Here is a 55,952-nt window from a genome sequence, read left to right as displayed (position 1 = left end):
TGCATTTTTCGTCATCATAAAAAACACCGCCCTTCTGATATTTATTATATCAGAAAAGCGGTTCCAACAATAGCAAAACCCTGCAAAAGCAGGGCTTTGTCTACAATCTGAAGGACATGACTTACAATTCAAGTCATGTCCTTATGTACCTTCTTTTGGTTTTACTGAATTTATAGCTGCAATATCATATCATCTGAGATTATAATGCTACTGCAATCTTATCCTGTAATGCTTCTGGTAACTCTTCTTTATCAAGGGTAATACTAACAACTACAGAAATGCCGTATTTCTCGCTGATCTTATCGAGCTGTCCGAGAGTATCTGTAACGTCTGCATCTTCCAGTTTGGAAACTTTAAGGAAGCTGTCCAGATAAATCTGCTCAAGATCGTGATCCTGGGAGATAATACCACAGATAAAACCTACGAACTCATCTGCATTCTTCAATGGATAAGAGGAAACGTCGATCAGACGTACCTTATTGTTAAGCTCATACATGTGTTTGGTACTCTTGTCAAGATAAACTATGCTTCCGTTAGCTTCTTTCACTGCGTTGTTTACTCTGTCTAAGAGCACTTTTGTTTTGCCTTTGCCTTTCTTTCCTACGATCAGTTCAACCATGATGTTTTCCTCCTTAGACAATATGATATTAAATTTTTACCAAAAACCTTGTTTAATATGTTTCATATTATAGTATAATTTTTCTAAAAATACAAGAGTTTTTTTAATATTTCTGTCTATTTTTCTCAATTGTGGCTACGATTCCGGGGCCCATGAAAAACATCACAGGAACAGCACCGGTCAGACAAACATCTTCAGCAGACCGTATTATCTTCCCTCTCAGTTAATGTTCTGCAGCAAAGAAGACATCTGCTGATAAAGCTCATCCTTGGTGGCAGCTCCCATTACAATGGAAATATAGGGCTTTCCGTAGGCATTCTGACTGAGCAGAGCCAGACAGTTTCCTGCATTGTCTGTGGTACCGGTTTTGCCTCCTAAAATGGTCACATTCTTTGGCGGGGTAGCTTCTCCGGTAAGATAGTGATCGGTAGCGGTTAAAGTAGTGCTTGCACTGCTTCCATCAGCATGTGTGTACTCTACCGTATAGGATCCCAACTGGGTGATATTGGTAAACTCCGGGTAATTCAAAGCCTCCTTTAACATCAGATATATGTCATAAGGAGTGGTATAATGATTCTCATCCTGCAGACCATGAGGATTGGTAAAATGAGTTCCTGTGCACCCCAGCTCCTGTGCATAGCTGTTCATCATCTCCACAAATCCTTCTGTAGAACCACCTACATGCTCTGCAATGGCTGCGGCAGCATCGTTGCCGGAATACACCAGAAGACAGTGAAGAAGCTGATCCATGGTAACCTGGTCTCCTTCCCAGAAACCGCAGACCTGGGAACCTTCTTCCAGATTCAGGTTCTCCTGTGTGATCGTCACTACGTCATCCATATTCCCATATTTCAGAGCAAGCATAGCGGTCATGATCTTGGTGATACTTGCCGGATACACTTTCTGAAGAGCCTGTTTTGAATAAAGGACTTTTCGGTCATCCAGATCCAGAAGAAGCCCTTTCTGTTCTTCCCCAAGGGATACTCCATCCATAGGAACATCTGATACCACCACGCATAAATTCTTGGCGAATCCATCTGCTCTAAGATTGTCGGAATCTGTTAGCCCTCCGGAAAATTCTTTGGATGCGGTGTATGGCTCATCCAATTTGCCAAAAATGCTTCCACTTCGAAGCAGGTAAATTGCTCCGATTCCCACACCACCTAGTATGATTAGAAGCAGAAGCAAAAGAATGGTATTTTTTATTCTCCACCTTCTTGCTTTGCGGTATTTTGCAGACTTGCGCCTGGAACTGTTCTTCTTTGCGGCTGTCATAAGTATTCCTCTTTCTTATCGATTTCTTTTTTCTTAAGTTCTTTATTATAAGCACTGCTCTGCAGACCTACATTCATCACCAGTCCCATACCGATAAACAGACTGACAAGAGAAGTCAGACCATAACTTACAAATGGAAGGGGTGTACCTGTATTCGGTGCCAGTCCTGTGGCAACACAGATATTCAGGAAACTCTGTATCGCCACAATACTGCCAATTCCACAGCAGACTATTTTTCCTGCAAGGTCCTTTGCACGCAGACTCATCCGGATACATTCCACCGAAATCAGCAATAGCAAAACAATCAAAGTGATACATCCTATGAATCCGTACTCTTCTCCTGCAACTGCAAAAATAAAGTCAGTCTGGTTCTCTGCAACAAAGTTTCCTGCATTTACGGAAGAAACCTGATCATCCCCTGAAAGCTTCTTTCCCACCAGCTCTCCAGAAGCAATTGCAGTTTTGGAGTTGTTCTGCTGTTCAATATCATCCTGATACTCCTCATTTTCTGGATAAAGGAATGACATAATACGCTGTCTCTGGTAATCCTTGATCAGTGTCTGATCTGGCTGCACAACAATGGACAAAAATATAATAAGCAGCGGAACAGCGATCAGGATCGCACCCCCAATGATCTTATAACTCAATCCGGCCACATACAGAAGAATACAGAAAATGATGGTTACTGTAATGGTATTCTTCATATCAGGCTGTGCATAGATCAACGCCAGCGGAACAGCCAAAAGAAGTACAGACTCTGCCAGTATCTTAAAGGTATTGATATCATCCTCGTGATCCATGAAAAACTTAGCGAAAAACAAAATAATAATGATCTTGGAAAGCTCTGTAGGCTGAAAACGGAAGCCTCCAATGTCCAGCCATCTGGAGGCACCACCAGCCTCACTTCCGAACAAACGCACACCAATAAGCATAAGCAGATTAAAGCCATACATAATCCACTGGAAATTCAATATCCAGGAATAATCCATTAAGGACAGGATCACAAGGATCACAAGTCCCATCACCACCCCCAAAAGCTGTTTGTTTCTTAAATCCGGTGAAGCGCTGGCCACCAGCTGTACTCCAAACAGACTGATCGCAGTCAGGAGAATTACCAGTTTAAAATTGTAAAAACGAAGCTTATACTGTTTAATCATAAATTTATCTGTCCTTTTTCGTTATCACCGGAATATATGCCATCAAAACCGGCGGTTCCTGTGATATCTGTATTTTTACTTTATTCTCCTCTATGGTTACATACTTTTTTACTGTATGTACCAGATCACTTTTTAACATTTTCATCATCTGTGGAGAGCACTCTATGCGTTCCGAGATCAGGAGCAGTTTCATCCTGTCACGGGCATATCCTGCCGAACGCCTTTTATCGTGAAAAAAAGGTTTCATGCAAAATCCCTCCGTTTTCGATTATCTGTTTACATAATATTATTATTGACAACTATACATTTCATAATCTATTTCCAGCAGATATCTGGCAGTGTGGCGAAATCTCATTTAATGTCTTTTAAACAATCTTGAGAACATACTTTTCTTCTGTTTGATCTCTACAAAAGGCACATCCTCTCCCATAAGTCTTTTGCAGATATTGCGGTATTCTTCCTCTGCCTGGGAATTCTTTCCGGAAAGCGGCTCTCCCTGGTTGGTGGCTACTACGATCTGCTCATCATCCAAAAGAGTTCCAATCAGGTCCACTGCCAGAATCTCTGTCACATCATCAACAGACATCATATCTCCCCTGGCAATCATATCCGGCCGCAGCCTGTTAATGATCAGATGAATATCCCGAAGATCATTTGCCTCCAGAAGACCAATGATACGGTCCGCGTCACGGATCGCGGACACCTCCGGAGTTGTCACTACAAGAGCCTTATCCGCACCTGCAATGGCATTTTTGAATCCCTGTTCGATTCCAGCTGGGCAATCCAGCAGAATATAATCAAACTCTTCCCGAAGATCATCTGTTAATTTGATCATCTGTTCCGGAGATACTGCTGTTTTATCCTTCGTCTGTGCTGAGGGCAGCAAATACAGTTCCGGATGACGCTTATCCTTGATCAGGGCCTGTTTCATGCGGCAGCTTCCATTTACCACATCCACCAGATTATATACGATCCGGTTCTCCAGTCCAAGCACAACATCCAGATTGCGAAGACCAATATCGGTATCCACAACTACTGTTTTCTTACCCATCATAGCCAATCCGGTTCCTATATTGGCAACGGTAGTAGTTTTTCCTACACCGCCTTTTCCGGATGTAATGACAATGACTTCACCCATTTCTTCTGATTCCTCCTAAACAAAATGTTCCAAAATTCTGGTATTTCTCTTATGGATATGCCTGCCAGGGCACTCCTGGCAGGCATAAACAGTATTAGTCATTCGATACATCACTGGTATCTGTGGAAGCAACACCGGTGAGAATAGAATCTTTATCCGCAAGATTGTACATATATTTGAAAATATCATTAGCAGCCAGACATGCATTACCAGAGCTGTAACCATTGGCAATACGGATTGCTATGGCATACTCTGGATCGGACGCAGGTGCATACCCAATAAAAAGTCCATGGTTTGGATGGCGAAGATCAAGCTCGGCAGTACCAGTCTTGCCTGCCACTTCTACACCAAGGCCATCAAACTGTGTATGTGTCTGAATTACACGGCGCATACCATCATGGATCACATCCCAGATATTAGAAGAAATATTTGCCACATCCTGAATCTCTGGTTCATATTCCTGGATCACTTCACCTTTTGGATCACTTACCTTGTCCAGCAGCGTCAGCTTGAAAATATTGCCGGAGGTAGCCATCACAGTGGCATAGCGTGCAAGCTCTGTGGTTGTAAACAGGTTATTTCCCTGTCCCATGTAGGATGGAACTGCTTTCGCATCTGATACCTTGGGAGATGCCTCAGAAAGCTCGATTCCTGTTTTCTGGTCCAGGCCGATCAAAGAAGCATATTCCTGAAGCTTGCTTAAGCTCTGTACCTCGGAAAATTCATTATCCCCAACTTTTCCAAGCTGGAAACCGATCATATTGAAGAAGTAGTTACAGGACTGTTCGATAGCCGTACGGATATCAAGTCCCCCGTGGCCATTCTTATCCCAACAGTTAATAGGCGGATCCACATAATCAAAGGTTCCGGTACATTCAATATAAGTACCCTCGTCAATAACCCCTTCTTCCATACCCGCAATGGTGGAAAGAAGCTTCAAGGTAGAACCAGGCGCTGTAGTCTGCTGGGTAGCCTTATTAAAGAATGGACTGGACTGGTCAAGTGCCAGCTTCGCATAATACTCTGTATCCATATCATTAGTCAGACGGTTATTGTCATATCCCGGATAGGAAACCAGAGCTACTACATCTCCTGTCTTTACATCTACCACTACTGCAGAAGCAGAACATGGCATCAGAGCCAGCTGTGCAGGCTCAATCTCCAGGGTATAGATCTTGTTGATCATGAAATCATACGCCCCGATTGCGCCGGAAGCCAGACTTTCGTATACGCCATCGTTCTTGTCCAGCACTCCCTGTTCGTAAAGGACAAGGCAGATTTCCTGGCCGGAAATGGTATCTCCAAGGAGCATGTACTTATACAAAAGCTTGGAGAATCCGGTATCTGTGCTGAGATAATCAATAATATAAGCCGTCAGAGCCTGGTAGATTTCTTCTGAATCCAGATATTCTCCCTCTGGTGAAAAGCTGCTGATATCGATCCATCCCTGGCTGGTAGCATAAGTCAGATAATCCTTCAGACTGATGCTCTCATCTGTTGTCCAGGCCTTATAGGTGGCATCTGAAGTATCTATGGCATCTCTGGAAATAATTCCCAGGGTATCCCTAAGAAGATCATTACAGATGTAGGAAAGATATTCCTGGGTTTCCTCATCCTCGTCCTTGTAGGCAGACGGATTGGATCCATTCAGCTTCTTGCTTATTGTATCAAAAACACTCTGCTGCTTTTGTTGAAATTTGGCATATAAATTTTTTTCTACGTCAGAAGCATCTTCATTACTGAATTTGTTAATATCGATGACACTATTGGAGATCAGCGCATTGTATACATCATAGATTGGAATACGGATCTGGCTGGCATCGGTAACGCTGGAATAGTCAAAGGTCTTCACAGCGTCAATTTTTGTCAGAAGCACACCGGCAACACGCTGCTTCAGGATCTGATAAATTGCAGACTGCCAGTCTGTATCAATGGTAAGCTGCACATCATTTCCTGCAACAGGCTCCACCTTGGTATCCTCGTCGATTTTCAGGACTTTTCCCAGGTTATCTACAGAAACAGTCTCTTTACCGTCTGTTCCCTGAAGAGTCAGCTCCATATACTGCTCAATTCCCGCTTTACCGACAACTGCATCATTGGAATAATCCGGGTTCTGCTTGCGAAGCTCTGTCAGCTCTTCGGAAGAAGCCTTACCTGTATACCCCAGGATTGGCGCCATACTTTCATCGTCAATGTACTGACGGATGGAATCCTCTACAACGTCAATTCCCTGAAGGCCAGTCTTATTCTCCATGATCGCAGCAACAGATTCCTCACTTACATTTGTAGCAATGGTAACCTGCATGTATTTCTTAAAACTGTTGGTATTCAATTCATAACGGATGGTAGCAATGTCCAGCATTTCCTGCCTGGTGAGGGTAAGCGGCAGACCGTGAGAGGTCAGCTCCTCCTCTGTGTACGCTCTGTCTCCGCTTAATACAATGGAAAATTTATCAGAGCCTGTAAGAAACTCCATCATCTGGGCAGCCGTTGCATTTTTCTGCTCTTCTGTCAGATTATCGATCAACGCCTCTCCATAAATATCTGCACGAAAACGGTTCAGGGTAAAGCCTTCTGCCACATCAAAGGCATATTTCCCATTGTTGTCAACAACAATATGAAAAGAATGGGTAATATCGTCTCCATTGCTGTGCAGGATCTGCAGCACCTGGTACGCCACACCATTTAACGTCAGGTTCTTTTCCCTGGTGGAAGTGTAAGTTCCGTTATCCTCCAGTGTCAGGGAATAGGACAGCACATTGGAAGCCAGAATATCACCGTTCCGGTCCAGAATATTTCCACGGGTGCTCTTGATCACTCGCTCTTTCGTTGTCCTTGCCTGGAATTTGCTGATATAGTCCTGTCCCTGGATGATCTGCAGATCAAACAGTCTACGGACCAGGATCACGGACATCACCACAAATGCCAGAATCAGAACAGATGTTCGTTTTAAACTGATTTTCTTAAAAATTCGCTTTATTTTAGTACCCAAATTGACTCACTTTCTTTCCTGGTTATGTTCATGTAGCGATAGTTAATGTAGCGGAAAATCCGGTATACAATCAAGGTAATAAATACCGTATAAAACATTTCCGGTATGATGATCCGGTAAAGATAGGTCCGAAGTCCCAGCCTTCCTCTTAAAAGGAACTGAAGTCCGTAAACCGATAAATTATATAAAAGGTCTGCGATTGCCGTAAGAAACATGGGGACCTTCACGTCATCATCATAATAAATCCTGTGTGCATACCCGCTTAGATAGCCAATATACATATAAATCAAAGCATAAAATCCAAACACGGATCCAAAAAACAGATCCACAAAGAGTCCTGAGAAATAGCCTGTCCACAGACCACTTTTGTGTCCCCGCATAAGGCCCATGGAAACGCACAGGACCAGCATCAGGTTAGGAGTTACTGATCCAATGGAGATCAGATCCATAACGGTACACTGCAGAAGAAAACATATTACAACGGTAAGAAAAAATACGATCTTACTCTTCATCTGCACCCTCCTGTCCATCTGTGGCAGCACCGCTGTCCTGGGAAGTACCATCACTGGAGCTGTCGCTGCCAGATGCACTTCCTGTAGCAGCAGTTCCATCTATTATGTCCTGCTTATTCACAGTGATGACAAACACATCCTTCAGATGAAGGAAATCTACAGGTGTCACAATGGTACCAGTCTTAGTCAGATTATTGCTGTCCACCTGTACTTCGCTGACATAACCGATAAAAAGTCCTTCTACAAATTTCTCACTGATATTGGAAGTAACAATACGTTCTCCTACGGTTACTTTGTTTTCCTGATCGTAGAGCTGCTCAAAGCGGAGCTTTCCCTCGTCGATCAGTTCCAGATCACCGTTTACGATACAATTGTCAGAGGTGCTCACCGTCATGGCACTGACACTGCTGCTGTCATCAATTATGGAGCGCACAGTCGCCCAGGAGGAACCCACCTCTGTTACAATTCCTACCAGGCCCTTTCCCGCGATCACATTATTGTCAACACGGATTCCGTCATTTGATCCTTTGTTGATCATAAACGTATCATACCAGTTCCCCGGATCCTTGGAAATGATAGTCGCAGCTACCTTTGGATAGTCCTCATAGGTCTGATCCAGATTATAAAGCTCTTTTAATCTCTGGTATTCTCCCTGATCCTGGATCAGCTTGTTGTTCTGTGTAGTCAGACTGTCCAGTTCTGCTTTCAGTTCTTCATTTTCGAAAAGCAGATCCTGCTTGTCCTTGAAGCTGTCACTTACAGAACGGACCATAGATCCAATCTTTTCAATGCTTTTTTCAAATGGAACTATGACAATTCCGGCAGCCTCCTGCAAAGGAGCTGTGGAAATCCCCGATGCAAAGGTGGCTACAATGCAGCTCAGACAGAAAAGAGTCATAATTGCCAGCAAATGCTTACTTTTCAGATTTATTCGAAACCGAAATTTTTTCTTAAGGTTTTTCATGGAATAGCACCCCTAAAAAATTTATAATTTTCTTTGTTTGATCGGCTGAGCCCACTTGCGAAGGTCTTTGTTATGGATGATTTCCTCAAGGCCCTTCACTGCAGAAGTCTCATAAAGATCCGACAGATTAAAGGAATATCCCGTATAACTCGCCAGATATGTATCAATGTGTGGAATCCTGGTACTTCCTCCAGTGAGATAAATTCCCTCTTTCGCTATGTGATAGGAAATCTGCGGGGGAATACGCTCCAGGAAAACCTTCATCTGGGCACCGATCTCATTGACACAGTTCATGATCCCTGCATTTACCACATAAGCGGAGATCACTTCCTCCCGCGGAAGACCGGATACGCTGTCGATCCCCACAACCTTGCGTGCCTGCTTATGCTGGTCAGCAAGTCGTCCCATTACCAGCTTCAGGCGCTTCCCGGTACGGGTACCGATCTGAAGATTATAGCGCTTGCGCACCTCGCTGCACACCGCCTCATTCATCTGGCGTCCGCCAATGGGAATCTTCTTACTGATGATAATACGTCCGCCTGTGATAATGGAAAAATTCGTGCTCTGGGCACCAATATTCACCACCATACTGCCCGCATTATTCTCCAGATCCACCCCCATGGCGATCGCATCTGCAATGGGCGCCTCCACCATATAAACACGGTTCTTGCGAAGCCAGTGGCCGTTCGCCACCTGGTAATAAGCCCGTTTCTCGATCGCAGTCATGTCCAGGGGAACGGCAAAATACATAACAGAGCCGATTCCTAAAATTTTATCAATTTTTCTCATCATACTGTAAAGTACAATTTCCTGCAGTTCCAGATTGGCTATCATACCAAAAGCCATCGGCGAACTTACGGAAATGTCAGATGGTGCTTTTTCAAACATTTCATACGCTTCGTTGCCCACGGCTATGATTTTGCGGCCTTTCGCCGCAATCATGTTCTTCTCAATGTAGCTTTTATTTCGAATCATGGAATAAACCTTGACGGAACTGCTTCCAAGGTCTATTCCATATGTTTTTTCAAACAGCATATATCTGTCCCTTCATCATTCTCCTACAGAAAGGCGTCCTCACAGGATCAGTAGGCAAGCATTCCCTGTTCCCGGAAGCTGATATACTTCTGGTCGCCTATCACAATATGGTCCAGAAGCTTTACCCCAAGAAGCTCTCCGGATGTATAAACGCGCTCTGTGATCTCCTGGTCACATTCACTTGGCGTCGGATCACCGCTGGGATGATTGTGGACCAGTACCACACCTACCGCATGATACTTAAGTGCCTCCATAAAAATTTCCCTTGGAGTGATCAATGTACCATTTACGGTTCCTCTGGAAATGATTTCTTCCTTCAGAAGATGGTTCCTTCCATCCAGCAGCATAACAATCAGCACCTCCTGTTCTTCGTGACGGAGATGTTCCATATAGTATTTCGCTATGGTGATGGGTTCATTGAAAGAAAGTCTTGGTCTGGCAACAGCAGACGCCATCCGCTTGGAAAGCTCCCCGATACATTTCAGCTGGACGGCTTTGACTTTCCCGATTCCGTTCACCTTCATCAGATCCGGAATGGACATATGTAAAAGTCCCAGAAGTCCCGGATATGAGGTATCTTTCGTAAGACTTAAGATCTGGTTGGCAAGTACAAGGGAGTTGGTTCCCTGTACGCCGTTTCTCAGGATCACTGCCAGAAGCTCACTGTCGCTGAGCACCGACGGTCCCCACTGCAGACATTTCTCATAAGGTCGTGAAGACTCCGGCAATTCTCTGATGGTCTGTTTCATTTCATTCATTTATTTTACCTGCAGTTCTCCAGGGCTGACAGGTAGGATGCTGCCTGTATACCACAATAAACGGATTTCGCTTATTCCCCGGGGCAGACAGACAGTTTTACAACTTTTATCCCGCATTGTTCTTCACAACGCAGACTCATTTTAGCATAAAAAAGGAGAGATGTACACTCTCTCCTAAAAATTTCTAAACTTTTTAGAAATAGCCTCCGCTACTTTTATGCCATCCATAGCCGCTGAGGTGATGCCGCCTGCATAACCAGCGCCCTCTCCGCAGGGATAAATTCCCCCATAGTTTGCCTCCAGAGATTCTTTATCCCTTACAATACGTACTGGGGAGGAAGTTCTGCTCTCCACACCGGACAGCACTGCGTCAGGCCGGTCAAAGCCTTTGATCTTCCTGCCGAATGCCAAAACCCCTTCCTCGATAGAGTCCCCGATCTCTTTTGGAAAAATACTGCGCACATCTCCCGGAACATAAGCACCTTTGATACATGGCTCCACTTTTCCCAGGGTTGTACTTGGTTTATGCTTCTGGTAATCTTCAAACAGCTGTACCGGAACCTTTCCATTTCCAGCCTTCCATGCCGCCCATTCCAGACTGCGCTGAAAGGCAACGCCGCCCAATGGACCTTCTTCCGGAAAATCTGCCGGTGTCACAGACACGATCAGTGCACTGTTTGCATTGCGGCTGTCTCTGGCCTGGTAACTCATGCCATTTACAGCAAGCATTTCCGGTTCTGAGGAAGCATTTACCACATAGCCTCCCGGGCACATACAGAAAGAATATACTCCACGGCCATTTTCACAGGTGTGAGTAACCTTATATGCAGCAGCCCCAAGCCTTTCGTTTTCCTCTTCCCCATAAAGAGCCATGTTGATCATGGACTGGGGATGTTCCATACGCACACCTACGGCAAAGGATTTCGGTTCCATATAGATGCCCTTCTTTTCAAACAGAATGAAGGAATCTCTGGCGCTGTGTCCAACAGCCAGCACACATACCTCTGCCGGAATCCGCTGTTCCCCATTCACTTCTACTTCTTTTAACTGGTCCTTTTCAAAAAACAGGTCTGTGACTTTACTGCGGAACCGGAAGCTGCCTCCCATTTCTTCAATCTCATGGCGAAGCTTTTCTACAACCCCAACCAGCACATCAGTACCAAGATGAGGCTTCTGCTGATAGATGATCTCTGCTGGAGCACCCGCCTGTACAAATCGTTTCAGGACCTCGTGATTTCTTCCAGACGGATCTTTCACAAGGGTATTCAGCTTTCCATCGGAAAAAGTACCAGCGCCGCCTTCTCCGAACTGTACATTGGAATCCGGATCCAGAACTCCGTTTTTCCAGAAATTCTCCACAGTTTTCTGACGGACATGGGCTTCCTCGCCCCGTTCCAGAACAAGAGGACGATATCCGGCTTTTGCCAGATACCAGGCGCAGAAAATTCCAGCCGGGCCGCTTCCTACGATCACTGGAGGATGCTTCAGCTGGGCTTTCCCAGGCTCTGGAAATTTATATTCTTTTTTCTCGGTTAACGTAATATTATTATCGTGAACCTTTCGAACAATCTTACTCTCTAGATTTTTTTCCTGCAAAGCTACATCCACTGTGTATACAAATTTCTTGTCATCTTTATGACGGCAATCCAGGGACTGCTTCACAATTTCGTAAGTGAAGCTCTCATTTTTCAGGCGCAGCGCCTTGTGGATCTTGTGGCTTAGCTCTTCCTGGGTATGATTGATTGAAAGCTTCAGCTGGGTAATTCGGATCATGTTGTTCTCCTTTTTCCGGATTGCTTATATGCAATTTTACCTTTAAACATTTTTCTGCTGTCTTGCAGCGTTGGTTCCTGCCACATAACCGCTGGACCATGCCCACTGCAAATTGTAACCACCGCATTTTCCATCTACATCCAGAAGCTCTCCAGCAAAATATAAGCCTGGATTTTGTCTGGATTCCAGAGTCCTTTTGTCAACCGATCTGGTATCAACACCACCGGAGCACACTTGGGCCTGCTCAAAGGACTGGTAGCCAGTTACTTTAAGCGGATAGCAGAAGATCGCTTCCTCCAGATCCTTTGCTGCCAAAAGCACCTTGGCTAGCTTGTCTGGGAAAAGTCCGGTCAGGAATTCCTTTTTGCCTTTATATGGACAATTTTCCTTCCGCATTTTTAAAAATGTATTTAGCTGCTCCCTGGAAAATTCCGGCAGGAAATTCAGGTTCAATGTCACATTCTTCCCTTGTTTCAGGGCGCGGATCCCATAGCGGCTGATCTGAAATACCGGGATTCCGGATACGCCATAATCCGTAAGCTGCAGTTCGCCAGTTTCTTCTGCAGCCTTTTTCCCGTCCACAAGCAAGGTAGCTCTGCCCTCTGTACGAACCCCAGCCCAGCCGGAAAAGCCGGTATTCTTGCATTTCAGGGCTGTCAAAGCCGGAAGAGGCTCTATGATCTTATGTCCTAAGGCAGCAGCCAGCTCATAGCCGCTTCCATCGGAGCCGGAAATTGCAGATGCTTTGGAACCGTTTGCCAGGATCACGGCATCTCCTTCATATGTCCAGCCTTCCACCTGAATTTTCCAGATATCCGGTTCCCGAAAAACACGCTGCACTTTCTGGTTGGTCTTGATCTTAACTCCAAGATTTCGGGCTTCCATGCATAATACCTCTGCAACGCTTGCGGCCTGCCCGCTGTGAGGATACAGATACCCGTTATTTTTATTCACAGGATAAATTCCAAGTCTTGTAAAAAAAGCTATGGTATCTTCCACAGAAAACTGTTTCAGAGCCTCCTGCCAGAAATCTGGATCTTCGCTTCGGTAAGCGTCCGCCTGCGCCTGGATATTGGTAAAATTACATTTGCCGTTTCCGGTGGCGCAGATCTTTTTCCCTGGTTTTTCGTTTTGTTCCAATATGGTTACGGCTGCACCATTTTGGGCAGCTGCAATGGCAGCCATCAGCCCGGAAGCTCCGCCGCCTACTATGATCACACATTTTTTTTCCATATTTTTCAAGGTAATTTCACTAAATCCTGCTCTACAAGTTTCTGTAAAGACATCATGACACCAAGTTTTGCATGCTCCCAGGTAAGTCCACCCTGGAAATATACAGCGTACGGCTCTTTTACCGGTCCATCTGCTGAAAGCTCAATAGAAGAACCCTGCACAAATGCACCTGCTGCCATAATGACCTGGCTGTCGTAGCCTGGCATATCCCATGGCTCCGGATCCACATAACTGTCAACCGGGGCAGCAGCCTGAATACCTTTACAGAATGCGATCAGTCTTTCCGGACTGTTTAAGGTCACAGCCTGGATAATATCCTGTCTTGGCTCTGTAGAGTTGGGAACCACATCAAATCCAAGCTTCTCATAAATATTGGCTGCAAAAACAGCGCCCTTCAACGCGCCCTTGGTTACCATAGGAGCAAGGAAAAATCCCTGGTAGAAGGAACGATTTACTCCAAGGGAAGCACCAACTTCTGCTCCAAGTCCCGGACAGGTCATACGGTAGGAAGCATTTTCCACGCATTCTTTGGTTCCTGCAATATAACCGCCGATAGGAGCAAGTCCGCCGCCTGGGTTTTTGATCAAGGAACCAACTACCATATCCGCTCCAACATCACTTGGCTCGATGGTATCCACGAACTCACCATAGCAGTTGTCTACCATACAGATCACATCTGGCTTAATGCTCTTTACAAAGGCGATCAGTTCACCGATCTGCTTCACTGAAAAGGATGGACGAGTCATATAGCCTTTGGAACGCTGGATCTCCACCAGCTTTGTTTTTTCGTTGATGGCTTTGCGGATATTTTCATAATCGAAGGTGCCATCTTCCAGAAGATCTACCTGACGGTAAGTAACCCCATATTCTGCAAGAGAGCCCTTGGAAGGACGGATGCCGATCACCTCTTCAAGAGTATCGTATGGCTTTCCTGCCGGTGCCAGCATTTCGTCTCCTGGACGCAGGTTTCCAAAAAGGGCAATGGCAAGGGCGTGGGTTCCACAGGCGATCTGTGGACGCACCAGACAAGCCTCTGTATGGAAGGTGTCTGCGTAAACTTTTTCCAGAGTATCACGGCCATAATCGTTGTAGCCGTATCCGGAAGAAGAGCCGAAACACTCCTCACTGACACGGTTTTTCTGCATAGCCAGAAGGACCTTCATCTGGTTGTACTCCGCAGTCTTGTCAAACTGTTCAAAACGATCCTTTAAGGATTCCTCTATTTCGTGACAAAAATCGTAAACCTGGGAAGAAATTCCCAGCTGCTGATATAATTCTTTCATAATAATTCTTTCCGTCTGTCTGACGGTATTCCTCCATTTTTTGTGTTAGCCAAGCATTCCTTTTTCGCGGCAAATACTCAGCATATACTCTAACATTTTATCCTCGTTATACCCGAACTCATCTTTATTCACCCACACTGTTTCCGGCTCCCTGCGGAACCAGGTGAGCTGGCGTTTGGCAAAGTGCCGGGTGTCGCGCTTCAGGATCCGCACAGCCTCTTCCAGCGGCATTTCTCCATCCAGATAGGCCAGGATTTCTTTATACCCAAGCCCCTGCATGGAAACCATACCTCTGTGGTAGCCCATGTCCTTTAGTTTCTGGACTTCTGCCACAAGACCGCTGGTCATCATTTCATCCACCCGCTTATCAATGCGCTCATACAAAGGCTCCCGGGGTGCATTCAGCACAAAATATGCCAGATTATAGGGGCTGGTCCGTTCCTGCTGTTCTTCATTGTGTGCGGAAATAGGGCTGTGGTTCTGATGGTAAAATTCCAGGGCACGAATTACACGCTTCGTGTTGTTCTCGTGAATGGCTTCGGCGCTTTTGGGATCCACCTCCGCCAGCATCTGGTGAAGATATGCGGCGCCTTTTTCCTGGGCAAGCGCCTCCAGACTGGCCCGATATCCATCGTCCTGTTCAGCCTGGGTAAAATCAATGTCCCGGGTCACCGCCTGAATGTAAAAGCCGGTTCCGCCTACCAGAATGGGAATGTGACCCTTGGCGTAAATCTTTTCCATGGCTTCTTTTGCCATCTGCTGGAAACGCACAATGTGAAATTTTTCCTCCGGCATCAGCTCATCTACCAGATAATGGGGAACTCCCTGCATTTCTTCTGGCATGATCTTCGCAGAACCGATATCCATATATTTATAAACCTGCATGGAATCTGCAGATATGATCTCACCGCCAACTGCTTTCGCCAGGGAAATAGACAGCCTGGTCTTTCCCACGGCGGTTGGGCCGGTGAGGACAATAAGAGGTTTTTTCATAATCTCTCCTAAACTAAGCACTTCAATCTCTTCATCGTTACTGATTTCTCGAAGCACTTTCTGCAAAACAGTTACACAATTCGCTTAAATTTCTTCTCAATTTCCGTCTTCGTCATGGCAATGATGGTAGGACGACCATGAGGACAATTGTATGGATTGTCCAGGGTGAGAAGCTCGTCGATCAACTTATCCGCTTCCAGGGCGGACATCTGGTGGTTTCCTTTGACCGCAGATTTGCATGCCATGGTAGCCAGTCTCGCTGTGAAAAGGTCAAAGGCATCCTTCGTGCCTTCCCCGCCCAGATTATCCAGCATTTCCAGAAACAGTTCTTCTTCGTGGAAACCATAAAGATTGGTTGGAACTGCACTGATACAGTATTCCCGTCCGCCGAAGGGTTCAATCTCAAAGCCGTATTGTGTGAAATATTCTTCGTTGGCTTTTAATTTCGCCTGCTCGTCCATGTTCAGGGTTACTACAAGAGGCGGATTTAAATACTGAGATTCAATGGACTGTTCTTTAAAACGCTTTACAAAGCGCTCGTAGTTTACCTTTTCGTGGGCTGCATGCTGGTCAATAATATAAAACTGGTTTTCAAATTCAACCAGCCAGTAAGTGTCAAACAGCTGTCCGATCAGCTTGTGGCGGCTTCTGGATTCCGGAGCCAGAAGCTTCTCCTGGAAAAGTTCCAGCTGCTCAGACGCAGCTTCTTCAGACTGTAAAACTGGTTCTACCGACTGAGTCTGCAGCTCTTTTGCCTCTGAATCAACCGCATTTGCAATTTCTTTAGCTCCTTCTAATTCTTTTGGTTCAAATTCAGTTTTCGCTGATTCTGTATTTCCTACCGCAGATACATTGCCAGGGGTATCCTGATTTCCAGCCTCTCCTGCACTCTTTGCAGCAGCTTTCTCATCCGCTTCCACAGCAGCCTTCAAAGTACCGGCAAAAAGAGCATCCTCTTCTTTACTGAACGGTTTGGACTGATAAATCGCCTGTTCCCGGAGCATATTGCCTGCCTGATAACCAGAGCTGCTGCTATAGTTTCCAACGCCGCTCGCCGTACCAGCACTTTGGCGAAATGAATTTCCAGTCTGTGCAGAACCATTTCCGTTCACATTTCCACGGCTAAACTCCATTCTTCTGCTTTTCTCAAAAGGCTCCGGAACTGCACCGCGGCTCACTGCTGCCGTCTTTGATTCCCGCTCTTCTTTTCCAACCGGAACAACCGGGATCAGTTCTCTATGAAGAAGCGCATTGTGCACCGCCTCATAAATAGCATCGTAAACCTCAGCACCTCTTGCAAAACGCACCTCCAGTTTCCGGGGATGAACGTTTACATCCAGATCATTTCCTGTCATCTGGATCTGTAAAGACACGAATGGGAATTTGTGCTGCATCACAAAGCCCTTATATGCGTCTTCAATGGCCTTTGTGATAATATTGTTTTTCACAAATCTGCCGTTTACATAGTAGTTCTCAAAGCTTCGGTTTCCTCTGGAAACCTCCGGCTTACCGGCATATCCCTCAATTTTCATAAAATCATTTTCGTAGGAAACTTCCAGAAGGGCCTTTGCCATATCTCTGCCATATACATTGTAGATCACATCTTTTACATTGTAATTGCCAGAAGTATGCAGCTTCACCTGTTTGTTCTGAATATATTTAAACGAAATTTCCGGATGGGAAAGAGCCAGCTGTTCCATCATGGTTCCAATGTAATTTGCCTCTGAGGAATCGGATTTCAGGAATTTGCTTCTGGCCGGTGTGTTATAAAAAAGGTTCCGCACCAGGAATGTGGTTCCATCTGGAGCTCCCATTTCCTCAAGGCTCTGCTCTACACCGCCTTCGATCACGTAACGCACACCGCTGATGGCGGAAGGTGTCTTTGTGATCAGTTCCACCTGGGAAACTGCGGCAATACTGGACAAAGCCTCACCACGAAATCCCAGTGAGGCTATGTTTTCCAGATCTTCTACTTTTTCAATTTTGCTGGTGGCGTGGCTTAAGAATGCTGTAGGTACCTGAGCAGCCTCAATTCCCCCTCCGTTGTCTGTAATACGGATCAGTTTCTTTCCCCCATCTGTAATCTCTACGGTTACAGCAGTTGCACCAGCGTCAATGGAGTTTTCTACAAGCTCCTTTACAACAGAAGAAGGGCGCTCTACCACCTCACCTGCTGCAATTTTATCAATGGTATGTTTGTCTAAAACTGCGATTTTTCTCAAGTTTTTCTCTCCATATAAAAGCAGGCTGACCGCTGCTGTTTTACAGGCTTTTCCTATAAACAGCAGCTACCAATCACCATCTGTTCTTTATCTTATTCTGAAGATTGTACAAAGTATTTAAAGCTTCCATTGGAGTCAGGTTTCCAATATCAATGCTTTTCAGTTCTTCAATAATATCGTTATCCTGCACTGTGTCAAATAAAGACATCTGTGCCATATCCATCTCTACCTTTGGCTTCTTCTTTGGAGAAGTAAGATCCTTTACTGCAGCCGTAATGTCTGCATCACTTAACTCCTCAACCAGTTCTTTCGCTCGATTGATAACGGAATCCGGCACACCTGCCAGCTTCGCTACCTGTATTCCGTAGCTCTTATCGGCACCGCCCTGTACGATCTTGCGAAGGAAAACAATGTCGTCCCCTTTTTCTTTTACGGCAATGCAGTAGTTAGTAACTCCGGAAAGTTTTCCCTCCAGCTCTGTCAGCTCGTGATAATGAGTGGCAAACAAAGTTTTCGCACCGCAAAGCTTGGTATTGCTGATATGCTCGATCACCGCCCAGGCAATGGCAAGTCCGTCAAAGGTACTGGTTCCGCGGCCGATCTCATCCAGGATCAGCAGGCTCTTTGCAGTTGCATTTCGAAGGATGTTGGCCACTTCGGTCATTTCTACCATAAAGGTACTCTGTCCGCTGGCCAGGTCGTCGGATGCACCCACACGGGTAAAGATCCTGTCTACAATTCCCACCGTAGCTTTATCCGCCGGGACAAAGCTTCCGATCTGCGCCATAAGTACGATCAGCGCCGTCTGACGCATGTAGGTGGATTTACCAGCCATGTTCGGACCGGTGATAATGGAAATCCGTTTCTTATTGCTGTCCAGATATGTATCGTTGGCAATGAACATGTCATTGTCGATCATCTGTTCTACAACCGGATGACGGCCGCCTTTGATGTCGATCACGCCGCCTTCGTTTACCTTCGGGCGTACATAATGATTCCGTTCCGCTACAAGAGCCAGGGAAGCAAATACATCAAGGCCGGCGATTGCCTTAGCTGTACGCTGGATCCTTACAACTTCCTCGCCAACTTTATCGCGAACATCGGAAAATAGCTGATATTCCAGGGCATAGAGCTTATCCTCTGCTCCAAGGATCATGTTCTCAAGATTTTTCAGTTCCTCGGTAATGTAACGCTCCGCATTGGTTAGTGTCTGCTTGCGGATGTAGTTCTCCGGTACCAGATCCTTGAATGTATTGGTAACCTCAAGGGCGTAGCCGAATACACGGTTGTATTTGATTTTCAGGGATTTGATTCCGGTACGCTCCCGTTCCTTTGTTTCCAGCTCTGTGAGCCATTTTTTTCCATCGGTGCGGGCGCTGCGGAATTTATCCACATCTTCGTTAAAGCCTTCACGGATAATACCTCCATCTTTTTGTGCAAGGGGAGGTTCATCTACAATGGCGCGCTTGATCAGGTCTGTAATATCTTCGAGGCTGTCCATGTCCTCATAGATTTCCTTTAGGATGGGGGCCTGAAAATCTTTCAAAACCTGTTTAATATAAGGGATCATTTCCAGGGAAGAAGCAAACGCTACCAGATCCCTTGGATTGGCAGATTTGAAGCTGATACGGCTGACAAGGCGCTCCAGGTCATAAACAGGATTGAGATATTCCCGGATCTCATCACGGAGCATTGGCTTCTCATTTAATTCTTCAAGGGCTTCCAGTCTGCGGTTGATCTCCTGAGCGTCGATCAGCGGCTGTTCTACAAAGGAGCGAAGGGTACGGGCCCCCATGGCTGTCTTGGTCTTATCCAGTACCCATAGGAGGGAGCCTCTTTTCTGCTTTTCCCGAAGGGTTTCTACCAGTTCCAGATTCCGGCGGCTGGAGCTGTCAATGAGCATATAACGCTCAGCTGTGTATGGACGGATCGTCGTCATCTGGGAGAGAGCCGTTTTCTGAGTTTCCTTAAGATACAAAAACAGCGCTCCGGCAGCAATGATTCCGCTGTCATAATCGCTGATTCCAAGGCCTTCCAGATTGGTTACATGGAAGTGTTCTTTTAATTCCTTTCTGCAGGTATCGTCGTCAAAATACCAGGCGTCCAATGAGAAAATACAGATTCCAAGGCGTTCTTTTAAGTCATCTGTGTCAACACCACTCATAAAAAAGGAGTCATTACATATGATCTCAGCCGGGCCAAATTTGTTGATCTCGTCAACCAGCTTCTGGCTGTTTGGGACTTCTGTGAGGAAGCAGTCACCTGTGGTAATATCCGCTATGGCACAGCCGAAACGATCTGCTATGGAGACGATCGACATCAGGTAATTGTTCTTGGATTCATCCAATGAGGTTGCATCCAGAGTAGTTCCTGGGGTAACCACACGGATAACTTCACGTTTTACAAGCCCCTTTGCCTTCTTAGGATCCTCCACCTGTTCACAGATGGCAACCTTATGTCCACGCTCGATCAGACGGTTGATGTAAGTATCGACTGCATGGAAAGGGATTCCGCACATAGGTGCACGCTCTTCCAGACCGCAATCCTTACCAGTAAGCGTTAGTTCCAGTTCTTTGGATACCAGAAGGGCATCGTCAAAAAACATTTCGTAGAAGTCGCCGAGTCTATAAAAAAGAATAGAATCCTTGTAATTTTCCTTAGTTTTACAATATTCTCTCATCATCGGCGACATTTTTTCGTTATTCATAAAACTCCTTATTTCATGCGGCTTATCGCCGCTTTATCTTAAATTTGACCATGTCTTTACATTGTAAAAACATGGTCAGTGAATAGTTAATTTGTATTTTTGAAACTTTTTCAATTTTAACATAAATGCTTCAAAGGTTCAAGGTAGTGTGATGAGAAAATTTTCGCAGAAAACTAGTTCTAACAGCATTTCAATAAGGATATTTGTATCATGAATGGCATTTTGGCTTTCTGCGATTTAAAGATTTCCATACTTATATCTTCAAATTTGAGTCTCGAATTTATAAGGCATCCCAGATTCCCTTATTTTCAAAATTAGATGCCGCATTTCGCGCACTCTCTACAATTTCCTTGTCATAACCTAACATATCCAAAAGCTGAATCGCATTTCGGGATGTGGCTCTTCCCTTTTTCAGGACATAGGAGAATACCACCTCTTTTTCCTGTACTTCTTCCTCAAAATGATAGTTTTCATACCGGGAATCCAAAATGTACGACAGTTCTATGTCATGAGTAGCAGCAAAAGGCAGCACCCATTTTTGCCGAAGTGCATTTAAAATTCTGGATGAAGCAGCAATCCGCTCAACCGTATTGGTACCTCGAAGCACTTCATCAATAATACATAAAAGCGGCTCCCTTTTCTTACTTTCCTCCAGGATCCGTTTCAGCGACTTAATTTCTACGATAAAATAGCTTTCTCCACTTTCTATATCATCCCGCAATGCCATAGATGTCATAACTTTCAAAAACGGTGCCTGGTAGGATGAACAAGTACAGGTAACAAGCGTCTGGGCAAGAATACTGTTCATTGCAACATTTTTTAGGAATGTAGATTTTCCGGATGCGTTAGAACCGGTTACCAAAGTTCCTCCAGCTGCTTGAAAGCTATTGGCAACCGCCTCCTGAAGCAGCGGGTGATACAGATCTTCTACGGACATTTCAATCTGCGCGGCACCACTTTCCCAGCTTTTAAACTCAGGTTTGCACCAAAGTGTAAGAAGTTCCCGAAAAGATGCAATGGAAATACACGCGTCCAGTTCTCCAATATTATCGATAAGCTTCAGAATAGAGTCCGTTTTGTCCTGAATTTTCTTCAAAAGACCGTTATAAACCAGAATGTCTATATGAGTCAGCATTCTGATATAGTCCATAAGAATCTGTGCCGGATCTCCTCCATCTGTATTTTTACTGGTCAAAAAGAATGCTTTCCGGTTAAGACCTTTAAACACCGCTCTGGCTTCTGCAATAGCAGCCATCTGCTTTCTTGTTTCTGGCCATTGCACGTTTTTCATTTTCTCTGCAACAGATAACATTCGAAGCAAGTGTGCATAACAATCCAGGTAAGCTTCGATTAGTTTTCGGTCGTTGCCTGCATAATAAATTGTAATATTTGTTACCATTAAGACTATGAAGCCAAAAAAACCAACTACCGGCTTTACAGGTAAAAGCACTGCAACATTCAACACCAGCAGGATCAACATAAACCAATGGATTCCTGTTTTTACCTTAGGGGAACTTTTAAGAGCCAATACCGTATCCGACAAAGAACCTAATCTGGTTTTTCCAATCTGTGACAGAAGCAGCTGCATATGCTCCCGTTCTTTTTCATGCTTGGAGAAAAAATCTATCAGCTCTTCTCTCTTGTCTATTTCATCCTGGGAAAATACCGGTCTACGCATCATATCATAAAGAACATCTTCCCCGGGAGAAGAAATTGTCTGATTTACCATCTTATAAAGGCGGTCCATATCCAGATCATTCCAGGTAATATCGTCTATTGTAAAACCTTCTTTCTCCCTTCGTCTAAAATAATGGGAAATCTGCTCAATATCACCAGGTTCGTATTGCCGGGTAAACGGCTTCCCCCAGTTTCTTCGAATCTTATTTAAAATCCGCTTTTTATTTCTATAATTTTCATATATGATCCATAAAGCAAATATCAAAAGACACACTGCTATTGTCAGGATTACGGATACATATGGATTCATTCCAGTTCACCCCTATCTATTCTAAATGAATACTTTTTAATAAAAATGCCAGTGTTTTTCCTGCTGTTATAAGAAATTTTTCATGTTCCTCTCTCCTCTAAACATTTTACACTATTTTAAACGGAACAAAAGAGTAAAAAATTTCAAATACAGAAAAACAGATTCCCTTCTTAAGTCATTTTCAATTCATGTTCTTCATTCATGTATGCAAATTTAGTGCCTAAGATACTGGCAAGCTGCCGATTATGGGTAATTGTGATCAGCGTTTTCCCTGCCTTGTGAAAGTTTTTCAAAAAATCCAATAGCATGTCCTGTGTCTTTTCATCCAAACCGGCAAGAGGCTCATCCAGGATCAACACTTGTGGATTCAGGGAAAGAATACAGGCTAGGGAAACCTTCCGCTTCTCCCCACCACTTAAATGATAGGGTGGGCGTTCTTTTAACTTTTCTATCCCGAACAATCTAAGGCAATCTTCTGTTCTTCTTTTGACTTCCGTATCCGGTAAGCCCATCTGTATGGGACCAAACGCCACCTCTTCCTCTACACTTCCACAAAAAAGCTGTGTATCTGCATTTTGGAACACGTATCCCATTTGCTGATGAAACCATTTGGCAAAACGGATGTCTTTTAACGATTTTTCCGTGATCTCATGTTCCAGATAGTGATAGCTTCCCTCAGTTGGAAAGATAATTCCATTTAACAGCTTGATAAGCGTTGATTTCCCACATCCGTTTGGGCCTTGTATTACCAGAGAGTCTCCCTTTTCAACATGGAGATTTACATACCGAAGTGCAATCTCCTTTTCATAAGCAAAACATACATTTTCAAGTCTGATCATAACTGCCTCCCATTTATATCCATTTGGACAAATCTCTGCTATCGGTTCAGATATGCAAACATAGCTACACATCCAAGCATAAGGAAAATGTAAAACAAATCCGCCCGATTCAATTGGTGTTTTTGTTCCATCTGATATTCCCCGGTAAAACCACGGCAGCACATGGCCGCATGCATTTCTTCTGCCATTTCCTCTGACTTTATAAAAGTGATTCCCAAAATTCCGGATAAAGCCTTTGCTTTTTTGGGGTTCTTTCCTACAGATCTGAGTCTGACAGCAGTCAGCATATCGGAACAGACCTCTCCCAAAACTGAAATGTATTTTAATGTAATATCCAGAGTGAAAACAAATAAAGACGGAATATGAAACGCCCGCAGACTTCCAGTTAATTTATTCCAGGAAGTTCCTGCTGACAAAATTCCCATAAGGGTTACCGATACATATACCCGGAAGGTAATGTTCATCAGCGTCTTGGGATTTCCGGAAAACACAGAGGGAAGGAGAATTAAAACAGACAGAAGAACTGCTCCTATGGTTCCGCTTAAAATCTGCCGGATTGCAGACACCTGAAAAAAAGCAAGCCTTACCGTTACCGCTGCACACATAAACAATACGAACAGATAATTATGGGAACAGGCTGTAAGAAAAATATATAAGATCGTATAAAACAGTTTCAAGGAAGGACTGGCAGAAATTCTGCCATCCTTCCCTTCCTGAAACTGCAGTCTGGAAAGCACAGATAAAAGGGCTTTTGTGCTTTTGGTTATAAATGCATCCTTATCCTTAGATGGGACATAGGGTTCCTGGCTGTACATCCAGTCAGGAAGCTGATTCTCTTCTTTGTAATTTTCCATTGTCATGCAGCTTTCTTTTTGAAATCTACTTTTTCTTTCATAACAGAAGAAATCAGTTTAAATATGATCACCAAAAGTGCTGCCCCCACCACTGCTGAAAGAATATAAGCAGTCCATTCTGGCATTCCAGACATGGAATAGTCCGGGAACAAAGCAGATAATGTAAATCCGTTTTCCATTCTTGCCGGTGTATAGCCAAGCTGGGTGCCTTTGCTTATCAGAGACGCAATTTCATCCACGCCCCATTCTCCCCATGCAGTACCGGTTGCCAGAAGTCCAAGGGGTGTCAGCACGATCAGGGCTGCCATTAACATATATAACGGTTTAAATGCGGTTTTGTCCGGAATCTCGTCCAGTGCTTTAGGCGTAACTTTTTCCACAAAAGCCAATACTGCTGCTGTTAGCACGATCTCCGCAAGACCAAATAAGGTAATATGGCCGATCATCATAGCAGGAATAGAAACGCTTAATGGGTACGGGCAGTAAAGAGCCTGTCCTTCTGCGCTTTTAAACAACAATGGCTGGATTCCAAATTCAACAGCGGCACAAAAAGCGGCAGCATTGATTCCTACATAAGAACCAATTGCAGCACTAAGTTTTCTCATACCTGTCTTCTTTAAAAGCAGTTTATACAGGAAAAATCCAAGATAAGGTAATACAAATGCCATGTTAAAACAGTTTGCCCCAAACGCAAGGATTCCCCCATCTCCAAACAAAAGTGCCTGGATCAGCAAGGCAATGGAGACGGAAATACATCCTGCTGCGGGATTTCCGGTAAGAATTGCGATCAGGGTTCCTCCTACCGCATGTCCGGTTGTTCCTCCCGGGAGGGGAATATTAAACATCATCCCCAGGAATGAAAATGCAGCTCCAATGCCAAGAAGCGGCATCTTGGATTTCGGGATTTCTTTTTTCACTTTATTGATGGAATATCCCCAGACTGGAACCATAGCAGCGGTCATTACAGCGCAGGTGGAGGGGCTTAAATAGTTTTCGGGTATATGCATGGATATACTTCCTTTCCCATAATATTTTATTCGGTGCGCTCCTCGTAATGATAGTATTGTAGCACTGCTCTTTTACAGCAACAACCCACCCTGGGGGGTCTGAACCTATTCTAATTCGGAATGGATCTGGCTCTTTTTTTCATACCAGCCAGCCAAATACGTCCAGATCAATGCCGCATTTTTTCCGTTCTATTTTTTACTGCCGCCTTTACCAATAGCATCATACTACGCGATTTTTTAACATTTTATTGTTTCAGGAAGCCCAATTTTATTGTAATTAAGTAAATTATCCATAATAATTCTTATTGAGCTGTTCCATTGCACTTTCTAATAAAATCAGCGCTGCTCCTTCTGCGACTTCCTGTTCCGCTTCATATATTGCCTGATTGAAATTGTATCGTAATTATGAACCCGTGTAAATTGATATTTGTATTTTCTGACACATCTCCGAAACCGTATCCGACTTTGTTGTACCATTTTATCTAATTTTACATATTTTTTTCTTGCTTTTTCCAGTAATCTGCTATATACTGCCCCTTGTAAAGTAATGCAGAGTAAATTCATGAGCGTAAAGTGCCTTCCGGATGGAGAGTTGCCGGAGGACGAAAAGAGAAATCTTGCGGTTCGTGGATTGCTTCTCGCTGCAACAGAAGATAAATATGAATCCATAAATTATCTCCTATTGTGAGCGAAAAAAGAAAAGGAGGTAATTTTTTTATGGAGAAAACAAAAAACATGTTTCTCACTTCAGCCAAAGAGCTGAAAACCACTTCTACCCTGGCAGTCTGTGCAATGCTTGCTGCCCTGGCACTGATCTTAAATTCAGTTGCTTCTATCAACATCGGTCCCTATGTAAAAATTGGATTTTCCGGTATTCCAAATCAGATTGCTGATTATCTGTTTGGACCTATTACTGGATGTCTGTTTGCCGGTGTGCTGGATATTGTGAAATTCTTTATCCGCCCGGATGGACCATTTTTCTTTGGATTTACCTTTAATGCAATGCTTGCGGCATTTATTTACGGATGTTTTTACTACAAGCATAAGCTCACCTTCCTCCGTGTGCTGGTTGCAAAGCTGGTAGTCGTTCTGATCGTAAACGTCCTGTTAAATACCTTATGGCTGGACATGCTCTACGGAAAAGGCTTCCTAGCAATCCTTCCAATGCGTACTGTAAAGAACTTGATCATGTGGCCAATTGATTCCTTTATCTTCTTTACCATCACAAGACTGATTGAACAGACAGGAATTTTTAATCTTTTTAGGAAACCGGCTGTCAACTGATTTTATTTGTAAACTACATATTTCAATTATAAAAAAAGCAGCGGATATTTGACCTTTGTGGAAAGTCAAAATATCCGCTGCTTTAATATTATTATACTACCCAAAAGAAAAGTGACTATCTCATGGAAAACAACTGCTGTAGTTTTAGCTGCTCGGTCGAAGCAACCGAAAACAATCGGTCTGTCTGCTTTTTATATGGTATCGATCAGGTCACTTCCACTGATGATCTGGCTCCAGCGGTTTTCCCGCTTGTCTGCATTTTTCTCAAAGTATGGAAGACGCGCCTCTTCCAATTCCTCCAGACACGGGATGCTTCCCTCCAGATACTTTTTCACTCTGCGCCTGGTGCTATTAAGTCTGGTGAGCACAGCTCCTAGCTTCACATCCATCAGTTCATAGCCAAAGGGCTTTGCCTCTGACATCCACAGGTCTTCCCTTAAGATTTTCATCTCTTCCAGATTCTGAATGGTTTCTGGAATTTCTTTTTCACAGATTTCCTTTAAAGCCAGCAGCTGGTTCTTATCATAGGCTGCTTTCATGCGTACACCAAGATCTGCCTTATCTGACAGCACAGCTGCCAGCTTTTCATAATAGGTAAATAGCGCTGCATATTCTGGAGAGTTCTCCTGGCAGGCTGCCATCTGCTCCTTTAATTTCTCATAGTAGGCACCTGTGTCAACACCGCTCATCACCACCTCCTGGTCAAAAATCCCTGCCAGTGGATCCTGATACAGAAGATATTTGGATGGATTCTGCGCTTCCTGATTTGCCTTTCCACTTAAGAACAACGAGTCGAAAGCATCCAAAGCCATGAAGTCTTTCAGATTTCCGCCCACGCACTCCTTAAACTCTTCTTCCAGTACCTTTTCATTGTATTCCTGATGGAATCCAAGATGTGCAAACAGTGCCACTCCTGGCCATACTGCATCCACTGGGGTTTCTGCACCATTATCCATCCAGGCGGTACAAAGTACCTCTTTCATCTGGTATTTCTTGCAGGTCTGAAGGGCTGCCTTTGTGCAGGCAAAGGTCTTGGAGTAATTGGGCGCGATTCCATTCCAGATCCAGGATCCTCCTGCAAAGATCACATCATCGGAAAGCTGCTTGTGAATGTTCAGCATTTTTTCATAAGCTTTCTCATCATCATGGTAATAATCCCAGTATACCAGACCAAGCCCTTTTTCCGGCTTTTCCCAGGAAGAACAATCCGCATCAGCAGGCACTTCGTAATAACCGCCGTTTGTATTGGCTGTGATATACATATCACTCCAGATCATAGGCTCCAGACCAAGTTTTTTACAGATTGCAAGAACACGTTTGCAATGTTCTCTGACAAGGACAGAACCCTTTTCGTAACCGTTTTCTTTCAGATATTTTCCAAGTCCCAGAAGGACAGCTTCATCCATACCAAGATGTACACGACGGGTGGAGAAAGAATCTTTTACGCTTTGAAGCAGCTTCTCAATAAATACATAGGTTTCTTCTTTTCCCACGATCAGAACATCTGCAGAATCTTTGATCTCATTTTTAACAGGCCATTTCAGGGCATTGTGTAAATGTGCCAGAGTCTGGATACAGGGAACCAGCTCGATTCCAAACATGGAAGCATATGCATCCATTTCCTGGATTTCAGCTTTCGTATAGCGTCCACGGTAACTGCCGAAATAGAATTCTCCAGGTACTTCGTAGGTATCCTCTGTATACAACATCAGTACATTCATTCCCATTTTGGCAAGTGTCCGGATCATGGATTTTACTTTTTCTACTGTAAATACAGCATTTCTGGAACAGTCCAGCATAAATCCATTTCGTTCAAAATATACCGTTTCCTGATTTTCATATGTATCTGTCTTTAAATGATGGACGGCCTGATTCAGGCCTCTGTAATAATGGGCTGCTTCTTTACAGATGATCTGGATCTTGTTTTCCTCTCGTTTTACAGTGAGCTGTAGTTTCTGTTCAAAATTAACCTGTATTTCCAGATTTTTTGGAATTTGCGGCATTCCTTCCAGTAATGCTTCTGTACCCGCCTTTAGTTTTTCACATTCCATAACAGAAGGTGCAAACGAAATCTTCATGGCTTTCTCCCTCCTCTTGTCGTTGCATTCTAGTAAATCCGTTTTAGTATACACCCGTATTTTCCTGTTTGTCTATGAACAGAACAATAGGAAACATGGACAAAATGAGAGACCAGAATTCACGCATCTTGTAATCGGAAGCCTGTATGCCCGGATATTGGATTTTCAATTCTTGTTCCGTATTGTAAGTTAGTTGCAGCTTACCATTATTTTTTCTTACTTTCAAGTAAACAACTTTTCTTTTTGCCGCCAAAATGCTATATTAGTAAAATAAATTTCGAAAAGCAATGAACTTAAACAGCACAACTTAAACAGGAGGGAAACCGTATTGAAGATTGCACTTTATCAGATGAAAAATAATGGAAGTATTCGCGAAAATTTGCAAGCCAGCATACAGGTCATAAAAGAAGCTGCCTCGCAACATGCAGATTTAATTCTTTTCCCAGAGGTACAGCTTACAGAATTCTTTCCCCAATATCCCGGTCAGGATGTTTCCGGATACCAGATCTCTCCTGATTCTGAAATTGTAAAAGCCTTTTGCAACGCTGCCAGAGAAAACAGGATCATGGTGGTTCCAAACCTTTATTGGTATGAAAATAAAAATGCTTATGACGCCAGCCTGCTGATCCAAAAAGACGGTACCATTGCCGGTCTCCAGAAAATGGTACATATTGCACAGGCTAACCAGTTTTTCGAACAGGATTATTATACGCCTTCTGATGATGGGTTTAAAGTTTTTGATACAGAGTATGGAAAAATAGGGATTGTTGTATGCTTTGACAGGCATTATCCAGAAAGTATCCGTACAGAAGCTCTGATGGGCGCTGATCTTATTTTGATCCCTACCGTCAATACCAAAGCAGAACCATCTGAGATGTTTGAATGGGAGCTTAAGGTTCAGGCATTCCAGAACAGCGTGTTTATTGCCATGTGCAACCGCGTTGGTGCAGAGGGAAACATGGATTTTTCAGGGGAATCTGTACTTATTGATCCAAATGGAACTACCATTTTGAAGGCGGATGACCAGGAACAGATTCTGTATGCGGATCTGGAGCTGTCCCTCGCTGGTGATGTCAGAAAACAACGTCCATATACAACCCTTCGAAGAACAGACTTTTACCTCTGAATCCTTCTAAAATAATCGTACACGGTACTAGCTATTTACCGTGTACCTTTCATCAATCCACAATTTCATCTGGGAAGAAGTATTTCTCGTTTGCTCCATCATCAAGGTAATCGTTCCCGTTCTCGGCAAGAAAATCTTCGATATAATCATAATCAAATCGCATTCCACGTGCCTGCGGATAATCAGAAGCTTCCCAATATGTGTTAGTTTCCAGATTCCATAGGGACCAGGAACAAGCTTTTTATGAATAGCTCCACATTCAGGGCACATAAAAGTGGAAATAAGGAATCTGCTATGACATACCGGACAATCAGATCGAATCTTTTTTTAAAAGATACATTCTGTCGATAAGCCATACAATCGTAAATACAATATATGTAAGGATCATTACCATGGTGGTAATAGCACCATGTGTCAATCCAAACACTGTGCAAAGGATTGTACCAATAACATAAATACAGATATCGGCAATGATTAGATAAATAATACCAAAAAGGCTTTTTATGCCACCCCAAATACCATCACTATCGCCTTTAAACCCTTTTGCAGTATTACTTACTTTTTCGCCAGAAGCAGAATTATACTCAACCCTTCTTTGCAATTTTTTTACTCGGCAAATTATTTTTTGCCATTTTTCTCACAAAATCCATAACATAATTTTACATTTTTACCTATTATCTGTCAATATTTTAGTTTAAATTTTGTCGTTTTTCACCAAAAAAGATAAATTAGAGTCCACTTTTAAATCATAATCTCGTTCATGTAAATGTAACTATATTTCTAAACCGATAAATTCTTCCGCCAATACACAAAAAAAATGATAATATGCAAAAAGTCTGTAGCCGCTCAAAATTCGCGTCAAAACTTCTCAACTTTCTTGTCAAAAGTTTTCCGCAAATATTTCCCGATTTAGGCACAAAAAAACAGGGGCTGTTATTCCCCTGTTTTGACATTTATTTTGGAGTCAACTGAGTAGCAATCTATCCCGTTTTCTTCCATGTATTTGACGATCAGATCGTTCAGATCATTCAGCATAGTCCCATTTGCAGGAACGCACATCTTTACTCTCAAAAGGATCTCTTCCATTCCTACTCCTTAATCGCCACGCCCATCCCTGCAAGAGCCGGATGTCGTGGCGTTGTAGATTACTCTCGTTCCTCTACGAAGGTCTCTCCTGTTATTTCCTCATACTCTTCAGGTGTGAGTTTTCCATCGTATACAAGGGCGGCAACCATCTTCTTGGTCCAGAACCCGTTTTCATAGAATCTTTTGTACTTCTCAATCTTCTTTTTACTGTTCATAGCCCATTCCCTCACTTTCTGAATCATCTGGAAGCTCTACGTCAGCAGCCAGGGCGATATATTCCATTATTGCCTCCTGGCGTTCCACGTCAGCCTTCAAACCTTCTTTTTCGCGGCTATCCGCGATTGTTCCGCTGAGTCTCCTGTATTCCATCATTGTCGTTGTCCTCCCATAAATTTCTGTAAAATTCTCTCATTTTCTTTTGAAAATTATATGAGTCACCATAGGAAGCATGTCTCATCCATGAATCAAAATGCTCGTCAACCTGTTCCCGTGTCTTTTCGCCTTTCTTCACCAGTCCAGCCATCCTCCGTAGCTTCCTACGTTCATGCTTCACCTTTTTCGGATCAATGTGTACCATAGCCTTTCCGGTGTCCGTCAGATAGAACCAGAAGCCCAGGAACAGGACCCCTTTTCTCAGGCTGTATATTTTAGTCTTTTTCTTATTCAGCTTCATGTCCTTCTCTGCAAGTTTTCTTTCAATCACCTCCAGACAGGTCTCCAGCTTCTCTCTTTCGTGGTGCACCATAACTGAATCGTCCATATATCGCTCATAAATCTCCATCAGGAGTCTTTCTTTTATGTAGTGATCTAGGTCGTTCAGAGCTGTGATGCCGACGATCTGGACGATCTGGCTACCTGGATTGAAGCCAACTTCTCCCGGAAAGTTATCCAGGATCCTGGCTGCCATCTGGTAGCTTTCATCCGGAAGATACTTCCGCAGGGTAGCCTTTGCCACGTCATGGGTCATGTTTGGGTAGTAGCCTTTTATATCGCATTGCAGAACCCATCCATCAGCTCCGTGTTTCCGGTAATATCTTTGTAGGAAGCATTTCAGCCTTTCTCTTGCCAGATCAGGTCCTTTTCCAGTCTGACAGGCGTGGTTATCATAAATAAAGGATCGTGTGCATCTCGGATATATCTCCACATCATTCAGAGACCGCTGATACACCCTGTCCCGAAATGCTATGCTCATGATCTCCCGTTCCTTAGGTTCCATCACCTTGAAGAACTTCGGAGGTCTCTCCTGGTATGTGCCATCATGCAGCTGTCTTTCCAGCTTCCCGATCTCTCTCATCCAGTTATGGACGAAGAACGCGGTGCTGTCCTTCCACATGACGCCTTTCTTGCATTTCATCATGGAATTATACAGTGCTTCATAGCCTATTATATCTTCTGTATCCATTCCATCTCCCCGTCGTTGTCGCGGCGTGGATAGCGGTACCAGCCCGCAGGCTGACCGCATCGCCGTTCTATTGTTCACCACCGTAGTGGCAGGGCTTTCGGCTCCTTGCATACTTCATTTCCCTGCAACCTCACTATGTGAAGTCTTTTCGCACGTCTAAAGTATCCAATCCGGGGCGCACCGATTCGCGTTGATCGCGTTGTTGTTGTTGACGTTGCCCGACGCGTTCACATTCCACGTATTGTTGGCGTTGCCGCGATTAGCTGAACGCAGTCGCACGTTCTGCGGTGAGATAACAGCCTACTGCCCTATGTCAACGTCTCAGGGATTTCATTCTCCTGGAACGGTCGGCATCTGAATCTCTCCATTTTTGAAGTAAATCATGCACTTCTACAATTAAATCATCCCAGTATTTTACCCGTTTCATTCGCAGATGGAAGACCATCTTTGCAATTTGTATCTCTGATCGAAGGCTCTCGCATTCTGCAATAGCTATGTTCTGGAGCCGGTTTCTCTCCACTCCGGCCTCAGGCGTTTTGAACGGGATGTTATTCGCCACTCTCGTCCTGTGGTATATGTCTGTCGCATACGCCACGATCTTCTTCGTCGTGTCTTCGTGGTCCGGTGTAAATACCTTGTGATTATCTGTTATGTTTACGGTATAGGTCGCAAGCTCCAAGGCTTTCGTCTGTGCGTCGAACTTGCCTTCCCCTCTTTCGTCTTTTCGTACCATTTCTGTCTCCTCCACGGGCGGAGGTGTCCGCCCGTGATTAGCCGATTAGCAGATTACGCAAGCCGGGGCGCACCGAAACGCGTCGATCGCGCTGCTGGTGAAGACGTAGCCCGACGCGGTCACAAACCACGCATCGTTGGCGAGGCCGCGAAGAGCTGAACGCAGCCGCACGTTCTGCGGTGAGAGATGGTTTTCAATCGCGAAGGTTCTGATCTGCGGATATGTCTGGTACTGTTTCATCTTGGCAGCCAGTCCGGAAGCATGTTTCCAGTAAGGGCAAGCCTCACCTTCTCCGGCTAACTGTGGCTCGATGTACATTTCTTCCAGGGACAGAGGGAAGAACCTGTCATAAGTAACTTCCGTCTCTCCGTCAGCTTTGTCGGTTACGGTATTCAGGGCTGTGACCACTTTGACCGGCTGGATACACTCCAGGAAGTCAACCTCGAATCCTTTCAGGAATCCATCCTTCTGGGACAGCTGATCAGGAGCTCTGTCGTAGTCGTTCTGTGAAGTCCACCACTCTCCAGCGGCTGCATCACTGTTCAGCCACTGTCTGTATGCGCTCTGGCTCCATCTGTTGTAGCCATAGGCCAAACGGTGCAGGCTGTTCACCTTTCCATCGCCAGCAGGGAGGAAGGTTCCAAGGTTCGTACCGCCAGATCCGGCTGTCACGGACACCGTTTCAATAGCTGCACTGTTTCCGTCTGCAAAGGAATATACTTTCCAAGCTGTCGGAGCCTGGTCTGGCATTCCATAGAATCCAGCCAGCAAACCGCCCGCTGGTACCGGCTTCGTCAGTGTGAACTGGTAGGTCTCGTTTATCTTGCAGTTGTTTCCCCAGTTCGCTCCAACAATGATGTTGTAGGTGCCTGCTGGAAGTTCTGACTCTGCTTTGTAGAATGCTTCGTACTGGTCAAACTGTACGCCGAACGGTGTCGCATAATGCCACTGTAAATAAAGACCAGGAACCTCTGATCCATCCTTCAGGGTGACGTTTGCAATCTTGACCATGTTCATCGGTACAGAATAAGTCGTTCCGGTTTTGGTATCTGTCCATGGAACGATGACCTGGTCGCCGATCTGGAACACATCCGCAGCTTTTCCAGACTGCACGATTCTTCTGATCTCCTGCATAGTTATCACTTTCTCCAGGTTGCTCCCTACTTCTATACCTTTCAGGACAGCCAGTGTATGGAGTTTTTCAGCTATGTCCTTTCCTGTTCTGTCTGTCAATATTGCTTCAGTTAATTTGCTCATTTCTTTATTCCTCCTCATAAGTTACACACAGTTTTCCGTCAACCACGGAAAGTCCAAGATCAGCGATCTTCTGGACGATGGCTGCATCGTTTCCCAGGAACTGTCTGTGTGCTTCATTCCAGTTTTCGTATAAATCAGTGGTATCTATGTCCCACTCTTTCATTTCCGGCTTGTATTCCGGAGTGTATTTCAGATTGCTCATGTCACGCCTCCGTATTATGAGTAGTGGTTGCGGATCCGGTAGGTCTCTTTGATGTCGTCTTTCTGCTTCGGAAGGAAATTCAGGAAGCAGATTGGATCCCCGTCTGAATCAATCAGCATCATCTCGCTGATCTTGCTTCCTACGCATTCGTTTTCTGCAAGGACAAGGGCATATTCATAGCAGGCGTCGTCCACCTTTTCGGATGCTGTGTATGCTCTTCGGATAACTTCTGTGTTCAGCTTAGTCGCAGATCCAGCTGGTGTCTTCACGTTTCCGCTTCCATCTACACCGCCGGTCCCCAGTGCGATCTGGGCGACTGTGGCGATCTTTCCCGCGCTGTGTGTCGCCTGGGCGATCTTCTTTCTATGAACATCTGAGATAGTGTACTTCATTTCATTCTCCTCTCTGTTTACCCGATACTTCCAGATCCCTGGGCTACCGTGTAAACGTCAAATAAATAGTCTTTTCTTGCTTCAATCCGTCCGGTCAGGGTGCTGAGTGTTCTGGATCCATCCAGTTTCCTGCTTCCATCCAGTCTCCTGCCGTACCAGAATTTCACTGTCATTCTCGCTGTTGAAGCCGCTTCTGGGAGTACGTTCATTTGTACATCCATCACGTTCTCCAGCTCCTGCTCGGTGGTTTTAATGATTTTATTCTGCACATCTAGCAGGTATCCAGTGTCTCCTTCTATCCTTCCTACAGCTCCGCTGAGTGTTCTGGATCCGTCCAGCTTCCTGCTTCCAACCAGATGCCTGGCCGGGAAGAATATAGTTGTCATTCGGATCCCGTAGGCCGGAGTTATATCCTGTTCCTGTCTCGCTGCCATGTGGTACTCATTCCTAACTTCCGGATGCCATTTCCATGTCTCTCTCACCTGGAAAAGGAAATCACTGGCAAGGCTGATCAGCACGTCTGTATTCCGCAGATACCTGGCATTCATCAGAATCTCATATTCCTGGTCTTGAACCATCTTATGTTCTGCAAGAGCTGTGTACTCAGTAAAAGCCTGTACCATGAAAGAGACCTGTGTCTCCGTCTGGAATAAGTAGTCCGGTAGTAGTTCAATCTGGCCTACCGAATAGGAGAGCGTTCTGGATCCATCCAGTTTCCTGCTTCCGTCCAGATATCTCTGCTTATAGAAATGGCTGCGGAGCAGATAGGTTGTATCCATCTCGCTGATCAGTTTGTTCCACACGTCCGCATAGTACCGGATAAGGTAGTTGTCTTTCGATGTAGACTCTTTCTTGTCTCGGACTTCCCGGATCAGGTTGGCGGTGCTGGTCGGCTGCGGGTTCGCTACATCCTCATTGATGATGATAATGAACTCCGCCCACCTGTCCCAGTCTCCGTTGTAACGCGGAAGCCACACATGCTCCACATCTTCGTATCCGATGGAATTGACCGCCAGGATGATGCCGTCCCTCGTTCCTCCAAGTCTCTCCGTCTCGTCATACATGGCGATCCTGGAGCGGAAGGCGTCGTTTGACTCGCCCACATACTGGGTTATCCCATCCGGGCCTCGGTCTTCAGCGTGAATCTGAAGCATGATGTCGCTACAGGTTGCTATTGTCGTCTCGTCTCTGGCCCTCTGAAGGTCGTCCTTTACTTCGTCCCACCAGCCTCCCATGACCTTCGCCCAGATCCACCACTGATTTTGTGCTTTCTTCAGTATCTTGAAGGGCTTGGAGAGTAGATACCAGATATAATCTCTGAATTTATCCATTATCTCCTCCTTATGCCACGTTCAGGACTGTTATTTTGATCTCCCCCGGCACGATAACGGTGCCGATCGGGACGTGAACGTCCTCCGCAGGCTGTGTGATCAGACATTTTCTATACCGCGGAATGTTCGGAAGAAGTGTTCCGATGATGCTATCACGGTACAGTACATTCAGCTCATCCCTGGTTTTAATGTCCATCATGTTCCGGATCAGGCTCTCGATGGTGTCCTGATATCCGGCTGTAGACACGTTCTTTTCAATGTATACCGTGATCTCAATGTCCTGTTTTTGCTGTGTGGAGCTCTTGACTAAATAATCCCCATAGCTTCCAGTCAGCGGTTCGATCGCTTCCTCAACGTCTTCGATCAGCTCCGGGCTGGCTGTTCCACTGTTTCCAGTAACGATGATGTCCACCGTTCCCTGACCTCGCGGATGCTGGGAATCAATATAGGCTACTGCCACGCCAGGAACCTCTTCCACGGTACTCTTCAACTTCCTGTCGATCGTTCGCTCTGCGATCAGGGCCCGGCTGTTAATGCAGCGTTTTCGGAGGTGCTCCGCAGTCTCCTTCTCCTGGCCTTCGTTAGTGATCCAGTCTTCCTCGTTGGTGACTGTGGCATCCCCTTCGATATGAACCATTGATACTGTGATCTTTCCAGCTTCCACATTGTAAGCTGTCCCGATCTCCTCCGCCTGCACCAGCACCTTCTGTGTCGCCTGGTTTGCTGGGAGGATCGTGTCTTCCAGGGCGTAAAACCTCAAATATCCGCCATATGCGTCCGGTGTTGTCCGGAATGGGTGCCCTCTGGCAATTCGGACAGCCTGGCTTGTATCCTTTCTGGTTATCGTCAGATAGCCTTCTGTCTTCTCGCCTTCATCCAGTGTCTTGGAATAGTCTGCGGCTCTGATCTCTACCCAGTCCTCCGGGCAGTGTTTCATAAATGCACTGTTGATCAGATCCACAGCCAGCTGTTTGAGCTGCACACCTATGTGTATAGCTATCCGGAGCAGGATGTAGAACACGCCGCCTTTTGAGAAGTTAGTGATCACGAAACCTGCTTCTTTCAGTTCTTCGATTTTCGCTTCCGTTTCCTCTTCTTCATCCGGTACCCGGATGATCTTGTCCATGATTTCAGACGGTATCATTCGATCGTCACCTCCGCCCCGTCTATTCTAATATCTTTGTTTACTTCTTTTTCGGCATCCAGTGGGCTGTATGTCACCCGTAGAGTCCGCCGTCCTTTGCGGTCTGGCGTGGTGATGCTGGTCTTTATGCTGTCCGGTTCTATATAGTCCCGTTTTGTCAGCTTTTCTCGTGTCCTGGCGTAGATCTCTTCGTTCGCTTCTTCAGAATCCAGTCCGTTCAGGACTGTCCCGTAGCCGAAGCCGTAAGCCCACCGGCCTTCCTCGTCTTCGTGTAGAAGCTCGCCTTCCTCTGTGAGCATTTCCATCCACACATCCTGGATCCAGCAGTCCTCTTCAGATACAAGCCGGACGTCTCCATCTTCTCCCACTACCGGCTGACCATACTGGTCCAGGGCAATGTCGGTGTCGTCTGTTCCGGTCAATCTCACTTTGCATACCTCCCCACGATGTAGGGAGCTATGATGCCATAAAGGAACACAACCACCACAAGCTCGCCTTTTTTACACTCCACATTAGACGCCACAGACGGGATCTCCGGGAAGTTCTTGTCTTCCTGAAGGTTCCTGTCCAGGATCTTCAGTGTGTAGTAATGGTCTTCCACTTTTGTGACTACTGCCACCATTGCTCCGGGGAGGGTGGTGTGTGGGAGTTCTTTCTTCAGATAATCTTTTATCACTGTTTTGACATAATTTTTGAGTTTATCCATCTTCTACCTCCCTGAATGTAATGTACATCTCCATCATTCCCTTGTCGTTCGATTCCACCGTTACGCTTTCAACTTCGCCTACTGCAATGAGGTTTTCGTGGTCGATGTTGATATACTGGGAGTGATGGATCCACGGTACGCCGATTACTTCCGCTGTCCAGGATCCTCCGTTTTTCTCCAGCTCCAGGATGTTGGAATCATTCAGCTCGTACAGGTATTCCTGTTCCGGGCGTTTTCCCCAGTAGAAAGTATCGTCCCAGTAGAAGAACGGCACTTCCAGTCCCCAGGCTGCATTTACCTCCTGGATGGCATCCCGCCCGTTCTTGGAGTCAATCGTCAATGTTTTCTTGGTATCATACAAGTCTTCGCTCAGGATATAGTCCGTAACACCGCAAAGAGTAAGGATGTAGCGTATCGCTTCCTGCGGATGGCAGTCCACGAAGGTCGCTGTGATCTTTGTGTCCAGAAGTCTCCACATCCCGTCCTGGATCAGGAGCTCTGTTCCGTCGTTTTGCCAGTTTCCTCTTCCGTCGATAATGTTCTCGAAGTCTTCCTCGCTCCCCATATCTACCCGGCAGTCGCTGACATCCGCGGTGCTTACCGCCTCCAGCGCGTCCTTTGTAAAAAACACCTTGCAGGTGTCACAGTGTGCCGCTTTGCTGCTTTTGTATTTGATATAGATGCCGTCATTCAGTTCTACAGTCTGAAGGATCAGGTGGTATTCCGGAGCTGTCAGTTTCTTGTACATTTACATCACTTCTTTTTCGTCGTCTTTTTCTTGGTAGTCTTCTTCACTACCTTCTTGGCTGCTTTCTTTGCTGTTGTCTTGTTCTTGGTATCCTTTGCAGGACTTTTACTGGTTTTCTTGGTTGTCTTCTTTTTGGCAGCTGCTTTCTTCGCTGCCGCTGCTTTTTTCTGTGCCGCTGCTTTTTCCCTGGCTTTCTGTGCCTTGGTCTTCACAACCGACACGCTCACGATCAGAGGGGCTACAAAGGACAAGGTTCCGGTAAACCAGCTCTGGTTGACATCTTCCGTGGTCGTGAACCCATTGAAGTACACTTCCGTGATGCCCCTTGCAGCACACTGTGTCTCTACGATCCTGTATTTCTTCTGCTTCTTCTGCTTTGTAGTCTTAAACAACCTCTGAATGTACTGGATCTGTTCCTTTGCTGTATAGCTGCCGTCTTCCTCGAAGTACATGGATACTTCGACTTTGGCTGCCTCGAACCCTGTGGGCTGGTTTGCTTTTGTAACCTTGCCCTTGCTGTTCTTTTTATCCTCGATCTTGCCCTCTTCCGTGATCGTTACGCTCTGCACCTGGCCGGGAATTTTCTTCCCGGCTATGGTCAGATATTTCTCATCAACGTAGATCATGATGCTGCCCTCCCTATGCCGTTACTGGGTCATTGTCCCCATCCAGCTCAGAGAGCAGTTTCTTCAGCTTACGCAGATCGTCAATGCTCTGAGCGTCAATGTTCATAGTTACGTGATATGTCTGGTATTTCGTTCCACCCTGTGGCTGTTTTGGTTCCGGTTTCCATGTGGTTGTCTGCTGTTTCTCTGTCTTTTCCTTGGTCTGGGTAACAGTATTCTTCTCATTAGCCGGGTCAGACTGTTTCTTTCCACCAGGGAAGAACATGGTAAACGTATTCATGACCACATTTCTCATCCGATTCCACAGGCTGTCCAGGGGAACGATTGCTTCCTCACCAGCTTCTCCTCCAACCATCGGGCTCATGCCGTTCATGCCGAACACGGTCGGTTTTTTCATGATCGCGCCTTTCGCATAGTAGCTGACTGAGAAGTTCGGGACGGAAGCTGTTGCTTTCCCGCTTCCTACTGTTGAGTAGGATACATTTACATGTGGCAAGGACGGTCTCGGAACCGTGATACGGATATTCTCGAACGCCGCCTTGATCTGGTATGCAATACTGGACGCAGTGCTGACCGCACTGGATCCGGCGGAGCTGATACCAGAGGCAACGTTAGACATCATCTGTCTTCCCAGTTCGCTGGCTGATGATACCGCGTTCCGGAAGGCGTTCATGGCGTCCGTTCCCGCTTTCTGTGATGCTGAAGTTGTAGTTCCTGTTCCGGAAGTAATTCCGGAAGCAATGTCCCTGATCATATTCGTGCCTACTGCGGTGGCGTTTAAGTTATCGACTGCATCCAGGGAGCTCTGTCCCGCACTCTGAGCGGCACTCTGAGCACTACCCGTATTTGCGGTGATTCCGTTTGTCAGGCTCTCGATCAATTTCGTTCCTGCGGATCCCGCTCCGCTGGTGTCAATGCTGAAGGCACTCATAATCTCCTGCCCTGCACTCTGAGCGGCTGCTTCTGCTCCGGCTGTTCCGGATGTGATTCCATCCGTTACGCTCTGTATCAAGTTCGCTCCTGCGGATCCTGCTCCGCTGGAGTCAATGCTGAAGGCACTCATAATCTCCTGCCCTGCGTTTTGAGCTGCCACCTGGGCGTTTCCTGCGTTCGCTGTGATACCGCTGGTTACACTCTCGATCAGGCTTGTCCCTGCTGTTCCCGCTCCACTGGTATCAATGTTGAAGGAACTCATGATCTCCTGCCCTGCGTTCTGGGCTGCTGTCTGGGCTTCTGGCATTCCTGTATTGATGCCATCCGTCACGCTCTGCATCAGGTTTGTTCCTGCGGATCCTGCTCCAGTAGTATCAAGATTGAAGTTGTCCAGGATACTCTGTCCGGCGTTCTGAGCTTCTGCCTGTGCTGCTGGTGTCCCTGCGGTGATTCCGTCTGCCAGGGCCTGCATGGACTCTGTTCCCTTCTGTTGTAAGCTGTCAGGGTTGAAGTCAAGTGTGGAAAGTGCCTGGTTTGCGTTGTCTACTGCTGTCTCTACCTTCGGGATATCGTTCTCGATGGCCGTTGCTGTCCCTGCCACTGGTGTCGTATCCGGAACATCATCCTCTCCGAACAGCCAGCCTGTAAAGTCGTCCCACAGTCCCTTGGCTGTGTCTACCAGGCTGGAAAAGCCGCTCACAAATCCGTCCTTGATGCTGTTTACCAGGTTAGATCCTACATCCAGCCAGTCGATCGACGTCACGGCATCTACAACTCCGGAGAATAATTCCGGGATCATGCCGATCAGGGGCGGGATGGCTGAGATCAGTCCGGACAGGATCATTAAAATGATCTGAATACCGGATGTGATCAGAGACGGCAGCCCGGAGGCTATCGCCTGAAGGACCAGAGGGATCAGCTGAAGAGCCTGCGCCAGGAGCTGGGGGAGTCCGGTTGCAATTCCCTGAGCCAGCATCCCCAGGATCTGAAGACCGGCTGAAATCACAGACGGCAGGTTCTGAATGATGCCCGTCAGGATCATCTGGATCAGCGAAATCCCAGCCGATAAAAGTGCCGGGAGCCCGGTCACGATCCCCTGTACTAGCATACTCAGGATCTGAAGACCAGCTGACAGGATAGTTGGCAGATACTGTATAATTCCAGTCAAGAGCGACTGAATCAGCTGTATCCCGGCGGATAAGATCACCGGCAGCAACGTTGTGATTCCTGTATACAGGGACTGGATGATAGTCTCCCCAGCCTGCAAGATTGACGGAACCGCCTGCAAAATTCCGGACAGTAATGTCAGAAGCAGGGAAAGTCCGACACTTAGCAAAGTCGGTGCTATCGTCTGGATTCCCGTGATCAGGGACTCCAGCATGGACACGCCGCCCGATATGAGGGACGGAAGCCCGGAGGCTATACCAGACGCAATCTGAAGCACCAGGTCGATACCAAACTGTAGGAACTCCGGAAGCTTCTGTGCTATGGCTGTAACTGCGGTTCCTACGAACCCGCCTACCTTGCCGAAGATATTGCTAAAGGTCGCGCCCAGCTGTTCCACGTCTCCACCGCATGCCTTAAATATGGCTATCAACGCCACGATCAGTCCTATCACCCACGTTATGGGTGACGATAGGAGTGCGCTATTGAACAGTCCGCTGGCCTTGCTCGCCAAGGTCGTGACTGTCTTCAACGACGTCATAGCCTTACCTAGTGTTCCGATGGTAGTAGTCACCACTCCGGCCACGATCAGGAATACACCCAGGATCGCAACGATCCTCATAATGGTCGCGACGGTCTCCTGGTTATTGGATACCCAGTCTGATCCCTTCTGAACCAGCCCGATCATAGCCTCCAGTCCGGTATTGACCGCTGGAAGGAGTCCCTGTCCCAGTTCTTCCGTCACGTTGTGCATCTGTTGTTTTAATACTTGAAACTTCTGTGCGGGCGTGTCGCTGATCGCTTCCGCCATCTTTTTCGTGGTCTCCACACCTCCATCCATAGAGGTCTGAAGGTCGTCGATACCTGTCTTCAGCTGGTCTGTGTTGTTATACAGCAGGTCGATGAGGGCGATCGCTTCGTCTGTTCCGAAGGCATCTTTTAATTGTTTCTTTTCAACTGCATCAATGGTGTCGCCATACTTCCCATGTAGCTGCTCCAGGATGTCCGGCATGGACAGGAGTTGGTTGTTCGCGTCCAGGAAGTTGAGCCCCAGCTTTTCGCCAGCTGACGCCGCAGTGTTCAAAAATGACTTGTATTTTGTACCGGCTTCCGTTCCGCTCATGGTTGCCTGTAGCTGTCCCAGGATGGCAAGCTGTTCCTCCATCGGGACGTTGGCGTTCGTTGCGGAAGCTCCCAGCATCTTGATAGCTCCCGCCATCTCGGTACCGCTGGTCTTGTAATTCTTAACGGCCGTGGCAATTCCGGCGGAGAACATTTCTCCAAACTCCATGTCGCTGAGGTCAGAATAATAGTTCTTGTAAATGCCGTAACCGGTAGCGAACAAAGAAGTCATGTCCGCGGTGGTTGCCTTGGTCGCTTTTGCTGTTAATCCGGCAAGCTCTGTGTACTGGGCCACGCCTTCATCTGTTAGAGACGCAATACCGGACTTGATATCATAAGACGCGGATATGAAATCCGACTTCGTGGTTCCCGCCCATGTGTCTGAGAAGTTCTTTGCAGCCTTTTCCAGGGCTCCAAGATCTTCGACTCCAAGACTGGCAACCTCGGCCAGTGCGTCCTGGGTGTCAAATGTCGCTGTCACAGTACCCATGCAGGCTCCGACGATGGCGGTACCCATTCCGGTCATTGCCGCGCCAGCCTTCTGCATTGTCCCGAAGGCGTCATTCATTTTCTGTACCGCAGACGGTACCCCGTCAGCAGCTCCCTGGACTTTGCTGGTCATGTTATCAACCATATCCAGTACAAGAGATACACGGAATACAGAATCCATACCCATGTTCACTCACCTCTTGCAATTCTTTCGTTATTCGTTTATAATTGCTTTAGGCAGAGGGCTGTGTGAATTTTCATGCAGCTCCTTTTTTATTCTTCAGAGAAGGCTTTCGCCACCCCCGTCTGTATATCTCCCTGTACCATCTCCCGGCAGATCTTAGCTTTTGCAAACAGCCGGTAAAGTTCCGTGATCGGAACCTGTTCCCAGTCCGTGGGAACCATCTGAGAAGGCAGATACCGGCAGATCGTCAGGACAGCCATGTCAAAAAAGCTGTCCCGGATCTCCTGCTCTGCCTCTTCTATCTGTTCATCGGCAGATCTTACAGTCTCCGTACTCTGGTTGTCTTCGATAAACCCAACATGTAGAGAAGTTTCTCACCCAGGCTGATTCCAAGTGCCGGGAATTTACTCAGTTTATCGTCCAAGTCTACACGCTGCTCCGGATGGATGTTATCCAGGCAGAAGGCTTTCATGGCCTTACTGGAAGAGCTGCTGGCTGTCTTGGCGTAACGGTCATAGCTCGCGCTGGAAGGCTCTCTGAACAGGAAGTTCAGTTCCTCTTCCATCTCATCATCCTGGGACAGGCTGGTCGATACTACATATCCATGTTTTCCTTCGCAGAATTTTTCAAAAGCCTTACTATCTTCAGATAAAGGCTTCTGAGGTTCCGGTTCTGCTACTGTAGGGGCAGCTACTGGTCTTTCCTGTTCTTCGTGCGCACTCAGGGCTTCCACATTTCTTGCATCTGTATCGTAATACATGTTTTATTCCTCCTGTTTTGACATTTAATCTGATCAGCCGGTGATTCCGTTGATCGCAATTCCTCCAACTGCAACGCCTTCAAGTTCTACAGTCAGGCTACTGTCTCCTGCTGCGGCTTTTAAGCTACGTTTGGAGAATGTAACATTTGTGAGAGTGTCTGTACTGGTATCACAGCCTTCGTCTGCATAGGATACAGTAATTTTCGGGACAACAACATCATAAAACCCTTTTTTCTTATATGATGTTTTTACAGAATCCATGAAGGTATCGAAGTCTTCCCTCATCAAAGTAATTTTTACGCTGTTCTTAGCCTGTCCAGTCCCGAACCCTCGAATACGTCCACCTTTTCCATAGATCAGGGTTTTTTCTTTCTCATCATCATAGCTGATTTCAGTCGGTTCAATTCCGCTGCAGCCGCTGAATCCGATGGTTACGGAAGACCAGTCATAGACTTTGCCGTTTACAATCTGTTTTCTTGCCACGTCTGTCTCCTTTCTGTCTACGCAATTGCATTGACTACATACATGTCTAACTTCAATTCTCTGGTGTAACCACGCGGTACGCACTGGATACGAACCGGAAGTTTTTTATCCTTGCCGCTGTTTACCATGTCCGTAAGGATGGTCACGCGACCGTCACTGATAATACGGTCTGTGTTTTTGGCATTATCAATCGGAACATTCAGATCTTCCTGTACCTGTGCATAATAAACATTAGCATCATTCTGATCAAAGTCTTCATTCTGATGAAGAAGGGCTCTCTTGTACACATCTCGTGCCAGGCGATACATCACACGGACATCCTCGATGTTCGCGTAGTCGCTGGAAGCCGGTGCTGTCATGTTGGTAGCTGCCACATAGTAGCCTTCCAGTCCTTCGTATTTACGCAGGAAGATATATCTCGCAGCATCCAGCTGTTCGATGTAGTCCTCAATTCCTTCCGGTAAGAGCTTCACGATCTTGCCCTCAGCGTAGCTGATTCCATCTGTACCAGTGTAAGCCACAGAGGTGCTTTCCTTGATGGCTGCCAGGCTTCCGGTGAGTATACCTGCAAAATTAATGTCCTGCTCGCGTCCATCCATGCGGATGTATCTGATCCACTGGGACACAACCCCCACATGACGTCCCTTCACACTTTTTGCGTCCGGAGCGATTGCTTCGGCGTAGGCAGCTGCATTCTCCGCTTCAGAAGGTCCTCTCTGCTCACAGATGAAAAAGATCGGTTTGCCAGCCTGTGTCTCCATTGCAGCTCCAAGGCTTTCCAGGGATCCCCACAGTGCTGCGGTGCTGGTGCCTACTATGTGGATCAGTTCCACTGTCACCATGTAGCTGCGGAACTTCTTCACGGCATCCAGGATGTCCCCATTATTCGCCGCCGGGGCTGTCGCCTCGAAGGTATAGGTATCACCAGCAACGAACTGGTTTCCTTCAGAAGCTGTGAAGGTCAGTGTCACGCCTGTGTTCGGTACAGTAATAGTGCCGGACAGTGGGATGGTCTGCTCATCTCCCCAGCTCTGACCGCCGTTTTCACTGATCACGCAGGTGGCTGCGTTAGTCAGTCCGGAAGTCTCGATCTGTACGATCAGGGTGAAGTCATTTGTCGGGTTTCCGGATGCCTCAATGGTTCCCTTTCCAGTTCCCTGGTGGTCTGCTTTTGAGATCTTGCCGTGTGTGGTCTCTTTCACCGGCAGGGCGTAGATCGTAGACGCCCCGTTCTCCACGGAGTCGATGCAAGCGTCTGCAAGTGGGCTGTTTCCCAGCTTCTCGCGGATCATCTCTGCATCCATGTTCCCAGTGATCACGATAGGACTCGCACTCTCCACAGGGCTGACGCCGACCTTGCCGAAGATCCCAGTTCCGGTTCCGCTTCCTGCCCCGCCGTTGCTGTCATGTAAATTCAGTTCAACGTTTGATAACATTATTTCCTCCCATCTGCCGGTCCGCTAGTAAACAGCTTCACGGCTCCATCGTATTCACTTTCGCTTACGCTCTTTCCGCAGCCCCAGCCCTCCAGGATCATAGTCCCCTTCAGAATCTCATCTGCGGTATTCTTTTCTTTCGCCCATTCTTCAATGGTCTTCATTTCATTGCTGTCCATCTTCATCCTTTCCCGTGGTCAGTTCCATCTCCGTACCTTCCGGGCTGGTCCATGCTGCCACGTCTTTATAGATTCCATATTTGCATACAACTTTTATCTGGACGGCCATCTTAGCCTTCATCACACAATCGTCTTCATCTACCCAGTCAGTCTCCACCGGAGTGACATCCACCCAATTCCCGCCATCATCATAGAAGCCTCTTTCCAGGTTTGAGAGGAATCCTTCCAGGAGCTCCTCCAGCTTTTCCTCGTCCGCTGCGGCCAGGACCACATTGTAGGCGGTCTCGCAGGTGTACAGCTTCCGCCGTATGAGGGAAGCACCCTGCTGGTCTTTGAATGTTTTTTTAGATGTCGCTCGTACCGGTGTGTCGCTGATCCGCAGAACTGCGCCGTATTGTGTGCCCGCAGCGTGTTTCAGCTGCTTCAGGCTGGTGTATATGCTCTTCGTCAGGCCTCCAGCTTTCAGTGCAGCCTCCAGGAACGCCTTCTTCGTCATGCTTCTGATAACGCCTCCTCTACAAGACTCTTGATCTCCTGCCTGTCTTCATCCGATATACCCAAGAACGGGCGTGCCGGTATGTTGACAGTAACCTGTTTCTTGCGGATCGTGCGCCCGTGGTACTCAAAAGCAAGATAGGGCTTGTTCTTCGCCCGGATCACGCGTCCGGATGCTCCGAACTGGTGGGTGGCTGCATATACCAGGTTTGTGCCGACTTCGGCACCTTCTTCGGTCGCTCTGGCGTTGATGGAGCCTTTCAGCTGTCCTGTCATTGTCAGGGTCAGTCCGCCTTTTTCCGATGCCCGGATGGACTTGTTCCATGCAGCCCCTTCCGGGCTCTTTTCGCCTTCAAATCTTTCGATCGTCCCGCTCCGCAAAGCCTCCGCGATCGCATTATTGATCCCAGCCTTGTCGATGGTGCTCAGCCGGGACAGCTTCTCCGCAAGCTCTGGGAGTTCTCCTTCCATGCTGGCTCTAATTGATGACATGTGTGGTTAATATCCTTTCATGGTCTCCCTGGAAAACAGCCGTTCATTTGCCTGGTACCGGAAGCCGTCGTTCGCTGTGGCTGTTCCGGATCCGTCTGCTGTATCCTGCCCGGTATCAATGTTCGCCAGGCCTTTGGCTACATTCGTCAGGAACGTGATGGCGTTCTTGTAACGGATGTATATGGTGTTCTCCCTGTCGTCTTCATCTATTCCAGTCCTGCTTGCCAGATTGTAGACAGCGATATCCTTCGCCAGTTTGCTGACGATCGGCGGCACCGGCTCCAGAAATGGAACCTTGTACCGCTTGGATACCCAGCCGTCGATCTCGGCACAGGCGTCAGAGATGGCTTCCTCGGTGCAGGCAGTGATCTTCTCTGTTCTTTCCTGTTCATCCTCGATCAGATCCGATCCCAGGATTGCGTCAATCATATCGTCTCGGATCTTTCCGAGAACTTCGGCCGTGGTGCAGTACATCAGCCTAAACCGGATGTTTTTCCGGTGCTGCCATATGCCATCTGCCAGAAGCCAAAGCCTGCATTGTCGCGGCAGTCACAGCCGTACAGGTATTCCTTCTGCAAAAACACATTCAGATCAGTGTCCTTTGTGAGCATGTCGAACTTGATCTTCTTGCGGATCTGGAGGATGATCGGCTTCAGGAACTTCTTAGTGCACAGGAGGAACCATGCGTCCTCATTGTCTCCAGACAGCTCAGTGGCAACCTTGATCTTTGCCAGGTTCTGGGTGATGTTGGTAGTGCCGTCGATCAGGGAAGCTTCCAGGATCTTCTTGGCTACCATCTCGTTTTTCGGAGATACGACCAGGAGATCCGGCACCAGCTTCAGCGGTTTGTTCTTGTCGCCGGTAATGCTCATCATGGCCTGTCTGGCAGCCAGGAAGCTCTCAGTGCTCAGTGCTGCTGTAGAAGTGTTTGAGAAAGTCTTTTCACCGGATACATGGTCTGCGGCAAAGAAAGTCTTCTCATCGTAGCATTTTTCGGTGAATCCTTTTGTCAGCATCTCAAAAACCAGGTCATTGTAATGCTCTCCGGCTTCCTGTCCCATCATGCTGAACATCGGGGTATAGATGCCATACTGGTCATCCTCGATAGTATCTCTATTGATGCCGATAGTTCGCTCGAAGCTCTTATTCTTGATGGTATATCCGTACTCACTGATGTGCTGGACTTCTCTGTCTCCGATCCACTCCTTCATTCCTGGGATCTGTCCGAGCCATGCGTAGTCGTTTGCGGCAGTGCTGGAAGAGGTCACGGTTGCAATATCCTTGTAGTCCGGGCTCACCTCTGACAGTGCCTTGTTAAATGCTGCGGAATAGCCTGTAGTCAGGCCGTGCAGGTTAGACTGGTTAATAATCATTTTCTATGTCCTCCTTATTTCATCTCGACGGTAACGCCGTCCGGATCCACCGCGATAATGGTACCGGCTGCACTCGCCCCGGTGGAAGTGATTGTCACAGTATCAGCTCCTGCGATATAGCAAGTCTTCAGAAGGTCTGTGCTCTTGATGCTTCCGTCGTTGTTCCACACAAAGGTCCCGCGCTGTACTCTGACATTCACCGCTCCGGCAGCTCCGCCGGTATTGTCAGCACCTACTACGACCATTCCAGCTTTCACAAGTCCTTCCGCTTTCTTTCCGGTTACTGCATAGCCAGACGCGTTGATAGCCGCGATCGTGCATTCCTTCATGTTTTCCCCGGCGGCTACCGGGATATTCAATGTGGTACTTCCCAGCACCTGGTTCCCTGTTCTTTTCACAGTGTTACCTCCTTATTCCCATACTTTTTCGCGTCTTCCGCGCTGATTCCCAGATTCTTCAGAATCGCCATTGTGTCGGTATCCAACTTCTCACCTTCCGGGGCGTCCTTCAGTCCGATCTCGCCCATCGGCACCGCCGGTCCTGCCAGCTCCAGGAACTTTTTGAAGCCTTCTGCGTCTTTCAGGGCGTAAGATCTCGCCCATTCCTTCTGTGCTGCTGTGATCTTGCCATCCTTCAGGGCGGTCTGTACCAGGGTGTTAGTCTCACGCTCCTTTGCAGCCTCTTCCAGCTGCCGGACGCGGAGGGCAAGCTGCTGGTCCCCGTTCTTCAGTCCTACGATCTTGGCACTCACCTCCGCTGTGGAAGCTGTGTCTGGAAGGTCCAAAAGTCCCAGGATGGTGCTGTTTGCTACAACCTCGGCAGGTGGAGCCGCCGGAGGTGTTTCCGGTGCCCCGGCTGCTTCCACTGCTTTTTTCACAGCTTTCAGGATGTCTTCCTCGGTGGCGTCTTCCGCCAGTCCTAAAACCTCGATCAGTTTCTTCAGATCCATTGTGTTTTCTCCTTTCGTCAGCCCGTTGTCCTTGCACATGGCAGGCATTCCGTCGATAGCCGGGCTGTTGGTCAATGCTACCGACGATACAGCAGATACTCGTCTGTCTTTCCGCACCATGATGGTCGGGGACAGGTAGCGGTATTCCCTGTTTTTCAGGTATTCCTTCGCTTTTGGTGTCCACTGTACCTTTCCGATGATGGCGTCCGTGCCTTTTCTCAGCTCGGTGATCCATCCGCTGGCCGGTGCCTGGACGTTCAGCAAGGTCTGGTGTTCATAGTCCACTACCAGGTCGATCTTGCGGTCCTTGAAGGACTTCAGGATCATGTCTACGCTGGCGTCATCCACCAGGAAGGTCCCTTTTGTGGACTTCACCTCTCCAAGAGGGAGGATCTTGATCTCTTCCGGGGCTCCGGAGAGGTCGATCGTGCCCGCCTGAAGGGCTATCAAAGTTTCCATTGTCTCTCTCACCTCTTCTGTACCGTCTGTAATAGCGTTATAACGCGTCATAACGCTATTTTCTCGGCAAACTGGAGCAATTCCCCACCTATTACAGAAAATGGCTTAAAAATCGCTCAGATTGATTCCTGCTTTCTTTCCCGGAAAATCTTCCGGAGGGGCTTGTCTATGTTTGACAGGTCTGGCTTATAGGTCGTCTTTGCCGGGTTATTGGAAAATCCCTTGTCTGGGTTGATCATAAGGATCTCGCCGGTGTCATAGTCCACAGTCCTGGGAGGATTCTGCCTTACCTCCAGTCCCATCTGCTCCACCTGCCTCTTTGATAAGCTCCTTACCATGCACCGGCACCGGAACCCGTTAGGTGGGTACCAGATGTCCCACACGGGATCATCCGCCCTGTACACGGCGTCGTGCATGATGGCATGGCTCTCACGGACTTTTCCGTCCGCTGCTGTCTTGTACTGCCAGTAGGGGCGGAGCCGCAGGGTCTCCGGAGATGTCATGCTCTGGTAGTGACCGGCATTGTACGCGGTCTGGATGTTCGTCCTAAAGATCGTGTCACTCTTCCAGGGGTTCATGGCTTCGTATCCGCGATCCGCCAGAAAAGCGTTCATCTCCTTCAGGAAGTCGTCCTTTGTCTTTCCCTGCTCCACTGCATCCGAAAGCGCGTCAGAGAACTCCTGGAGGACTTCCAGTGCCGTGTACCCGGATACGGTGAAGGCTTTCGCCCTTGCCTCATCATCCAGCTTCATGTACACATCTTTAGGGAGTGCCTTTCTTCCCCTCAGGAATTTGACAGCTTTTTTGAAAATAAAGTCTTTAAAACTTCCATACAGGGCTTCGCTCATTCCTGTGTCCTCCCGATCACGCTGGACAGGTAGATGGTCTGATGGAGGAGGTCTTCCAGCTCCGGGGACTCCATATCCTCGTACAGGGCTTTCAGCTTCTCCTCATCCTTCAGGAACTCCTGTAAGTCTCCCAGATCCCCGTCAAAGTGTTCCACAAGGCTCTTCAAAGGCTTTACCATCTGTTCCATCAGTCTGGCTGCCAGCTGGTTAGACAGATCCGTCATATCATCCAGCTGGATCTGCTCCGGCGTCAATGCTTCAGAATCATCCTTCAGCTGCTCCGGATCCGCGCCATCATCCTGGCTGCCATCCAGTAGGTGGGTCCTTGCCACCATGTTCGGCTGGAGGGTTTCTTCCCCCTCTTCCGGCTCCGGGATTGAGAATCTTTTGTACACATGCGACGCCGGGACTTTCAGCCCCATGTCGCACACCAGTGTGCGGTACATGTCCACCGCTTCCTTCTGGTCTTCCTCCTCATCGGAGTTAAACCGGATAAACGGAACGTTTGCATCTGCCCCGAAGTTGTACTCCACAAGTGGGCGGATGATGTCCCGGCGGATGGTGACTGCCAAAGCCTTAGCATCTGCCGCGGTCAGGTCATGCCGGACTTCGTTGTGGGTCTTGGACTGTGCATAGCTTCCACCACCGCTGTCTGAGGTCAGTGTCTGTCCCAGGATCGCCTTGCTGATCTGCTCGTCGCAGTACCTGGCAAGCTGTTCGTAGATGTCTGCGCTGGTGGTCTTGTTGGCTTCCTTGAACTCGATCATAGTAGTCTCCGGTATGATACCGGCTGCATCAGATCCGATCCTTACAATCGCATCCAGAAGCTCCTGTTTGTCCGCTTCACTTGCTCCCGGATCGTACTTGCCGATCCGCAGGGGCATTCCGTAGACTTCACAGAAGGAAACCCAGTCCTTTACCGTGTAGTTCTTAAACAGGTACATCCAGGACACGATACGCATGATCCCCGCCCTGGACGGGTGGCCGCTCTTGGCCTTGTATCTGTGAACCACGAATTTGTTTTTCGGCAGGTGTATGCCGTTCGGGAACTGCTCGGTGCAGACCAGCATGTCGTCTGTCTCCCAGTCCCACACCAGCTTTTTCTGATGTACATACCGGATATCCTCGATCACATCGAAGCCGTCTGAGTCCACGTCCCAGATGATCTCCATGATGCTCACGCCCTTCCCGATTGCGTCCAGCAGGTCGGTCAGGATGTCGTCCAGGTTCTCGATGCCAAGGAGCTGGTCCTTGATCCACTCTGCTATGGCCTTGTCTTGTTCGTCGTCCGGTGAAAAGGGCTGCACCTCCCACTCCAGTCCCGTCACAGCCAGCTTCCTGGTCTGCATCTGGGAGAACAGGTGAGCGTCCTTCTCCTCCATCTCCTCGAACAGCTCCATCTGACTGCGGACGTTTCCTTCGTCTGCATCCCTGAGGATGGAAGCCAGCTTCACCGGGTTCAGTCCCCGGCTCGGATAGTCAGAGTAACGGTCATTGATCTCACCGGCGGCAATGGTCATGTCAACTGGCCTCAATATCCCGGTGTCTTTTTCCGGGTCGAAGGCTTCTTTCCTGCCTTTCTTTCCCTTCTTCTTTTTTGACATAATCAGTACGCTCCTTCTTCAAACTGTACCCTTCTTTTTTCTGCGGTCCGGTACTCTCCCGCCCCACTGCTCCCCCTCGCCTTGATGGATGTATCAACCGCCATCTTTAACGCGTCGGGTCCGTCGTCGTTCTTTCCCATTGGAAACTCCTTCAGCTGCTGGAGCAGCGTCTTGTGTTTCCGCGAGAATTTGATGTAGTGGTTCTTGATCATCGGCTGAAGGGACTCGATCCTCATGATCTTGTTGGAGTTGGACTGGATCTCCTCGATCGGGAGGTACACGCCTTCCTGTGCCGATTTCTGTGCCAGAACTTCCTTGAAGTACCACTGAAACTGTACCGTCTCAACACCGAACTTCCGGAAACTCCGGCTGTAGTCCTTTTTGTATCTCCGGCTCATGTCGATGGCGTCGTCAATGATCACATCCGGATGGCGTTTCTCGATCGACGCATCCACAACGTACATATAGCCGGTCTTCATATCTGTTGCCAGGCCTATGATGGCACTGGTATCGCTCTTCTTGTTCTTACCCAGGGACGGATCATTTGCCCCGACAAAGTAGAAACGTGGATCACTGAAGTCAATCGGCTCATCATCGTAAAAATCGAACCATTCTTCGTTGAAGGTCGCGTTATCCGGGTCGATCGGGTCGTTCTGAAGCTCGGAGTTGAAGGAAGCGTCTCCTTCAGATACCTTCATCTTCATGAGTTTGTAGTAGGACAGTTTCTCCTCCCACAAGACCTGTGTGCCTTTCAGCATCTCGGTCTTGTGTTCCTCGAAGAACTCGTCCGCATGTTCCTCATGCAGCTCATCAAAGAGATTGACAAAAAGCTCTTCCCACTGTTCCCACAGCTGCGTGTTATCCGCATAGGATATGACAGCCCGGTATTTCCTGCTCTTGAACTCCGGGTTCTTCAAGGTGTTGGACAAAAGGGAGTCATAATGCAGGATGGTTCCAACATACATGATGTCTGTGTAGGTGTCCCCCGCCTTCATCACGGCCTTGTTGAACCAGTTCAGGAGCTTCTTCCTCTGTTCCGGTGTGTTGACGTTCTCATCGTTCTCGATATCGTCCAGGACAATAAGGTCAGGACGCCAGCTCCGGTTTTTCCTTCCTCGAAGTTTCTTTCCGGATCCTACTGCATCCACCTTGACGCCGTTGGTCGTCTTGATCGTGCCGCTTTTCCAGGTATCCTCTCCCTTCATGCAGCCGAAGTCCTCAATGATGTCAGCATTATCTTCCAGCTCGTCCTTGATGTCTTCCAGGAACGCCTCCGCCTGGTCGGATGAGTCAGACAGGATGATCAGATAGTGCTTGTATGCGTACAGGATGGCGTGAAGGGAATCCTTGAATGTGAAGTTCGTAGACTTCGCATGTCCACGGGGAGCTGCTATGGCTCTCTTGGATCCGTCTGCCCTGGAGATCTTCTTGGCATCCATTAAAGGGTTCATTCCCTTCAGAACGCCTGACTCCCAGATGGCATCCAGCTCCGCGTGGAACTCCGGGGACTTCCTTACGAAATAGTGAGACAGATACGCCCTGCCGAAGTAGGACAGATCCACGGCAGCCAGCTTCTTCCTGAGTCCTTTCGGACCGGTCAGTTTCTCGCCACGGTCAAACCGTTCCTTTAAATCCTTCCGGTAAGCAGTTTCCTCCCGAAGGACATATTCCCGGAACAGCTCTTCCTGGTTGGTATGCCACTCTCTTTCCTGTTGCTCTTCTCCATCGTCCAGCTGTGTCAGCCAGTGGTCAAAATCAATCATCCTGCATCATCCTGTCTTTTGCCTCCTGTAGGATCGTGCGGAGCTGTGCTGCCGCTTCCGGATCCTGCCGGATCAGCTTCATGATCCTGTCTTCCATCTCAGAGAAGGCAAGATCTGCTTTTTTCTGCATATCCTGTTTCACACGGTCCTTGTAGACCTTTGTCCTGGACAGGCTCGCCAGGAGCCGTCCTGCTTTATCCAGTGGAAGGGTGTCGAACTCTTCTTCCGCTGTGGCGATCTTGTCGATCAGGCCGTTCACCATCATCCTGATGCCTGCTTCAGTGTAGTCGGCATCCGGATTCTTCTGTATGACCTTGACCAGCTGTTCCGTCTGCGCCTGGGCTTCCAGGAGCCTCTGGGTCGCGCTGGCTGTGCGGAGGGCGTAACGCCCGATACTGCTCTTCGATACCTCGTACCCCATGTCCTTCAGCTTCAGGCTGATTGACAGGTAGGTGTTTGAGGTATCGACCAGCATCACATCCACCTGCTGGCGGATCTCCTCCGGCAGCTCATCCACTTTTCCGGATATCCTGGTCTTCTTTCTCTGTTTCCCCATACTAGATGTCCACCCCCGGATCCTCGATGGTAGCCTCTACAAGGTCAATGCCCTCTTTTGTCAGCTGCACCACCGCGTCGTTCCGGTAGGCTGTGTATGAGTTGATCTTCTTGTCTGTAAATCTGACATATCCGGCAGATACCAGATAGTCCAGCAGTTTGGAGATATCCGGGGTGTAGATCCGCCCGTCGGACATCATTGCATTTGACAGACTGCGGACAGAGGCGGAGTAGTTGAACCCTCTCGCCAGGCTCCGCATAATGAACCCGCGGTTCGATTTATTCTGACTCACCTCTGTCCTCTCCAGATCGTCCATTGCTCTTCACCTCCATCGTGATGTTGTTCGCTATGAGGAGCCGGTCGATCTTGCGGTCGATATCACGGAAGTTGCCGTCCATCTTGTCCATTGCCCGGAAGTAGTCCTCCCGGAGCACGAACATGGTGGCAAAGTCCCCTTTGATGTCTGCCAGTTCCCTGTCCACCCTCTTGATCTCGTTCCTGCTTTCCTCTTCTACTGCATTTATACGTCTCTGTGTCTTTTCGTCGATCTCGGCCAGCTTCTTGTTCTGCTGTTCATTAGTTGCCTGGATGTTTGACAGGTAGCTCTTCAGGAACCAGACTATGATAGTCAATGCTCCTGAGATCACCACTGTCATCACATCGGAAAATGTGATTGTGTACCCCATATGAGTACCTTACGATTTCTTGATCATCCGGTTCCACAGTTCTGCGACGCGTTCCCACCCGTCCATCGAGACAAGCGACACGATAAACGACGCGATAAACGACGCAAAGACCATGAACCAGTCAATCGGTACGCTGTAATAGACTGCCATTGCCGCCATTGCCGCCGGACAGAGGATCATGCTCGTCACGATCACTGTGATCTGTGTCGGAACGCGCTTCTCCAGTCCCGGGATCTGTTTGAGTACCTGGGTCACTACGGACACCAGGAACGCCATAACCCCCACAAGCACGATCAGCTTGCTCGCCAGGGCGTACAGGGTGTCAATATTTACGCTGTTGATTAACTCCATAATTGCTCCTTTCCGGCTCTTCCATCGACAAAAAAATAAGAGCATAGCTGTAAGCTATGCTCTCAGACTGTAGACAAACTTGGTGTTGGGTGTTATGCCCAGCACCATTTTTCTTTTAAAACTTCTTTTCTTTTTATTTTTTTCAAAATCAACAAAAATCTGG

The 55,952-nt window shown here is 47.2% G+C and carries 57 protein-coding genes and 1 riboswitch; of the genes, 2 read left to right on the top strand and 55 right to left on the bottom strand.

Annotated features, from left to right (window positions below; translation table 11 throughout):
* Positions 1–199: 199 nt before the first annotated feature.
* The 20 genes from ACTQ50_RS12695 to cbiM form a co-directional block, all read right to left on the bottom strand.
* Complete coding sequence (locus tag ACTQ50_RS12695; RefSeq protein ID WP_441484525.1) at positions 200–619, bottom strand: twitching motility protein PilT; 420 nt, start codon at positions 617–619, stop codon at positions 200–202.
* A gap of 219 nt (positions 620–838) precedes the next feature.
* Complete coding sequence (locus ACTQ50_RS12690) at positions 839–1,894, bottom strand: D-alanyl-D-alanine carboxypeptidase family protein (RefSeq protein WP_226818107.1); 1,056 nt, start codon at positions 1,892–1,894, stop codon at positions 839–841.
* Positions 1,891–3,051, bottom strand: a complete 1,161-nt coding sequence (locus ACTQ50_RS12685; protein WP_226818109.1) for an FtsW/RodA/SpoVE family cell cycle protein — start codon at positions 3,049–3,051, stop codon at positions 1,891–1,893. The genes ACTQ50_RS12690 and ACTQ50_RS12685 overlap by 4 nt, the downstream gene beginning before the upstream one ends.
* A 4-nt stretch (positions 3,052–3,055) precedes the next feature.
* Positions 3,056–3,298 carry a cell division topological specificity factor MinE gene (gene minE, locus ACTQ50_RS12680; protein ID WP_226818111.1) on the bottom strand — a complete coding sequence of 81 codons (243 nt, stop codon included), beginning with the start codon at positions 3,296–3,298 and terminating at the stop codon, positions 3,056–3,058.
* 108 nt (positions 3,299–3,406) lie between these two features.
* Positions 3,407–4,189 carry a septum site-determining protein MinD gene (gene minD / locus ACTQ50_RS12675; protein ID WP_226818113.1) on the bottom strand — a complete coding sequence of 261 codons (783 nt, stop codon included), beginning with the start codon at positions 4,187–4,189 and terminating at the stop codon, positions 3,407–3,409.
* Positions 4,190–4,283: 94 nt separating this feature from the next.
* Complete coding sequence (locus ACTQ50_RS12670) at positions 4,284–7,181, bottom strand: penicillin-binding transpeptidase domain-containing protein (protein WP_441484524.1); 2,898 nt, start codon at positions 7,179–7,181, stop codon at positions 4,284–4,286.
* A complete protein-coding gene (gene mreD, locus ACTQ50_RS12665) occupies positions 7,166–7,693 on the bottom strand; it encodes a rod shape-determining protein MreD (RefSeq protein ID WP_441484523.1) in 528 nt (175 codons plus the stop codon). The genes ACTQ50_RS12670 and mreD overlap by 16 nt, the downstream gene beginning before the upstream one ends.
* Positions 7,683–8,657 carry a rod shape-determining protein MreC gene (gene mreC, locus ACTQ50_RS12660; protein ID WP_441484522.1) on the bottom strand — a complete coding sequence of 325 codons (975 nt, stop codon included), beginning with the start codon at positions 8,655–8,657 and terminating at the stop codon, positions 7,683–7,685. The genes mreD and mreC overlap by 11 nt, the downstream gene beginning before the upstream one ends.
* A gap of 21 nt (positions 8,658–8,678) precedes the next feature.
* A complete protein-coding gene (locus ACTQ50_RS12655; RefSeq protein WP_441484521.1) occupies positions 8,679–9,692 on the bottom strand; it encodes a rod shape-determining protein in 1,014 nt (337 codons plus the stop codon).
* A 47-nt stretch (positions 9,693–9,739) separates the two neighbouring features.
* Positions 9,740–10,441 (bottom strand): RadC family protein, encoded by a 702-nt coding sequence (gene radC / locus ACTQ50_RS12650; RefSeq protein WP_441484526.1) that lies wholly within the window; start codon positions 10,439–10,441, stop codon positions 9,740–9,742.
* 183 nt (positions 10,442–10,624) lie between these two features.
* Positions 10,625–12,223, bottom strand: a complete 1,599-nt coding sequence (locus tag ACTQ50_RS12645; RefSeq protein WP_441484520.1) for an NAD(P)/FAD-dependent oxidoreductase — start codon at positions 12,221–12,223, stop codon at positions 10,625–10,627.
* Positions 12,224–12,265: 42 nt separating this feature from the next.
* Positions 12,266–13,441 (bottom strand): NAD(P)/FAD-dependent oxidoreductase, encoded by a 1,176-nt coding sequence (locus tag ACTQ50_RS12640; protein WP_441484519.1) that lies wholly within the window; start codon positions 13,439–13,441, stop codon positions 12,266–12,268.
* 20 nt (positions 13,442–13,461) lie between these two features.
* On the bottom strand, positions 13,462–14,739 hold the full coding sequence (locus ACTQ50_RS12635) for a methionine gamma-lyase family protein (protein WP_441484518.1): 1,278 nt from the start codon (positions 14,737–14,739) through the stop codon (positions 13,462–13,464).
* A 45-nt stretch (positions 14,740–14,784) separates the two neighbouring features.
* Positions 14,785–15,732, bottom strand: a complete 948-nt coding sequence (miaA, locus tag ACTQ50_RS12630; RefSeq protein ID WP_441484517.1) for a tRNA (adenosine(37)-N6)-dimethylallyltransferase MiaA — start codon at positions 15,730–15,732, stop codon at positions 14,785–14,787.
* 71 nt (positions 15,733–15,803) lie between these two features.
* Positions 15,804–17,954, bottom strand: a complete 2,151-nt coding sequence (gene mutL, locus ACTQ50_RS12625; protein WP_441484516.1) for a DNA mismatch repair endonuclease MutL — start codon at positions 17,952–17,954, stop codon at positions 15,804–15,806.
* A gap of 73 nt (positions 17,955–18,027) precedes the next feature.
* The gene (gene mutS, locus ACTQ50_RS12620; protein WP_441484515.1) at positions 18,028–20,661 is read right to left on the bottom strand and encodes a DNA mismatch repair protein MutS; all 2,634 of its coding nucleotides are present in this window, start codon (positions 20,659–20,661) and stop codon (positions 18,028–18,030) included.
* 280 nt (positions 20,662–20,941) lie between these two features.
* On the bottom strand, positions 20,942–22,648 hold the full coding sequence (locus ACTQ50_RS12615; RefSeq protein WP_441484514.1) for a MutS-related protein: 1,707 nt from the start codon (positions 22,646–22,648) through the stop codon (positions 20,942–20,944).
* 170 nt (positions 22,649–22,818) lie between these two features.
* Positions 22,819–23,487, bottom strand: a complete 669-nt coding sequence (locus ACTQ50_RS12610) for an energy-coupling factor ABC transporter ATP-binding protein (protein WP_441484513.1) — start codon at positions 23,485–23,487, stop codon at positions 22,819–22,821.
* 38 nt (positions 23,488–23,525) lie between these two features.
* Positions 23,526–24,341: an energy-coupling factor transporter transmembrane component T family protein gene (locus tag ACTQ50_RS12605; RefSeq protein ID WP_441484512.1), complete on the bottom strand. Its 816-nt coding sequence runs from the start codon at positions 24,339–24,341 to the stop codon at positions 23,526–23,528.
* Positions 24,342–24,343: 2 nt separating this feature from the next.
* Positions 24,344–25,348, bottom strand: a complete 1,005-nt coding sequence (gene cbiM, locus ACTQ50_RS12600) for a cobalt transporter CbiM (RefSeq protein WP_441484511.1) — start codon at positions 25,346–25,348, stop codon at positions 24,344–24,346.
* Positions 25,349–25,896: 548 nt separating this feature from the next.
* Positions 25,897–25,994, top strand: a riboswitch (THF riboswitch).
* A gap of 71 nt (positions 25,995–26,065) precedes the next feature.
* On the opposite strand from cbiM, the gene ACTQ50_RS12595 reads away from it, so the two are divergent.
* On the top strand, positions 26,066–26,632 hold the full coding sequence (locus tag ACTQ50_RS12595) for a folate family ECF transporter S component (RefSeq protein ID WP_441484510.1): 567 nt from the start codon (positions 26,066–26,068) through the stop codon (positions 26,630–26,632).
* A gap of 191 nt (positions 26,633–26,823) precedes the next feature.
* On the opposite strand, the gene ACTQ50_RS12590 is transcribed toward ACTQ50_RS12595, so the two are convergent.
* A complete protein-coding gene (locus tag ACTQ50_RS12590; protein WP_441484509.1) occupies positions 26,824–28,710 on the bottom strand; it encodes a beta-N-acetylhexosaminidase in 1,887 nt (628 codons plus the stop codon).
* Between the two features lie 328 nt (positions 28,711–29,038).
* Here ACTQ50_RS12590 and ACTQ50_RS12585 point away from each other — a divergent pair, with 328 nt between their 5' ends.
* Positions 29,039–29,836, top strand: coding sequence for a carbon-nitrogen hydrolase family protein (locus ACTQ50_RS12585; protein WP_441484508.1), 798 nt, complete (start codon positions 29,039–29,041; stop codon positions 29,834–29,836).
* Positions 29,837–30,146: 310 nt separating this feature from the next.
* On the opposite strand, the gene ACTQ50_RS12580 is transcribed toward ACTQ50_RS12585, so the two are convergent.
* From ACTQ50_RS12580 to ACTQ50_RS12415, 34 genes are all read right to left on the bottom strand, one after another.
* Complete coding sequence (locus ACTQ50_RS12580; RefSeq protein WP_441484507.1) at positions 30,147–30,437, bottom strand: hypothetical protein; 291 nt, start codon at positions 30,435–30,437, stop codon at positions 30,147–30,149.
* A 332-nt stretch (positions 30,438–30,769) separates the two neighbouring features.
* Positions 30,770–30,922 carry a hypothetical protein gene (locus tag ACTQ50_RS12575; RefSeq protein ID WP_441484506.1) on the bottom strand — a complete coding sequence of 51 codons (153 nt, stop codon included), beginning with the start codon at positions 30,920–30,922 and terminating at the stop codon, positions 30,770–30,772.
* A 59-nt stretch (positions 30,923–30,981) separates the two neighbouring features.
* Positions 30,982–31,137 carry an XkdX family protein gene (locus tag ACTQ50_RS12570; protein WP_441484505.1) on the bottom strand — a complete coding sequence of 52 codons (156 nt, stop codon included), beginning with the start codon at positions 31,135–31,137 and terminating at the stop codon, positions 30,982–30,984.
* Positions 31,127–31,294, bottom strand: a complete 168-nt coding sequence (locus ACTQ50_RS12565) for a hypothetical protein (RefSeq protein WP_441484504.1) — start codon at positions 31,292–31,294, stop codon at positions 31,127–31,129. Before ACTQ50_RS12565 ends, ACTQ50_RS12570 begins: the two co-directional genes overlap by 11 nt.
* Positions 31,254–32,324, bottom strand: a complete 1,071-nt coding sequence (locus ACTQ50_RS12560) for a reverse transcriptase domain-containing protein (RefSeq protein ID WP_441484503.1) — start codon at positions 32,322–32,324, stop codon at positions 31,254–31,256. Before ACTQ50_RS12560 ends, ACTQ50_RS12565 begins: the two co-directional genes overlap by 41 nt.
* A 313-nt stretch (positions 32,325–32,637) precedes the next feature.
* Positions 32,638–33,057 carry a hypothetical protein gene (locus tag ACTQ50_RS12555; RefSeq protein WP_441484502.1) on the bottom strand — a complete coding sequence of 140 codons (420 nt, stop codon included), beginning with the start codon at positions 33,055–33,057 and terminating at the stop codon, positions 32,638–32,640.
* Positions 33,058–33,102: 45 nt separating this feature from the next.
* Complete coding sequence (locus ACTQ50_RS12550; protein ID WP_441484501.1) at positions 33,103–34,314, bottom strand: DUF6273 domain-containing protein; 1,212 nt, start codon at positions 34,312–34,314, stop codon at positions 33,103–33,105.
* Between the two features lie 4 nt (positions 34,315–34,318).
* Positions 34,319–34,516 (bottom strand): hypothetical protein, encoded by a 198-nt coding sequence (locus tag ACTQ50_RS12545; protein ID WP_441484500.1) that lies wholly within the window; start codon positions 34,514–34,516, stop codon positions 34,319–34,321.
* A gap of 14 nt (positions 34,517–34,530) precedes the next feature.
* Positions 34,531–34,908 carry a phage tail-collar fiber domain-containing protein gene (locus ACTQ50_RS12540; RefSeq protein WP_296835727.1) on the bottom strand — a complete coding sequence of 126 codons (378 nt, stop codon included), beginning with the start codon at positions 34,906–34,908 and terminating at the stop codon, positions 34,531–34,533.
* Between the two features lie 17 nt (positions 34,909–34,925).
* Positions 34,926–36,239 (bottom strand): hypothetical protein, encoded by a 1,314-nt coding sequence (locus ACTQ50_RS12535; RefSeq protein WP_441484499.1) that lies wholly within the window; start codon positions 36,237–36,239, stop codon positions 34,926–34,928.
* A 10-nt stretch (positions 36,240–36,249) separates the two neighbouring features.
* Positions 36,250–37,383 carry a baseplate J/gp47 family protein gene (locus ACTQ50_RS12530; RefSeq protein WP_441484498.1) on the bottom strand — a complete coding sequence of 378 codons (1,134 nt, stop codon included), beginning with the start codon at positions 37,381–37,383 and terminating at the stop codon, positions 36,250–36,252.
* On the bottom strand, positions 37,380–37,811 hold the full coding sequence (locus tag ACTQ50_RS12525) for a DUF2634 domain-containing protein (protein WP_441484497.1): 432 nt from the start codon (positions 37,809–37,811) through the stop codon (positions 37,380–37,382). Before ACTQ50_RS12525 ends, ACTQ50_RS12530 begins: the two co-directional genes overlap by 4 nt.
* Entirely contained in the window at positions 37,808–38,089 is a 282-nt protein-coding gene (locus ACTQ50_RS12520; RefSeq protein WP_441484496.1) for a hypothetical protein, read from the bottom strand. Before ACTQ50_RS12520 ends, ACTQ50_RS12525 begins: the two co-directional genes overlap by 4 nt.
* Positions 38,082–38,837: a hypothetical protein gene (locus ACTQ50_RS12515; RefSeq protein ID WP_441484495.1), complete on the bottom strand. Its 756-nt coding sequence runs from the start codon at positions 38,835–38,837 to the stop codon at positions 38,082–38,084. Before ACTQ50_RS12515 ends, ACTQ50_RS12520 begins: the two co-directional genes overlap by 8 nt.
* Positions 38,838–38,842: 5 nt before the next feature.
* On the bottom strand, positions 38,843–39,463 hold the full coding sequence (locus tag ACTQ50_RS12510) for a baseplate complex protein (RefSeq protein WP_173770730.1): 621 nt from the start codon (positions 39,461–39,463) through the stop codon (positions 38,843–38,845).
* A 13-nt stretch (positions 39,464–39,476) separates the two neighbouring features.
* On the bottom strand, positions 39,477–43,358 hold the full coding sequence (locus ACTQ50_RS12505) for a phage tail tape measure protein (RefSeq protein ID WP_441484494.1): 3,882 nt from the start codon (positions 43,356–43,358) through the stop codon (positions 39,477–39,479).
* A gap of 86 nt (positions 43,359–43,444) precedes the next feature.
* Positions 43,445–43,615 carry a hypothetical protein gene (locus tag ACTQ50_RS12500; RefSeq protein ID WP_441484493.1) on the bottom strand — a complete coding sequence of 57 codons (171 nt, stop codon included), beginning with the start codon at positions 43,613–43,615 and terminating at the stop codon, positions 43,445–43,447.
* 59 nt (positions 43,616–43,674) lie between these two features.
* Positions 43,675–44,115 carry a DUF6848 family protein gene (locus ACTQ50_RS12495; RefSeq protein WP_441484492.1) on the bottom strand — a complete coding sequence of 147 codons (441 nt, stop codon included), beginning with the start codon at positions 44,113–44,115 and terminating at the stop codon, positions 43,675–43,677.
* Between the two features lie 33 nt (positions 44,116–44,148).
* A complete protein-coding gene (locus ACTQ50_RS12490; protein ID WP_441484491.1) occupies positions 44,149–44,598 on the bottom strand; it encodes a hypothetical protein in 450 nt (149 codons plus the stop codon).
* Between the two features lie 17 nt (positions 44,599–44,615).
* Positions 44,616–46,034 (bottom strand): DUF2586 family protein, encoded by a 1,419-nt coding sequence (locus ACTQ50_RS12485; protein WP_441484490.1) that lies wholly within the window; start codon positions 46,032–46,034, stop codon positions 44,616–44,618.
* On the bottom strand, positions 46,034–46,213 hold the full coding sequence (locus tag ACTQ50_RS12480; protein WP_441484489.1) for a hypothetical protein: 180 nt from the start codon (positions 46,211–46,213) through the stop codon (positions 46,034–46,036). Before ACTQ50_RS12480 ends, ACTQ50_RS12485 begins: the two co-directional genes overlap by 1 nt.
* Positions 46,200–46,709, bottom strand: a complete 510-nt coding sequence (locus ACTQ50_RS12475; protein WP_173770737.1) for an SON protein — start codon at positions 46,707–46,709, stop codon at positions 46,200–46,202. The genes ACTQ50_RS12480 and ACTQ50_RS12475 overlap by 14 nt, the downstream gene beginning before the upstream one ends.
* A complete protein-coding gene (locus ACTQ50_RS12470; RefSeq protein ID WP_173770738.1) occupies positions 46,706–47,200 on the bottom strand; it encodes a phage virion morphogenesis protein in 495 nt (164 codons plus the stop codon). Before ACTQ50_RS12470 ends, ACTQ50_RS12475 begins: the two co-directional genes overlap by 4 nt.
* 6 nt (positions 47,201–47,206) lie before the next feature.
* Complete coding sequence (locus tag ACTQ50_RS12465) at positions 47,207–47,674, bottom strand: gp436 family protein (RefSeq protein ID WP_173770739.1); 468 nt, start codon at positions 47,672–47,674, stop codon at positions 47,207–47,209.
* Positions 47,674–48,573, bottom strand: a complete 900-nt coding sequence (locus ACTQ50_RS12460; RefSeq protein WP_441484488.1) for a Mu-like prophage major head subunit gpT family protein — start codon at positions 48,571–48,573, stop codon at positions 47,674–47,676. Before ACTQ50_RS12460 ends, ACTQ50_RS12465 begins: the two co-directional genes overlap by 1 nt.
* 14 nt (positions 48,574–48,587) lie before the next feature.
* Positions 48,588–48,971: a hypothetical protein gene (locus ACTQ50_RS12455; protein ID WP_173770741.1), complete on the bottom strand. Its 384-nt coding sequence runs from the start codon at positions 48,969–48,971 to the stop codon at positions 48,588–48,590.
* Positions 48,968–50,032, bottom strand: a complete 1,065-nt coding sequence (locus ACTQ50_RS12450) for a phage protease (RefSeq protein ID WP_441484487.1) — start codon at positions 50,030–50,032, stop codon at positions 48,968–48,970. Before ACTQ50_RS12450 ends, ACTQ50_RS12455 begins: the two co-directional genes overlap by 4 nt.
* Positions 50,033–50,097: 65 nt before the next feature.
* Positions 50,098–50,829 (bottom strand): phage head morphogenesis protein, encoded by a 732-nt coding sequence (locus ACTQ50_RS12445; protein WP_441484486.1) that lies wholly within the window; start codon positions 50,827–50,829, stop codon positions 50,098–50,100.
* On the bottom strand, positions 50,826–52,433 hold the full coding sequence (locus ACTQ50_RS12440) for a DUF935 domain-containing protein (protein ID WP_441484485.1): 1,608 nt from the start codon (positions 52,431–52,433) through the stop codon (positions 50,826–50,828). The genes ACTQ50_RS12445 and ACTQ50_RS12440 overlap by 4 nt, the downstream gene beginning before the upstream one ends.
* Positions 52,434–52,435: 2 nt before the next feature.
* Positions 52,436–54,196, bottom strand: coding sequence for a phage terminase large subunit (terL, locus tag ACTQ50_RS12435; RefSeq protein ID WP_441484484.1), 1,761 nt, complete (start codon positions 54,194–54,196; stop codon positions 52,436–52,438).
* Positions 54,189–54,752 (bottom strand): phage protein Gp27 family protein, encoded by a 564-nt coding sequence (locus ACTQ50_RS12430; RefSeq protein WP_441484483.1) that lies wholly within the window; start codon positions 54,750–54,752, stop codon positions 54,189–54,191. The genes terL and ACTQ50_RS12430 overlap by 8 nt, the downstream gene beginning before the upstream one ends.
* Before the next feature lies 1 nt (position 54,753).
* Positions 54,754–55,044 carry a hypothetical protein gene (locus ACTQ50_RS12425; RefSeq protein ID WP_330592653.1) on the bottom strand — a complete coding sequence of 97 codons (291 nt, stop codon included), beginning with the start codon at positions 55,042–55,044 and terminating at the stop codon, positions 54,754–54,756.
* Positions 55,031–55,438 (bottom strand): hypothetical protein, encoded by a 408-nt coding sequence (locus ACTQ50_RS12420; RefSeq protein ID WP_296907550.1) that lies wholly within the window; start codon positions 55,436–55,438, stop codon positions 55,031–55,033. Before ACTQ50_RS12420 ends, ACTQ50_RS12425 begins: the two co-directional genes overlap by 14 nt.
* 9 nt (positions 55,439–55,447) lie before the next feature.
* The gene (locus ACTQ50_RS12415; RefSeq protein ID WP_441484482.1) at positions 55,448–55,789 is read right to left on the bottom strand and encodes a hypothetical protein; all 342 of its coding nucleotides are present in this window, start codon (positions 55,787–55,789) and stop codon (positions 55,448–55,450) included.
* Positions 55,790–55,952 lie beyond the last annotated feature (163 nt).

The organism is Blautia sp. Sow4_E7, assembly GCF_052116245.1.
Lineage (GTDB): Bacteria > Bacillota > Clostridia > Lachnospirales > Lachnospiraceae > Blautia_A.
Note: the sequence above shows the minus strand (reverse complement) of the source record. Positions and strands in the feature narration are given on the sequence as shown.

Excerpts from the sequence above, each read along its gene's own strand:
- ACTQ50_RS12635 (WP_441484518.1), bottom strand. The coding sequence starts at position 14,739 with ATGAAAGAATTATATCAGCAGCTGGGAATTTCTTCCCAGGTTTACGAT.
- minD (WP_226818113.1), bottom strand. The coding sequence starts at position 4,189 with ATGGGTGAAGTCATTGTCATTACATCCGGAAAAGGCGGTGTAGGAAAA.
- miaA (WP_441484517.1), bottom strand. The coding sequence starts at position 15,732 with ATGAAAAAACCTCTTATTGTCCTCACCGGCCCAACCGCCGTGGGAAAG.
- ACTQ50_RS12575 (WP_441484506.1), bottom strand. The coding sequence starts at position 30,922 with ATGGAAGAGATCCTTTTGAGAGTAAAGATGTGCGTTCCTGCAAATGGG.
- ACTQ50_RS12540 (WP_296835727.1), bottom strand. The coding sequence starts at position 34,908 with ATGAAGTACACTATCTCAGATGTTCATAGAAAGAAGATCGCCCAGGCG.
- ACTQ50_RS12655 (WP_441484521.1), bottom strand. The coding sequence starts at position 9,692 with ATGCTGTTTGAAAAAACATATGGAATAGACCTTGGAAGCAGTTCCGTC.
- ACTQ50_RS12485 (WP_441484490.1), bottom strand. The coding sequence starts at position 46,034 with ATGTTATCAAACGTTGAACTGAATTTACATGACAGCAACGGCGGGGCA.
- ACTQ50_RS12475 (WP_173770737.1), bottom strand. The coding sequence starts at position 46,709 with ATGACGAAGAAGGCGTTCCTGGAGGCTGCACTGAAAGCTGGAGGCCTG.
- terL (WP_441484484.1), bottom strand. The coding sequence starts at position 54,196 with ATGATTGATTTTGACCACTGGCTGACACAGCTGGACGATGGAGAAGAG.
- ACTQ50_RS12615 (WP_441484514.1), bottom strand. The coding sequence starts at position 22,648 with ATGAATCCATATGTATCCGTAATCCTGACAATAGCAGTGTGTCTTTTG.
- ACTQ50_RS12520 (WP_441484496.1), bottom strand. The coding sequence starts at position 38,089 with ATGGATAAACTCAAAAATTATGTCAAAACAGTGATAAAAGATTATCTG.
- ACTQ50_RS12535 (WP_441484499.1), bottom strand. The coding sequence starts at position 36,239 with ATGGATAAATTCAGAGATTATATCTGGTATCTACTCTCCAAGCCCTTC.
- ACTQ50_RS12495 (WP_441484492.1), bottom strand. The coding sequence starts at position 44,115 with ATGTATTACGATACAGATGCAAGAAATGTGGAAGCCCTGAGTGCGCAC.
- ACTQ50_RS12695 (WP_441484525.1), bottom strand. The coding sequence starts at position 619 with ATGGTTGAACTGATCGTAGGAAAGAAAGGCAAAGGCAAAACAAAAGTG.
- ACTQ50_RS12505 (WP_441484494.1), bottom strand. The coding sequence starts at position 43,358 with ATGGGTATGGATTCTGTATTCCGTGTATCTCTTGTACTGGATATGGTT.
- ACTQ50_RS12685 (WP_226818109.1), bottom strand. The coding sequence starts at position 3,051 with ATGATTAAACAGTATAAGCTTCGTTTTTACAATTTTAAACTGGTAATT.
- mreD (WP_441484523.1), bottom strand. The coding sequence starts at position 7,693 with ATGAAGAGTAAGATCGTATTTTTTCTTACCGTTGTAATATGTTTTCTT.
- ACTQ50_RS12465 (WP_173770739.1), bottom strand. The coding sequence starts at position 47,674 with ATGTACTGCACCACGGCCGAAGTTCTCGGAAAGATCCGAGACGATATG.
- ACTQ50_RS12610 (WP_441484513.1), bottom strand. The coding sequence starts at position 23,487 with ATGATCAGACTTGAAAATGTATGTTTTGCTTATGAAAAGGAGATTGCA.
- ACTQ50_RS12430 (WP_441484483.1), bottom strand. The coding sequence starts at position 54,752 with ATGGGGAAACAGAGAAAGAAGACCAGGATATCCGGAAAAGTGGATGAG.
- ACTQ50_RS12645 (WP_441484520.1), bottom strand. The coding sequence starts at position 12,223 with ATGATCCGAATTACCCAGCTGAAGCTTTCAATCAATCATACCCAGGAA.
- ACTQ50_RS12555 (WP_441484502.1), bottom strand. The coding sequence starts at position 33,057 with ATGGTACGAAAAGACGAAAGAGGGGAAGGCAAGTTCGACGCACAGACG.
- ACTQ50_RS12440 (WP_441484485.1), bottom strand. The coding sequence starts at position 52,433 with ATGTCAAAAAAGAAGAAGGGAAAGAAAGGCAGGAAAGAAGCCTTCGAC.
- ACTQ50_RS12415 (WP_441484482.1), bottom strand. The coding sequence starts at position 55,789 with ATGGAGTTAATCAACAGCGTAAATATTGACACCCTGTACGCCCTGGCG.
- mreC (WP_441484522.1), bottom strand. The coding sequence starts at position 8,657 with ATGAAAAACCTTAAGAAAAAATTTCGGTTTCGAATAAATCTGAAAAGT.
- mutS (WP_441484515.1), bottom strand. The coding sequence starts at position 20,661 with ATGAATAACGAAAAAATGTCGCCGATGATGAGAGAATATTGTAAAACT.
- ACTQ50_RS12450 (WP_441484487.1), bottom strand. The coding sequence starts at position 50,032 with ATGACGCGTTATAACGCTATTACAGACGGTACAGAAGAGGTGAGAGAG.
- ACTQ50_RS12470 (WP_173770738.1), bottom strand. The coding sequence starts at position 47,200 with ATGTCATCAATTAGAGCCAGCATGGAAGGAGAACTCCCAGAGCTTGCG.
- ACTQ50_RS12445 (WP_441484486.1), bottom strand. The coding sequence starts at position 50,829 with ATGAGCGAAGCCCTGTATGGAAGTTTTAAAGACTTTATTTTCAAAAAA.
- radC (WP_441484526.1), bottom strand. The coding sequence starts at position 10,441 with ATGAAACAGACCATCAGAGAATTGCCGGAGTCTTCACGACCTTATGAG.
- ACTQ50_RS12560 (WP_441484503.1), bottom strand. The coding sequence starts at position 32,324 with ATGGATACAGAAGATATAATAGGCTATGAAGCACTGTATAATTCCATG.
- ACTQ50_RS12570 (WP_441484505.1), bottom strand. The coding sequence starts at position 31,137 with ATGAACAGTAAAAAGAAGATTGAGAAGTACAAAAGATTCTATGAAAAC.
- ACTQ50_RS12605 (WP_441484512.1), bottom strand. The coding sequence starts at position 24,341 with ATGGAAAATTACAAAGAAGAGAATCAGCTTCCTGACTGGATGTACAGC.
- ACTQ50_RS12510 (WP_173770730.1), bottom strand. The coding sequence starts at position 39,463 with ATGATCTACGTTGATGAGAAATATCTGACCATAGCCGGGAAGAAAATT.
- ACTQ50_RS12480 (WP_441484489.1), bottom strand. The coding sequence starts at position 46,213 with ATGGACAGCAATGAAATGAAGACCATTGAAGAATGGGCGAAAGAAAAG.
- minE (WP_226818111.1), bottom strand. The coding sequence starts at position 3,298 with ATGAAACCTTTTTTTCACGATAAAAGGCGTTCGGCAGGATATGCCCGT.
- ACTQ50_RS12590 (WP_441484509.1), bottom strand. The coding sequence starts at position 28,710 with ATGAAGATTTCGTTTGCACCTTCTGTTATGGAATGTGAAAAACTAAAG.
- ACTQ50_RS12460 (WP_441484488.1), bottom strand. The coding sequence starts at position 48,573 with ATGATTATTAACCAGTCTAACCTGCACGGCCTGACTACAGGCTATTCC.
- ACTQ50_RS12420 (WP_296907550.1), bottom strand. The coding sequence starts at position 55,438 with ATGGGGTACACAATCACATTTTCCGATGTGATGACAGTGGTGATCTCA.
- ACTQ50_RS12565 (WP_441484504.1), bottom strand. The coding sequence starts at position 31,294 with ATGATGGAATACAGGAGACTCAGCGGAACAATCGCGGATAGCCGCGAA.
- ACTQ50_RS12530 (WP_441484498.1), bottom strand. The coding sequence starts at position 37,383 with ATGATACCGTCTGAAATCATGGACAAGATCATCCGGGTACCGGATGAA.
- ACTQ50_RS12595 (WP_441484510.1), top strand. The coding sequence starts at position 26,066 with ATGGAGAAAACAAAAAACATGTTTCTCACTTCAGCCAAAGAGCTGAAA.
- ACTQ50_RS12545 (WP_441484500.1), bottom strand. The coding sequence starts at position 34,516 with ATGAGCAATCTGAAATACACTCCGGAATACAAGCCGGAAATGAAAGAG.
- cbiM (WP_441484511.1), bottom strand. The coding sequence starts at position 25,348 with ATGCATATACCCGAAAACTATTTAAGCCCCTCCACCTGCGCTGTAATG.
- ACTQ50_RS12515 (WP_441484495.1), bottom strand. The coding sequence starts at position 38,837 with ATGTACAAGAAACTGACAGCTCCGGAATACCACCTGATCCTTCAGACT.
- ACTQ50_RS12500 (WP_441484493.1), bottom strand. The coding sequence starts at position 43,615 with ATGGCTGTCCTGACGATCTGCCGGTATCTGCCTTCTCAGATGGTTCCC.
- ACTQ50_RS12690 (WP_226818107.1), bottom strand. The coding sequence starts at position 1,894 with ATGACAGCCGCAAAGAAGAACAGTTCCAGGCGCAAGTCTGCAAAATAC.
- ACTQ50_RS12550 (WP_441484501.1), bottom strand. The coding sequence starts at position 34,314 with ATGAGCAAATTAACTGAAGCAATATTGACAGACAGAACAGGAAAGGAC.